The sequence below is a fragment of the Nocardia sp. NPDC049737 genome (genome assembly GCF_040674755.1).
Lineage (GTDB): Bacteria > Actinomycetota > Actinomycetes > Mycobacteriales > Mycobacteriaceae > Nocardia.
In genome coordinates this window covers 114,909-158,516 of the sequence record NZ_JBFANH010000023.1, presented here as the reverse complement: position 1 = coordinate 158,516, position 43,608 = coordinate 114,909, and the positions used below count along the sequence as shown (strand labels likewise).

The following is a 43,608-nucleotide window of genomic DNA, read 5'->3' as shown; positions in this document are numbered from 1 at the left end:
GATACGACAAACTCGCCGTCCGCTTCCTGGCTACCGTCCACATCGCCGCCATCGACCTGTGGCTACGGTGACCCGACTTTCGAAACACGACCTAGGTGTCGGCCGGTTTGTGGGTGACGAAGATGGCGGTGCCGGGGAACAACTCACCCCGCAGCGGGCTCCACTGACCCCACTCCCGCTCCAGCCACTCCGGCCAGTCCGGTTCGATGATGTCGTCGAGCAGCAGCCCGGCGGCGACGATCTCACGCACCCGATCGCCGATGGTGCGGTGATGTTCGACGTAGGTCGGCGTGCCCGCACTGTCGACTTCTACATACGGCGTGCGGTCGAAGTAGGGGATCGAGGCGGTCAGGCCGGCGGGTCCGGGGTCGTCCGGAAATATCCAGCGCATCGGATGGTTCACCGAGAACACCCAGCGACCGCCCCGCCGCAACACCCGCGCAACCTCGCGCATCACCTGTTCGGAGTCTGCGACGAACGGGACCGCGCCGAAGGACGAACACGCCAGATCGAAGGATTCGTCGGCGAACGGCAGTGCCTCCGCCCCCGCCTGCACCAACGGCACCTTCGGCCCGCCGCCCGCCATTGCCGCGAGTCCGCGCGTGAGCATTCCCATGGACAGATCGAGTCCTACCGGCTGCGCGCCCTGTCCGGCCAACCAGCGCGAACACGGTGCGGATCCGCATCCGATCTCCAGGATCCGCTTACCCGCGAGCTCGCCGAGGAAATGCATATCGCCCTCGTGCAAGCCCTCTGGGCACCAGATGAACTCGCCCTCGGGGGAGTCGACGCCGAGAAAGTCGGCGTGGGTTTCGTGATACTGGTCGGCATCGGCGTCCCACCAGCGCCGACTGGCCTGCTGGCTGGCGGCCGAACCGATTCTGGTCCGCGCGGTCGCGGTGGTCCCGAGCAGTGCGTTTGCCTGCGTATGGCGATCTTCCGACACGCCGTCAGACTATCTCGGCGTGGCGTCGGGACCGGTTTGCCCGGCCGGACCAAGGTCGCGTACGCTGAACGCGCGAGTGTCTATGGGTACTGCCGTACCGGTGTCATTGCAGTAACAATCTGCGGGGGCAACTGTACAGAAGTAACGCCAACACCCGTGCTGAGTTTCACAAGCGTTCGCGTGCGGTACGTTCATTATGTCCGTCACGTCGCGTCATCGCGGTGAGATCGCAGCGTACCGAAAGTTCCAATGTCCGCAACCGACCACAATCCGTCCGGAGCAAACCGACATATGCCCACCACCGTCACCTCGCCGCAGGTAGCCGTCAACGACATCGGCTCCGCCGAGGACTTCCTCGCCGCCATCGACGCCACGATCAAGTACTTCAACGACGGCGATATCGTCGAAGGAACCATCGTCAAGGTCGATCGCGACGAGGTCCTGCTCGACATCGGTTACAAGACCGAAGGCGTCATCCCCTCTCGCGAACTCTCCATCAAGCACGATGTCGACCCCAACGAGGTCGTTTCCGTGGGTGATGAGGTCGAGGCTCTTGTTCTCACCAAGGAGGACAAGGAAGGCCGCCTGATCCTGTCGAAGAAGCGGGCGCAGTATGAGCGGGCGTGGGGCACCATCGAGGAGCTCAAGGAGAAGGACGAGGCCGTCAAGGGCACCGTCATCGAGGTCGTCAAGGGCGGTCTGATCCTCGACATCGGTCTGCGCGGCTTCCTCCCGGCCTCCCTGGTCGAGATGCGCCGGGTCCGCGACCTGCAGCCGTACGTCGGCAAGGAGATCGAGGCCAAGATCATCGAGCTGGACAAGAACCGCAACAATGTGGTCCTGTCCCGCCGCGCCTGGCTCGAGCAGACCCAGTCCGAGGTCCGCAGCGAGTTCCTGCACCAGCTGCAGAAGGGCCAGGTCCGCAAGGGTGTGGTCTCCTCGATCGTCAACTTCGGCGCGTTCGTCGATCTCGGCGGCGTCGATGGTCTGGTGCACGTCTCCGAGCTGTCCTGGAAGCACATCGACCACCCGTCCGAGGTTGTCGAGGTCGGCAACGAGGTCACCGTCGAGGTCCTCGACGTCGATCTGGACCGCGAGCGGGTTTCGCTGTCGCTCAAGGCGACCCAGGAAGACCCGTGGCGTCAGTTCGCCCGCACCCACGCGATCGGTCAGATCGTGCCGGGCAAGGTCACCAAGCTGGTTCCGTTCGGTGCGTTTGTGCGCGTCGAAGAGGGCATCGAGGGCCTGGTGCACATCTCCGAGCTGGCCGAGCGCCACGTGGAGGTCCCGGACCAGGTTGTCGCGGTCGGCGACGACGCGATGGTCAAGGTCATCGACATCGACCTGGAGCGTCGCCGGATCTCGCTGTCGCTGAAGCAGGCGAACGAGGACTACCACGCCGAGTTCGACCCGTCGAAGTACGGCATGGCCGACAGCTACGACGACCAGGGCAACTACATCTTCCCCGAGGGCTTCGATCCCGACACCAACGAGTGGCTCGAGGGCTTCGACAAGCAGCGCGAAGAGTGGGAAGGCCGCTACGCCGAGGCGGAGCGTCGCCACAAGATGCACACCGCGCAGATGGAGAAGATGGCGGCCGACGCCGCGGCCGAGGCCGCAAACGGTGGCGGCGCGTCGGGCAACTACTCCTCTGAGAGCGGTTCGCAGGCGTCCTCCGGCCAGGCCGAGTCCTCCGGCGGTTCGCTCGCCAGCGACGCCCAGCTCGCGGCCCTGCGTGAGAAGCTCTCCGGCAACGCCTGATTCGTAGAGCAGTAGCGAAGGCCCCGGTCCGATTGGACCGGGGCCTTCGTGTTGCGGCAATCGGTAGTGTGCCCGGACATGGGGAGCAATCCGGGCAAGACCAGATTGCTCGCTGACCGGTGTGCTCGAAACATGGTCTGCGGCACGGCCGGTGGGCGAGCGTACGGCCGAGGTCGACGAGAAGGACTGCGCGGCACCGGTGAACCGCCGATAGCGATCAGTCGGACAATTGACCAATTTCATCGGAATGTCTGCACGCCTTAGCGATAGGGTGCAGGCGAGTCGGTAGCGCGTTGGCAAGATCGAGCCCGACGAATCAGCCCGGACGAGAGAGAACACCACGCATGTGCGCAGCGAGTCCGTTCAGCGGTCTCAACCGTAGACAGTTCCTGGCGAAGGCCGCCGCGGCCGGAGCGGTGGGCGCACTCGCGTCCTGGGCCGATCCGATCATCGAACGTGCCTACGCCGCCGATCCGGCCGGGACCGGCGGCCTCGGCGATATCGAGCATTTCGTGCTGCTCATGCAGGAGAACCGTTCCTTCGACCACTATTTCGGCACCATGGCCGGCGTGCGCGGTTTCGGTGAGGCATCCAAGTCCTGGCAGCAGTACGGTTGGACGCCCGGTATCGGTCCGACCCCGGACGGCTTCGTGAACCCGTTCCGTCTCGACACCACCCGTGGCGCGACACTCGACGGTGAATGCATCAACGATCCGGATCACAGCTGGGGCGGTATGCATCGGGCCTGGAACGGCGGCGCCAACGATCAGTGGATGCCGATGTCCATTGCCAGTGTCGGCCCGGCCAACGCGCCCGCGGCCATGGGTTACTACCTGCGCGAGGACATTCCGATCCACCATGAACTCGCCGATGCGTTCACCATCTGCGACAACTACCACTGTTCGGTCCTGGGCCCGACCGATCCGAACCGGCTGTACTGGATCAGCGCCACCATCGACCCGGATGGCGTGGCGGGTGGACCGCTGCTGGAGACACCCACATTGATCCCGCAGCACGTCTACAGCTGGCGCACCTACCCGGAGAACCTCTCCGAAGCGGGCGTCAGCTGGAAGATCTACAACAACCGCGATGCGGGCCCGCTGTCCTCGGTGATCCTGGACGGCATGCTCGGCTGTTTCACCCAATCTACTGATCCGAATTCCGAATTGGCCCGGCGCGGCCTTGCGCCGGTGTACCCCAACGACTTTCAAGCCGATGTCGCCAACGACACGTTGCCCGCTGTGTCCTGGGTGATTCCGTCGTTGATCAACTGTGAACATCCCGCGCTGCCTGCGGCCTTCGGCGCGTATGGCATCGTGCAACTGCTCGATATCCTCACCTCCAATCCGAAGGTGTGGGAGAAAACCGCGCTGATCATCAGCTACGACGAGAACGGCGGCTTCTTCGACCACGTCACCCCGCCGACCGCGCCCGCGGGCACGCCGGGCGAATTCGTCACAGTGCCGTTGGATCGGGTGAAGGCTTCGAAAGGTATCGCGGGTCCGATCGGTTTGGGGTATCGCGTTCCCGGCCTGGTGATTTCGCCGTACAGCCGCGGCGGGCTGGTCGCATCGGAGACCTTCGATCACACCTCCCAGCTCCGACTGCTCGAGACCCGCTTCGGCGTCGAGGTGCCGAATCTGACGCGGTGGCGGCGCAGCGTCACCGGCGATATGACCTCGGCCTTCGATTTCGGTTCGACCCCGGATACGGCGAAGCCGGTGCTGAGCGATCCGAAGCCGAAGATGGATGCCGCGATCGCCCAGTGCGGTCCGAATATCGCACTGGGGAGCACGACTTCGGGTGTCCCGTATCCGGTGCCGCCCAACCAGATGCCGACCCAGCAATCTGGTTCGCGACGCCGTCCGAGCGGAATCGTGCGAGGTTAGGCTGCGGGTATTCTCGCCCTGATGTCCGAGTCGGCCGTCGAGTTCACCGGGACCGCCTGGGAACGCCGGAAGATCGAGGTGATGAGCCGCATCCAGCGCGTCGCGCTGGATCTGTTCTACGGGCACGGGTATCGCAATGTGACGGTGGAGCGGGTCGCGGTGGCGGCCGGGGTATCGCCGAGTTCGGTCTACCGGTAGTTCGGCACCAAGGAGATGCTCGTCCTCTACGACGAGGCCGATCCAAGGGTGCTGGATGTGCTGCGCACGGCCGGTGGCGGCGATACCGTCGACCCGCCTGCGGTCAGGAAGCTCGCGAAAACCGCGACCATGCTGGCGGCCGCCGCGGTGATCGGCCGGGCGGTCCGTTGCAGTCCATCCGAACCGCGGCGGCATTGTCACCGGTCTCGTCCCAGCATTCCTTCATCCGCCGGATCAGGAATACCTCGTAATCCATTGATAGACAGAACAATACGGCGAATACCAGTATCAGTAGATACATCTCCAGGAATCCGGTGCTGCGGAAGCCGAGCGCGGATTCTCTTACATCGTGTTGGAATACCGCGACCGTCCGGCCCAGTGCGGCCCCGGTAGTCAGCAGGTTGAGCAGAATTGCCATGAGCGCGAGCACAATACGGCGGAATGCCACAATCGGGAATGTCAGCGATACGGTCAAACAAGCGTGATCACCCAGGGAAAGCAGGCGGTAATCCGGTGCGGCACATCAGCGAACGTCGCTGACCGCCGATGCGAACTTCTACATTGTCGAGAGCCGCTGCACGAGAACGGATATCGGAGACCAAGTCGGTGGCGGTCGTCGAATCGAAGGTGACCTTGTGTACCACGATTGCCAGTACCCGGCCATCCGCCTGCTGCGGCAGCACCGTGGCAATGCGCGGTCGCGGGTCAGTTCGGCGATGAATCGAATAGCTTCGGAACGGGTTTCGTCACCAAGCGGGCCCGCTGTCCGGACCTGCTGCCACCACCTCGATCGGTGCGAGCAGCCCGGGACCGAAACTGTCCTCGATGAGTTCGGTCGCCCGGCCGGTCGGTCGATCCGTCGGTGCGGTGAGGCCCATATCGACGCCGTAGCGTATGCCGGTGATCGGGGTCGCCGAGGCCAGTAAGCCGACCCCGATCGCGCCGAACAGCGCGGGCCGTCCCATAACGGTATGCCTCCACCGTGCCCATACGCTCGATGCCGTCGCGGACCGGACTGCCGCGGGCCTGAGCAGGTGCGGCAGTGCGCCGAGATTCACCGCCGGACCCAGCGTCGCCAGCAGTGCGGACAATAGCGTGAGGCCCGCGATCAATGTGGCGATGACGGCGACCACCACCCCGACCGCGACACCATTCAGCATCGGCAGCCCGACCGCTGCCAGCGCGCACAGCGAGATCATCACGATGAATCCCGAGGCCAGAATGATGCGGCCGGTCGTATCGATCGCGCTGCCGATAGCCGCGGCAATGGCCTCGGCGGATCGCCGATCGCGCACGCCGCGCCGGGGCAGCTCCCCGTTGAATCGGCTCACGATGAACATCGCGTAGTCGATCGCGGTGCCGGTAGCGATCATGGTGGCAACCGAGAGCACCAGCGGATCGAAGGGCAGAAAGGTGTCAGGCCGAAGAGCGCGCCGACGGCGACTGCGATGCCCGCCGCCGTGACGGTAATGGGCAGCGTGGCCGCGACCACCGCGCCGAGGGCGAGCACCGCAGTCGCCATGGGTAGGCCGATGGCCTCGGCACGTTGCATATCGGCGGTCTCGATTTCGATGAGATCGGTCTGTGCGGGCGCGAACCTGGTGACCATGACCTCGATGCCGGAATGTAGGTGATGACGGCAGCACGAAGTGACCCAGTCCCGATTGGGCTGGGTCACCGGAGGTTTATGACCAGATGGGCGGCAGAGTCAGCTGGCGGCCGCAGGCACCCAGTACGCGGTCGCGGCGGCGGAGCGTTTTCGCATGGCCGCGAAGCTGTGCCGAGCGGGGCTGATCAAAGCGGTGAACCACGAGCGGCGGTGCTCGGCGAGCGCTGCCGCGACGGCGGGATGCTTGATGCAGTGCATGCCCCCCGCCCTGCCCAGGCGGTGGCGACCCACCTGGTTGATTTTGGTGCCCAATGATGTTCCTTTGCTTGCTGGTATTGGCCTGGATCGCCACGGCGAAGATTAGTCGAACGAAAGTGTTCGGCACAGTATTTTGCACGAGTAATTGCCTCGGCGTGTCGGAAAGTTGTGGTCCGGCGCGGAGAATCGACCGGAAATGTTGCGAGATGGTCTCGGCCCAGTCACGGATCGGGCAAATGGTGTTTCAGATGGTGGAATGTGCGCGTAGGGGGTTGCGTTCGGCGCGACATCGAGGATGCGAGACTGGTCGAATGTTACGGATCGGCCTCACCGGAGGCATGGGAGCGGGCAAGTCGACGGTGGCGCGGATTCTCGCCGATCTCGGCGCGGTGATCGTCGATTCCGATGTGATCGCCAGAGAGGTCGTCGAGCCGGGTACCGAAGGCCTGACGGCGTTGGTGGCGGCGTTCGGTCCCGGCATCCTCGCCGCCGACGGCAGCCTCGATCGGCCGGCGCTGGCGGCCAAGGCATTCGGATCCGACGAAGCGCGTGCCACGTTGAATTCCATTGTTCATCCATTGGTCGGTAAACGAACCACGGAATTGATTTCCGCCGCGCCGTCGGATGCGATTCTCGTTCAAGACATTCCGCTCCTGGTGGAAAATGGTCTCGCGCCGCTGATGAATCTTGTATTGATCGTCGATGTGCCCGCGGAAACTCGGATACGGCGGTTGGTGCAATTCCGGGGCGTTTCCGAATCGGATGCCCGGGCACGTATTTCGGCGCAGGCCACCGATGAACAGCGCCATGCGGTCGCGGATGTGCTGTTGGACAATAGCGGTGAGTCGGGGGCCATTGATTCGGTTGTTCGGCAGTTGTGGGCGCAACGGCTGGTGCCGTTCGAGCGGAATCTGCGCACCGCGACACCGGCGCGGCGCACGGAGTTGCGCGTTGTTCCCGCGAATCCCGAGTGGGCGGCGCAGGCGCAGCGGCTAATCGCCCGGCTGTGGGTTGCGTGTGGTGCGGCGGCCTCGCGGATCGACCACATCGGCTCCACCGCGGTGCCGGGATTGCCCGCCAAGGATGTCATCGATGTGCAAATCACCGTGGCGGATCTGGCTGCCGCCGATGGGTTGCGAGATGCGTTGGGGGCGGCTGGTTTTCCGGTGCGGCCCGATATCGTTGCCGACAATCCGAAGCCGACCGCGGCGGATCCGAAGGGCAGCGATACGGCGTTGTGGGCCAAGCGGTTTCACCAGAGTGCCGACCCGGGGCGGTTGGCGAATGTGCATGTCCGGGTGGCAGGTTCGCCGGGGCAGGAATTCGCGTTGCTGTTCCGGGACTGGCTGATTGCCGAAGCAGCCGTGCGCGCGGAGTATCTGGAGGTCAAGCGCGAAGGTGAGGCCAAGGCGGCCGGGCTGACCGGCGAGGCGGCAACGCTGGCGTATCTGGATGTGAAGGAACCGTGGTTCGACGCTGCCTGCCCGCGGGCCGCGGCCTGGCGCGACAGCGTCGAACGCTGAACTGTACGCGGGCTATCGGATGTTCAGAGCAGTGCGGCGAGCCGATCGTTGGCCGCACCGAGCGGTGCCGCCAACGGGACCATCGCCAGCTCGGCGGTGGTACTACATCCAGGTCAGGGTGATATCCAAGGTGGCGAGCCAGCGGTCCAGCGAGTAGCCGTTGGCGGCGATGCCGTCGATGGCAATGGACGCGTGTTCGATGGCGGCCTGGGCCTCGGCGAGGGTGATCAAACCGGCGGTGTGCGCGGCGAGCAGTTCGTCCACGTCGAGCAGTTCCGTCTCGCGTCCCGAGCGCACCACGATATCGAGGTAGTGGTCCACCGACTTCCACTTCTTCGGCTCGACCTGGGTGAATTCGCCGAGGTCGAGGTAATAGTCCTCATCGCGTCGATGTGCGGGGTGAAAGTGGAAGATCGTCACCCGAATGGAAAGCCCGGGCAGCAGCCACGACTCGATGTAGTGGAACTGCGGATGGTCCGAGGTGCGCGCCATGTACAGGCCCCACGGCTCGGTCCGGTAGCGCTCGACCGGCCGGACGAAGCCCTTCGGGTCCGTGTTCGTCAGGTCCGCGAGGTTGAAGTACTCGACCTTGGGCCTGTGCACGTCCACTGATGGTGCCTGTGTCATGCAAACAGAATCTACCGCCGTCGCCGCGCCGTCGAGTGGTAGGCGAAGGTTGGGCAGACTCTGCCTGGATCGGGCTACATCCAGGTCAGTGTGATCTCCTTGGTGGCCAGCCAGGGCTCGACCTCGTGCCCGTGCGCGGCCAAGCCCTCCATGGCCTTGGTCGCCCGGTCGAGCGCGTGATGCGCATGCGTCGTATCGATCAGACCGGCCGAATGGGCGGCCAGCAGATCGTCCACGCCGCGCAGTGCGGCCGCGCGGGAGTGGCGTACCGCGATCTCGAGGTACTGGTCCATGGACTTCCAGCGCTTGGGTTCGATCCGGGTGTACTCGCCGATATGCAGGCAATAGTCCAGGTCGCGGTGGTGTCCGGTCTGGTAGTGCACGATTGTCACGCGCAACCAGAGTTCGGGCAGCAGCCAGGTCTCCATGTATTGGATCCGGGGACCGCCGACGGTGCGTGCCACGTACAGACCCCACGGCTCGATGTGCACGCGGTCGAGCGGGCGCACGAAACCCTTGGGATCGGTCATGGTCAGCTCGGCGATATTGAAATGTTCGATCTTCGGTCTTAGCTGGGTAGTGGTCATCGGTGATCCCGGTGCGGCGGTGGTGGTTGGCTGATTGACGGGCGGAAGCCCGCGAAAGTCACGTGCGACGTAACCGGCGATTCCGGTCACAGCGGGCGCGGCGGCAAGCAATGGAATCAGAGCGCTCATAGCCTCATCCTCAGGTCCGACAACCAAATTAGGTTACACCCGGTAGAGGCTGTCTGCCGTTGTCATCGGTGGGACGAATCTCGTTGCAGCAACGGACATTTCGGACAGGTAACAGATCGTGCATCAGTGTTGGTTCCGGACAGTGCGCTAGATCGCGGAACGGCTGTCCGATCGTGATGAACCGGCCCGGCGCGGGGGCGGATTCATCGGCTGGGTTCGTGGTGGCTCGGCCGGCTTTGCCGCGACTCATCACGCCGAACGATCAACCACGCGTCGCGGTGTCCTGGCCGAAAGCCGAGTGGGCTGGTCGGCGAGGTGGTCGGTTGCAATGACCGTCCGGATACTGCGCTCCGGTGGTGGTCAGGCTTGGTACGGCTGGGCGGATCCGGCGGGGCCGCGAATCTGTCGGTGGCTGGGCTTAGGCTGGTCACCATGGCATTCGCAACCGAAATCCCGGCGGAAGGCTACGAGGACCGGGGCACCCCGCTGGCACATTCGGAGTTCCGGCCGGTCGGGGAGATCGAGCGGGCCGGTGGGCAGTTCCAGGTCGTCAGCGAACACCAGCCGGCCGGCGATCAGCCCGCGGCCATCGCCGAACTGGAGCGCCGCGTCAAGGCGGGCGAGCGTGACGTTGTGCTGCTCGGTGCGACCGGCACCGGTAAATCGGCCACCACCGCGTGGCTGATCGAGCGGCTGCAGCGGCCGACGCTGGTGATGGCGCCGAATAAGACACTCGCCGCTCAGCTGGCCAATGAGCTGCGAGAGATGTTGCCCAACAATGCCGTCGAGTACTTCGTCTCGTACTACGACTACTACCAACCCGAGGCCTATATCGCGCAGACCGATACCTATATCGAGAAGGACAGCTCGATCAACGACGATGTCGAGCGGTTGCGGCATTCGGCCACCTCGAGTCTGCTCTCACGGCGCGATGTGGTGGTGGTCGCGTCGGTGTCGTGCATCTATGGTCTCGGTACGCCGCAGTCGTATCTGGATCGGTCGGTGCAGCTGGATGTCGGCACCGAAATAGATCGCGACGCACTCCTGCGGCTGCTGGTCGACGTGCAGTACACCCGCAATGACATGTCCTTCACCCGCGGTTCGTTCCGGGTGCGCGGTGACACCGTCGAGATCATCCCGTCCTACGAGGAACTCGCGGTGCGCATCGAATTCTTCGGCGATGAGATCGAGGCGCTGTACTACCTGCATCCGCTCACCGGCGATGTGGTGCGGCAGGTCGATACTGTCCGGATCTTCCCGGCCACGCACTATGTCGCCGGGCCGGAGCGGATGGAGCGCGCGGTCCGCGAGATCGAAGCCGAACTCGAGCAGCGGCTGGCCGAACTGGAGCGCCAGGGCAAGCTATTGGAAGCCCAGCGGCTGCGGATGCGCACGCAGTACGACTTGGAGATGATCCGGCAGGTCGGGTTCTGTTCGGGTATCGAGAACTACTCGCGCCATATCGATGGGCGTCCGGCGGGTTCCGCACCCGCCACGTTGCTGGATTACTTCCCGGAGGATTTCCTGCTCGTCATCGACGAGTCGCACAACACCGTCCCGCAGATCGGCGGCATGTACGAGGGCGATATGTCGCGCAAGCGGAACCTGGTCGAGTACGGGTTCCGGTTGCCGTCGGCCATCGACAACCGACCACTCACCTGGGAGGAGTTCGCCGATCGAATCGGGCAGACGGTGTATCTCTCGGCCACCCCGGGACCGTACGAACTCGGTCAGGCGGGCGGCGAGGTCGTCGAGCAGGTCATCCGGCCGACCGGGCTGGTCGACCCGAAGGTCGTGGTCAAGCCGACCAAGGGGCAGATCGACGATCTGATTCATGAAATCCGACAGCGCACCGAGCGCGACGAACGGGTGCTGGTCACCACGCTCACGAAGAAGATGTCCGAGGATCTGACCGACTACCTGCTCGGACTCGGCGTCCGGGTGCGATATCTGCACTCGGAAATCGATACGCTGCGCCGGGTCGAGCTGCTGCGGCAGTTGCGGCTCGGTGAGTACGACGTTCTTGTCGGCATCAACTTGCTCCGCGAGGGCCTCGACCTGCCCGAGGTATCGCTGGTCGCGATCCTGGACGCGGATAAGGAGGGCTTTCTGCGCAGCACGACCGCACTCATCCAGACCATCGGCCGTGCCGCCCGCAACGTGTCCGGTGAGGTGCACATGTATGCCGATAAGGTCACCGCGTCGATGCAGTTCGCCATCGACGAGACCGAACGCCGCCGGGCCAAGCAGGTCGCCTACAACGAGTCGATGGGCCTCGACCCACAGCCGCTGCGCAAGAAGATCGCCGACATCCTGGATCAGGTGTATCAGGAGGCCGACGACAGCGAGGTGGCCGTCGGCGGCTCCGGCCGCAATGCCAGCCGTGGCCGGCGTGCCCAGGGCGAGCCGGGGCGGGCGGTCAGCGCAGGTGTGTACGAGGGCCGCGACGTCAAGTCCATGCCGCGGGCGGAGTTGGCCGATCTGGTCAAGGAACTCACCGCGCAGATGATGAATGCGGCCCGCGAGCTGCAATTCGAATTGGCCGGTCGGCTGCGGGACGAAATCGCGGATCTGAAGAAGGAACTGCGCGGAATGGATGCCGCGGGGTTGAGTTGAGCGGCGGCGTCTTTCGACGCCGCCGGGCTCGGCATGGCTCAGCTCTGGGTGGCCAGCCATTCGTTGACGCGGCGCTCGGCCTCTTCGCGCGAAACATCCTCGACCTTGGTCAGCACCGCCCAGCGGTGGCCGAAGGGGTCGAGGACAACGCCGAAACGGTCACCGGTGACGAAGGTCTGTGGCTCCTCCGCACTGCGGGCGCCGTTCTCGATGGCCCGCTTGATGACCGCATCGACATCGGGGCAGTAGTGCACGATCGAGGTGTGCACCCATTCGCCATTGGGAGCCAGGACGTTGTTGTCCGGAATGGGCATGCCCAGTTGCAGGGTCGAGTCGCCGATCTTCAGTTCGGCGTGTGCGGGCTGGCCGTCGGGGAGATCGTTGCGGCTGATCACCTCCGCCTCGAAGACGTTGGTATAGAACTCGATTGCCTTGTTGCCGTCGGGGACGGCCAGGAAGCAGGTGATGGAGTGGTAGCCGTCGGCGATGGGGTTCACGGTATTCGCTGTTTCGCTCATGCCGATAAGCCTCGTCGAGGGCGGCGAAATGGTCTTGTAAGAAAGCGACAGCCGTGACCACAGCATCCGACGGGCCGGTTCCGGTGCCCACGCCCGATAACGTGAAGGGCATTCTGCATCCTGACGAGCAGGCCAGACATCGCTCGCTGGCGCGGCTGTCGGCCGGACCGGAGGTCGGAGGGTTCGTCGAGTGGTATTGGTCGGTGCGCTGGGATCTGACCGGTCGGCCGCCGTACTACGCCGAAGTGCTGCCGTTCCCGTGCGTGAACGTCACCTTCGAACGCAGTGAAACTCGCACCGGCGGTTTCGTCAACGGCGTCTGCACGACGAAGTTCGTCCGGGAGCTCAGCGGGGTCGGCGAAACCTTCGGCGCGCGCTTTCGCGCCGGCGGATTCGGTGCGTTCACCGGATTGGATGTCGGCGCATTCCGGGACACCGCCGTGCCGCTGACGGACGCGCTGCCCGAGGCCGCCGGTCTGGCCGAACGCGTATTGGCCGAATCCTCGGATATCAAGCGCCGCAGCATAATCGAGGATTTTCTGATCGGCCGAAAGTTCGCGGCGGATCCCAACTATCGATTGGTGCTGCGCATCGTCGCCGCCATGGAACACGACCTGGAACTTACCCGGGTCGATCAGGTCACCGATCGGTTCGATATCCCTATCCGCACATTGCAGCGGATGTTCCGGCGCTATGTCGGTGCCGGACCGAAATGGGTGTTGCGCCGATACCGGCTCCAGGACGGCGCCGATCTACTCGCACGCGGACGCATCGAAGATCTGGCCGCACTGGCCACCGAGTTGGGTTATTTCGATCAAGCACATTTCTCGCGTGAGTTCACCGCGGAAGTCGGAATGGCTCCGCTGGAGTACGCCAAGAATTCGCTACGCTCCCGTAACGAGGTGACTTCGAAGGTCGTTCCGACGAGAATGTAGTTTGCAGGACCGCTCGCTTCGTCCCATTCGAGCACGAATCGGAATCGGCCCTTCACATCGGCGAGTGAGGAGTTGGTGATGGATATCTTGGTGTTGATAGGGCGAGTGCTTTTCGTGGTGTTGTTCTTCAGTTCCGCGTTCGGGCATTTCACGCAGACCGACGCGATGACCGAATATGCGCAGAGTCGTGGCCTGCCGCAGCCGAGGGTCGCGGTGCTGGCCGCTGGGGTCGTGCTCGCGGTCGGAGGCCTCAGCGTATTGCTCGGCGTATGGGCCGACCTCGGGGCACTGTTGCTGGTGGTCATGCTGGTGCCAACGGCATTCCTGATGCACCAGTTCTGGAAGGAGACCGATCCACAGGCCAAGCAGGGCGAGATGATCCATTTCAACAAGGATCTCGCACTCGCCGGCGCCTCGCTCATGTTGTTCGCCTTCTTCGCACATGTCGACGAACTCGGATTGACCATCACCGGACCGCTTTTCACCGGCCTGTAGACGCGACCGGAATTGTGCCGCAGCTGTCGATATTGTGAGCCGTATAGGCGCGGCCGACTTTTGGCGTCGACGGAGCGCCAGAGGGCAACTGCGGAACCGGGCGGATGGCGTCGGCCCGGCCGGGAACGTTCTTACCGGTCGCGGTCGAGCCGACGTTGCCGTCGTATAGCGGCCGAGGTCGGGTAAATGTGATGAATATCCCAGGGGGGCAAGAACGTTCGGACCGGTTGTGATGGGTCACAAGTCGTGGACCTGGAAATTAGATCCGCCCAGGTCGCAAAGGTCTCGGGGCATTCGTCGGATGAACCCGAGTCGGTAAAGCCGGAACTCCCGCAGTGTGATGTGTTGCGATTTCTGCTATTTCCGGCCGATTTGCCGCTATGGTCGACCCCAGTCGCCGCGCGGGTGCCACGACTCCACGTGGCACCGGCGCAGGCACCCGACACCACATAGTTGGAGGAGAAAGCCGTGAGGGAGCGAAGCGAGCGAACCATGGGCGCAGCGCCACGGACGGTCATGCCGGAGCCGAGTGCTAGCGAGGTGGAGGCATGAGCGCCTACCGGACAATTGTCGTCGGTACCGATGGCTCGGACTCGTCGTACGTCGCCGTTGAGAAGGCCGCCTCGCTGGCCGCGGCCGCGGGTGCGACCCTGGTCGTGGCCTGCGCGTACTACCCGACCGACGATCGCGATGTGGCCGCCGCCGCCGATGTGCTCAAGGACGAGGCCTACCAGGTGCGCGGCTCCGCGCCCACCAACGAGATCCTGCGCACCGCCCGCGACCGCGCGACCGCGGAGGGCGCCAAGGAGATTGTCGAGCGTGGGATCGTGGGCGAGCCTGTCGAATCGCTGCTCGCGCTTGTCAAGGAGGTCGAGGCCGATCTGCTGGTCGTCGGTAACCGCGGCCTGAACACCCTGGCCGGCCGGTTGCTGGGTTCGGTGCCCTCGGATGTGGCGCGCAAATCCCGCTCGGATGTGCTGATCGTGCACACCGTCAGGTAAGCAGCAGAGCCGAAACGACAGCCGCACATTCCTCGGAATGTGCGGCTGTCGTCGCTCTCGTCAATCCAGCGCGCTGAGCACCGATGGCAGGTCGCCGGTGTGCACAACACCGAGCCGCTGCGTCGCTCGGGTCAATGCCACATACAGGTCGTTCATCCCACGCGGCGATTCGTCGAGGATGACCCGGGGTTCCACAAGATAGACCGCGTCGAATTCCAGGCCCTTGACCTCCTGCACCGTCAGCACCCGGACGGATTCCCCCGCCAACTCGGCGAAGTCCGCGACCATCTCATGCGGTGTGATGACGGCCGTGGTACCCGGGCCGGTCTCCGCGGCTACCAATTCTGTTACCGCACTGCGCAATTCGCTCGCATCTACAGCATGGGCGCGCGGGGGCACACCTGTCTCCCGCACCGACCGCGGCACCGCCGCGTCCGGATCGATCTCGGCGAGCACATCGGCCGCGACCGCCATGATCTCCGCCGGGGTCCGGTAGTTCACGGTCAACTCGGTGAGCTTCCATCGTTGTGCCACATAGGGTTCCAGCATCTGCTGCCAGGACGACGCGCCTGCCGGATCGCCGGTCTGCGCGACATCGCCGACCACCGTGACCCATCGGTTCGGTATGCGGCGCATCACCATTCGCCAGGCCATCTCCGAAAGTTCTTGCGCCTCATCGACGATCACATGGCCGTAGGTCCAATTGCGGTCGCCCGCCGCGCGTTCCGCGGTGGTCTGCCGGTTGCGCACATCCTGACGTTCGGCCAGCTGGCTGGCGTCGATCAGGTCGTAGGCCATCAGGATCTCCGGATCGAGGTCGTCCTCGAGATCCTGTGGCGCCGAACCGGTCAGGATGTCGAGTGCGTCCTGTGCCTCGGCCAATTGCGCCCGCCAGCGGCGGCGGGCGCGTTCGCGTTCCTCGGTGTCGTCGATGCCGAGCAGTTCGGCGAGTTCGTCGAGCAGCGGTGCGTCCGCTGCGCTGAATTCGCCGTTGTCCGAGCGCGCCAGTTCGGCTCGGTCGGCCGGATCCAAACTGCTCGCGGCGCGGTCGAGTCGCTTCGGATCGGCAAGCAGGTCCGCCAGCACTTCCTGCGGCGACAGGATCGGCCAAAGCTTGCCGATGGCCGCCTGGATCTCCGGATCGGCGCGCATTTCATCCCGGATCTCGGCGAGATCGGTTCGGCTGAGCAGACTTTCCTTACCCGCCCCGTCGGCTGCGCCTCCTGCCATCCCCCGGTGGCCGCCGGACAGATCCGCGCCCATGGTCTGGGCGAGTTGTTCGGTGAGTGCGTCGATGACCAAAGAGGCGAAGATCGGTCGAGCCAGATTGTGTGGGCGCCGCGAGGAGCGGGCCCGGCCGCGCGCCCTGGTGGCGATCTTGCGGTCGAGTGTGACGGGGTAGCCATCGAAGGCCAGGCGGATCGGCGCGGCGGGCACCTCTTGACGGTCGCGCACCGCCTGCTTGAGCACCTCCAACATGGCCAGCGAGCCCTTGACCTCACCGGCGCGCAGCGAATCCTCGCGGGTGGCCTTCACTCCCGGATACAGATCCCCGATGGTGGACAGCAGCACGCCGGTCTCACCGAGCGATGGCAGCACCTGGCCGATGTAATCGAGGAAGGTGGCGTTCGGGCCGATGATCAGCACACCGCTCTTGGCCAACTGCTGACGATAGGTATAGAGGAGGTAGGCCGCGCGGTGCAATGCGACGGCGGTCTTGCCGGTTCCCGGACCACCCTGGACCACCAGCACGCTCTTGTGCTCGGAGCGAATGATCGCGTCCTGCTCGCTCTGGATGGTCTCGACGATGTCGTTCATATGGCCGGTGCGCGCGGCGTTGAGCGCCGAGAGCAATGCGCTCTCGCTGCCGACTCCGCCGTCGTCATCGGTCACGCCCGCGGTCCGGGCCGCGTCGAGGTCCAGGTATTCGTCGTTGATGGCCGTGACCCGCCGATTGCGGGACCGGATATGTCGGCGCCGGATCACCCCGTCCGGTGTGGCGGTCGTCGCGAGATAGAACGGACGGGCCAGCGGCGCGCGCCAATCCAGTAGCAGCGTCTCGTAGTCGTCCTTCTCGTCGAGGATGCCGAGCCTGCCGATATAGCGGTATTCGCCTTCCTGGCCGCTAGCGACTGCTTGCAGGTCGCTCGAAATGGCACTGCCGTCGAGGTCGATGCGGCCGAAACACAGGCCGTGTTCGGCGGCATCATATTTGGCCAGATCCTCGGAGTAGAGCTGACTGAAGGATTCGCGTTCGGTGCGGGCCTGCGGGGTGCCACCGGTTTCCAGCAGCACGGTGCGCAGCCGTTTCGTGGCGTATTCGCGCATATCGTCGAGTCGTTCATAGAGCACGGACAGGTAGGCCTGCTCCTGGTCGATCTCGCGGTTCCGCTCGGGGATGCCGTCGTGCGCGGCACGATCCTGAGTGAGGCGGTCGGGCAAACTGAACTCCTTGTCACCGCGATGAGCCGGTGCACACGCAGGTCACGGTGCACACGAACGCCATTGAAAACAGAGTTTTCGAGTCTACTGCTCGTTCGGCGGGCTCGCTGTAACCGCAGGTAGCGGGTCCGTGGCCAGGACCGGCGTGAAATGTTGGACGATGGGGAACGGTTCGTAGAAGTGGTGCAGTAGTCGCTTCCAGCGTTGATAACCGGCGGACCCGCGGAAGCCATCGACATGGTCGCTCAGCTGTTCCCATCCCACCAGCAGCAAATATGTGTCGGGCGCCTCGACGCATCGTGACACCGATAGCGACCGGAAGCCCGGCATACTCTCGATGATCGGCCTGGCCTCGGCGAATGCGGCTTCGAAGGCCGCCGCTTCGGCGGGGCGGACGGGCAACAGCGCGTGTTCGATGATCATCGGAAAACCCTTAGGAAGCGTGCGTGTTATTCGGTCTGCGGCCCAGGCTGGTGGCTTCCCGGTGACCGGTCGGTTTGGCACGGTACATCGCCAGATCGGCGTCGTGCAGCACCGCCTCGGGTGTGCGGTTGTCGCCCGCTGCGAGTTCGGTCACGCCGATCGAGGCGTTCACTTCGATCCGGTGCCCGCGCGCGATGATCGGCTCGGCCGTGGTCGAGCGCAGCCGCAGTACCAGCGAGTCGAGATCCACGCGCCGGGGCCGCCCGGCCAGCAGCACCAGGAATTCGTCGCCGCCGAGCCGACCGACCAGATCGGTGCCGCGCAGTGCGCGCTGCAACCGCTGGGCCACGATCTGCAGCACGGTATCGCCGATCGCATGGCCGAGGGTGTCGTTGATCGCTTTGAAGCCGTCCAGGTCGATGAACAGCACGGTGGACACCGGCAGATCTTCGCTGGCGGCCAGCGCATTGGCGAGCTGGGACAGGATCAGCGAGCGATTGGGCAGTCCGGTCAGCGAGTCGTGGGTGGCCTGGAACTCCAATTGCCTTCGACTGGCGCGGAATTCGGTGATATCGGCGAAGGAGGACACCGCGGGTGAATCCGGATCGCCCGGATTGAGCAGCCGCGAACTGCCGGAGAGCCAGCGGCGCTGGCCGTCGTGACGGTCGACGCCGAAGATGTATCCGGTGATCGTTTCGCCGGTCGCCAGGGTCCGCGCGACCGGATGCCGACTCGGCGGTAGCGGCTGCGCATTGGCGTCGAGCAGGATGAGCGGCAGTTCGTCGATGGTGGCGCCGATGAGATCACCGGTGCGTTCGTCGGTGCCGAAGATCCGCACGGCCGCGGGATTGGCCGATTCGATGCGGCCGTTCCGGTCGATCACCACCACGCCCTCCTCCAACTGCGAGACGACCGTGGTGAAATGCTGTTCGGCCCGGCGCTGCGCGGCCTCGGCGGTGCGTTGGGCGGTGAGATCGTGGATGACCACCTGATAGGCGAGATGGTCGTGCCATGCGGTGAGCACCGAAACAGTCTCGACCGGGACGATCTCGCCGTCGACCCGGATCAGCTCCATCTCGGTGGGAGCCGACGCCGCGCCCGCAGTGGTCAGCTGGCTGATGCGGTCCACCATGCCGGGCACCGAGTCGGGATGGACGAATCGGGTCAGGGGCTGGCCGATCACGTGATCGGTACTTTCGGCGGCCAGCATGCGCGCGGTGGCTTGATTGGCGTAGACGACGGTGCCACGCTCATGCACGACGATCCCGTCCGGGGTGTGCTCGACCAGGGACCGGTAGCGCTGAGCCAGTTGCTCGGCGTCGACCCCGGCGTCGACTGCCTTGTCCTGATCCACTCGAACCCCCGATCGTCGACCCACTCATGGCCATTGGAACATGGGATTATTCTGGTCTCGACGTGTACAAGATCACATCGTCGACGCTATTGCTTCGCTCACAGTCCGGGCACTCCATCGGCCGCTATCTGGTGATCTTTACAGAACCCGGACCTGTGAACATTTCTCGAGCCGAACCTCGCTTCGGCCCCGGGAACCGGTGAAGGAGCGATGCCATGTCGGGTACCAACCCGGACAATGAAAAGCACCATCAAGATCATATGACGATCGCCGGGATAGGTGCGGTCAGCGGCTACGGCTGGGGTCGGGAGACGCTCTGGCAGGGATTGCTCAGCGGGAAATCCGCAGCCTCGCTACAACCAGGCTACGGCGTCGGCCGCGATCAGCACGCCTGGGTTTCGCTGATTCCCGATGGCGGCGATCCCATGGTGAGCACCAGCATTTACGGACGCGCCGTGCAGGAGGCGGGTCGCGAGGCGATCGCCGACGCATCCGCGCGCGGGTGGCGCCCGGGCCGAACCGTCGGCTTGCTGCACGCCATCGTGCTCGGCGACGTCGCCAATTGGCGCGACTTCTATCTGGTCGATGACGGTCACCGGCGCTCCCGCGACTACCTGCGACTATTGCCCTCCACACCGATGTCGGTGCTACAGCAGGAATTCGGCTTCCACGGTCCGTCGATGAATGTCTCGGCGGCGTGCAGTTCGGCCAATGTCGCGCTGATCACCGCCAAACTCTGGCTGGACTGCGGTATCGCCGACGACGTGATCTGTGTCGCCACCGATATGTCGGCGACCCCTGAGATGGTCGAGCACTTCGTCCGGCTCGGCGCCGCGGTCAGCGATGCCGAACCGCTGGCCGCCTGCCGCCCCTTCCAGGAGGGCAGCCGCGGCTTCAGTATGGGTGAGGCGTCGGTCGCCTTCGTCCTCACCCGCTCGGTCGAGCGGCCCTATGTCACCGTGCTCGGCGGCGGTATGACCAATGACGCCTATCACGTGGTTTCGGTCGACCCGGGGCATACCCAGATCTTCAACTGTGCGCGCCACGCGCTCATCGACGCCGCTATCGCGCCTGCGGATGTGCGGTATTTCAACGCACACGGCACCGGCACCCGGCAGTGCGATGTGGCCGAGCGAGATCTTCTTCGGCGGATGTTCGACGACCGCCCGCACGTCTATTCGGTCAAGCCGCTTGTCGGGCATTGCCAGGGCGCTGCGGCCGGTGTCGAGGTGGCCGCCGCGGCACTGGCCTACGACCGCGGCATCGTGCCCGCCGCACCGATCGTCGCACCCGCCTACGAGCGACTATTGGACGGCCCGACGCCCTTCGAGGGCGGACTCACGGTCAAGCTGTCGCTAGGCATGGGCGGCAACAATTCGATGGTCGTGCTCGGTCCCGTCGACTGAGCCCACTTACGGAAGCGGCACCGACCAGGACAACTTCGTGCCCGGCATGCCCTCGGTTTCATGCATACCCGCCACCGCGGGTCCGATGGCGAACTGCCCGTCGGACTTCTCCGCCCGCTGCTCCAGATTCCGCAATCCGCTGCGGATCACATGATTCGGGATGCCCCAACCGTCGTCGGTGACCACGATGGTCAGATCATCGGCCACACTGATCTCCACCGAGACGGTCGCCGCGCCGGAATGCCGCACCGCATTGCTCACTGCCTCGCGCACCACCGCCTCTGCGTGATCGGCCAATTCCGCCTCCAGCACCGACAGCGGCCCGGTCACCTGCACGGTGGCCCGCAGTGGCGAATCGGTGGTCTGCTGGCGCACCGCATCCTCGATTCGCTGCTGCAATTCGATACTGCCGCCATTGCCGCCGTGCAGATCGAAGATGGAGGTGCGGATTTCCTGCACCACCTCCTGCAGATCATTGATTACCGTCGAAAGGTGTTGGCGCACTTCGGGAACCTCGGCGCGCGGAACCGCGCTCTGCAAGGTGAGCCCGATGGCGAACAGCCGCTGGATCACATGGTCGTGCAGGTCGCGGGCGATGCGGTCGCGGTCGGCGAGGATATCGAGTTCGCGCATCCTGCGCTGGGTTTCGGCCAGCTGCATGGCCAGTGCGGCCTGGTCGGTGAAGGCGTTGGTCAGCTCGACGAGTTCGTCGGTATAGGGCGGTGCGCCGATGGGACGCACGGTGACCAGCGCGCCGAGGGTGGTGTCGGGTGTGCACAGCGGCAGGATCAGTGCGGGTCCGACCTCGTGCAGTGGTACGCCGAGGTCGATCAGGGCGGCGTCGTCGAAACGCAGCGGTGTGCGGCGGGTGAAGGCCTCACCGAGCGCGGTGCCGTCTGCGTCGACGATCAGTCCGTCGAATCCGCTGCCCGGACCGGACCATTGGGTAATGACGAGCTCGGAGACCGCGGCGAGTTCGAGTTGCGGTATCGAGGTGCTGGCCAGGAACGATTGATGTGAGCCGGTCAGGGTGCGCGCGTGGTCGACGACATGGGCGAGCACCAGATCGGGTTCGGTGCCCGCGAGGAATTCGGTGGCGATATCGCGGGTGGCCTCGATCCAGGCCTGTCTGGTGCGGGCCGATTCGTAGAGTCTGGCGTTGTCGACCGCGATACCGGCCGCGGCCGCCAGTGCCTGGACGAGCACATCGTCGTCCTCGGTGAACGGCTGACCATTGGCCTTCTCGGTCAGGTAGAGACTGCCGAAGATCTCGTCGCGGATGCGCACCGGGACGCCGAGGAAGGTGTGCATCTGCGGGTGGTGTTCCGGAAATCCCACGGACGCAGGGTGTTTCGAGAGTTCGTCGAGGCGCAGTGGTTTGGGTTGGGTGAACACCTCGCCGAGTACGCCGTGTCCGGCGGGCAGTCGCCCGATGCGCTCCCGGATGGTTTCGTCCATGCCCTCGTCGAGGAACTGGGTGACCTGCTGTTCGTGCCCGCGCACCGCCAGCGCGCCGTAGCGGGCGTCGACCAGGCTGGTGGCGGTATGGACAATGGCGCGCAGCGTTTCATCGAGGTCGAGGCCGGAGGTGACGGTCAGCATCGCCTCGACCAAGCCGTCCATCCGGTCGCGTGAATCGATGATCAGCTCGACGCGTTCCTCGACCTCCGACAGCAGCTCCCGGAGCCGAAGTTGCGACAGTGTGTCGCGCACCGAATAGAGGCTGTTGCCCAGCTCTTCGGTCATGACGGCATCCTGTTCTGGCAGGCGCGTAACAGCGCCTACGCCAGTCTAGTTGGTCAATCGAGGACTTTCGGCCCTGTTCGCGGTGGCGTAGCGGTGATGGCATGGTCGCACACCGGGAATAGAAAGTAGGGATGTCCTATGAATTCGCCGTTGCGTTCCTCGGAGCTGTGGGCCACTGCCGCCGACCCCGAACTGGCCGTGACCACCCGGGGTGCGGTGCCGCCCGCGGATGTGACCAGGGCGGTGCGGGGGATCGGCCGCGTATTGCGCCGACACCACCTCGACGCAGCGGCGCGGGTGCGGGTGACCGCGCCGGTGGATTCGGACGAACCCACGTTGGTACAGGCCAACATACGCGTACACGACACCCCCACCCGGGTGCAGGTCACCGGTCCACGCGGCTTCGCGGTGACCTTCGCGGTGGAACGGCTGGACCGGCAGATCGCCCGGCTGGCGACCAAACAGTCACGCGAGTGGCCCGATCCGGCGCGTCCGCCCCTGGCCAGGGTCACCGAGCCGCGCCCGATCGTGCGGAGGAAGCGCTGCGCGTTACTGACCGGTACGCCCGCCGAGGCGACGGCGGTAATGGATGCGATGGATTACGACTCCTACCTGTTCGTCGATGCCGAAACCGGTGAGGATGCTCTGGTGAGCTGGGCGGATCCGTTCGGCATCCGACTGACCAGGCAGCGCACGACACAGCCGCCGCAGGCTCCGGCGCAGCGGCCGCTGACGGTGAATTCCCTACCCCTGATCATGGATTCGGAGTCGGCGCCGACCCTGATCGAGGAGGCGGCGGTAACCCGGCTGTGCCGCAAGGGACTGCCGCTGCTGTTCTTCACCGATGCCGACAGCGGCCGTGGCCGCCTGCTGTACCGCCGCTACGATGGGGATCTCACCATCGTCGTTCCGGTTGAAATCCGCTAGCTCTGACGCAATTTGGAGGCCAGCACCGCGGCCTGGGTGCGCCGTTCCATTCCGAGTTTGGCCAGCAACCGGGAGACGTAATTCTTGACGGTCTTCTCGGCCAAAAACATTCGCGCGGCGATTTGTCGATTGGTCAATCCCTCGCCGAGCAGTGCGAGCAGTCGTCGTTCCTGCTCGGTGAGGCCGGCCAGCGGTCCGTCTTTTTCGGTGCTGGAACGTAGCCGGGCCTTGAGTGCGGCCGCCGCACGGTTATCCAGTAGCGAACGTCCGGCGCCGACCTGTTTGATCGCCTCGGCCAATTCCATGCCCTTGATGTTCTTGACGACATAGCCGCTCGCGCCCGCCAGTATCGCGTCCAACATGGCGTGTTCATCGGTGTAGGACGTCAGGATGAGGCAATGCAAATCGTCGATTTCGGCGAGCAGGTCGCGGCACAGTTCGATGCCGTTCCCGTCAGGAAGTCGGACGTCCAGTACGGCGACATCGGGCCGTAGCGCGCGAATGCCGGCCACGGCGTCGGCGACGTCGCCGGCCTGGCCGATCACGGTGAGTTCCGGATCGCTTTCCAGCAGGTCGACGAGACCGCGTCGGACTATCTCGTGGTCGTCGACGAGGAACACTGTGATCACGCGACCTCCTTTGCGGTGCAGGGGATCTCGTGCGGCCCCCGGCGTTTCGGTCCTACCCGACAAGGTAGCCCTCGGCGGGCCGCATCGGTATGTCGGAATCGAAAATTTCGAGTAATGCCGACTCGAAATTTGCCGACTAACGCTATCGAAACGCCGGGAAAAACCGACCGCCGAAGCCGTTGTGCAAAGCAGGCTGCCGGGTATGCTGAGGCCGAAGTCATTCATAGAGGTCTTTGGCAGCGTGGCCTTGGAGGGCCCCATGCATAGGTATCTCGGACAATGACATATTCGGCGAGACTCGATTTCGGTAATATTTTCGGTCCGCCGCAGAGCTGTCCCGACTGTGGATCGCATGCTATCGCGACCTTTGTCGACCACCGGGATACTCTGTTCCGTTGCCGCGAATGCGGCATGCAATGGCGTTTCGCGCACGGTCGCGCCATTCGGGAGGCCCCCGCGATCGAGTCGGAACCGGGACCCGAAGAAGAGTCGATGTGTCAATGAAGATCGGGCTGATCGTGCCGCCGTGAGTGCCCGTACCGCGCGGATCGGGGAGGCCGAGCTGATGCATGTAGCCGGTCCGGCTGGCGCGCCGAAAGCTGGTGATGATCACCAAGATCCGCGAACCGGAGCAGTGTCGCTACTACACTGAGCGGGTGCGTCCACTGATGGGACCCGACGACCCCGAACCGCGCGAGGAGCCATTGGAGCCTCGGGTAGATGCCGATGCGCTGACCGGTGAGCGGACGAGCCGGGCCATGCAGCCCACGCCGGTCGCTTGACGAGCCCTTGGGGCGAGGGCGCCGATACCGGGGCGCCACGCGCCGTCGCCGGGGTGACTTTGGTCGAGGGCTCGACCTTCTGTATCAGCGAGGACGGCGGTGTCATCAGCCCGAATCGGGCCGAGGGACTGTTCGTGCGCGATACCAGGGTGCTGTCGCGGTGGCGGCTGACCGTCGATGGGTTGGCGCCGCAACCGCTCGCCGTCCAGCACACCGAGCCCTACAGCGCGACGCTGCTGGCCAGGACGCCGCCGCGGCCCGGACGTGCCGACAGCACCGCTCTGGTGACCGTCGCGCGGTATGTCGGCGACGGAATGCGCGAGGACGTGACCGTGCGCAATCTCTCCGGTGCGGCGATCAAATGTGCGGTCGCGCTGGAGCTCGATGCCGATTTCGCCGATCTGTTCGAGGTGAAGGAGGGGCGGATCGGCGACAGCGTGGTGGTCACCAAGAGTAAGTCGACGGCGGGCACAGTCGAGATCAGCCGGACCGATCTGCCGCTGGCGGTGACGGTGACCGCCGCGGGGGCGACCGCGGTCGATCGCGAATTGCGGTGGCAGGTCGATCTGCCCGGGCGCGGCGAATGGTCGGTGTGCATCCAGTACCAGGCGACGCTCGGATCGGCGGTTACGCCGCGGCATCAGTGTGGGAATCCGATTTCGTACAGTGCGCCAGCACTGCGGATGCGCGAATGGTACGAGAATTCGCCGTCGGTGCATACCGACGATCAGACCCTCGCCGCGGTACTGCGGCGCGCCGTCGTCGATCTCGGCGCTCTGCGCATCTTCGATCCCGGTCATCCGGAGCGGGCGGTGGTCGCCGCGGGTGCGCCGTGGTTCATGGCACTGTTCGGGCGCGACTCGCTACTCACCTCATGGATGGTGTTGCCGCTGGACCGGCGGCTGGCCGTCGGCACGCTGCAGAGTCTGGCGGGTCTGCAGGGCACCGAGGTGCGTGCCGTGACCGAGGAGGAGCCGGGGAAGATACCGCATGAGGTGCGGTTCGGGCGGGCGGCGACGACGCTGCTCGGCGGGGACACCGTGTATTACGGAACCGCCGATGCCACACCGCTGTTCGTGATGTTGCTCGGCGAGTTGCACCGGTGGGGACTGGATGCCGAGACCAGGGACGAACTGCTGCCGCATGCGGATCGGGCGCTGGAGTGGATCGAGCGGTTCGGTGACGCGGACGGTGACGGATTCGTCGAGTACCAGCGCGCGGCCGATCACGGCCTGGCGAATCAGGGATGGAAGGACTCCTGGGACGGGGTGAATTTCGCCGACGGCAGGCTGCCCGAGGCGCCGATCGCGCTGGCCGAAGTGCAGGGATATGTGTACGCGGCGTATCTGGCGCGGGCCGAGCTCGCGACCGATGTGGGCGATCACCGGACCGCTGATCGGTTCCGCGTCAAGGCGGCCGCATTGAAGAACGCGTTCAACAAGGCGTTCTGGTTGCCAGAGCACGGTTGGTACGCGATCGGTCTGGATGGGGACAAGCGGCCGATCGACGCGCTGACCTCGAATATCGGGCACTGTCTGTGGACCGGGATCATCGATGCGGACAAGGCCCGCTCGGTCGCGGATCACCTACTGTCGCCGGAGATGTTCAGCGGATGGGGGATCCGCACCTTGGCCACCAACATGGGTGCGTACAACCCGGTCAGCTATCACAACGGATCGGTGTGGCCGCACGACAACGCGATCTGTGCCGCCGGACTGATGCGCTACGGCTTCACCGAACACGCCAACCAGGTTATCGATGGGGTGCTCGACGCGTCGACCCGCTTCGGCTATCGACTGCCCGAGCTGTTCAGCGGTTTCGACCGCGCGGAATTCGACGCGCCGGTGCCGTATCCGACCTCGTGCTCACCGCAGGCGTGGGCGTCGGCGGCGCCGCTGCTCTTCATGCGGAGTATGTTGCGGTTGGAGCCGGGCAGCGGGTCGGCCTCGGTCGCGCCCGCGGTGCCGGATCGGTACCTGCCGCTGCGGGTGAGCGGGGTGCGGGTGGGGTCGGATGTGCTCACCGTCACCGTGGACAATGGGGGTTGGCAGCTCAGCGGATTGGCTGGAAAGCTGCGTCGATCCGACTCCTGACCTGGGCCGATGACCGGGGAACCCGGCGCGCGACGAAACTTGTCGGTGGGTCGTCCTAGCATGGCGCTGGGGATATCACGTCTGTTGGATCGACACGATCGAGAAGGGACACCTGGTGGCGGAACGCCTCACTGTGCGCGGAGCTCGCGAGCACAATCTCAAGAGCATCGACCTCGATCTGCCCCGCGACAGTCTTATCGTGTTCACCGGTCTATCCGGTTCAGGCAAATCCAGCCTCGCCTTCGACACGATCTTCGCCGAGGGGCAGCGTCGCTATGTCGAATCGCTGTCGGCCTACGCGCGCCAGTTCCTCGGGCAAATGGACAAGCCGGACGTCGACTTCATCGAGGGACTTTCGCCTGCCGTATCGATCGACCAGAAGTCGACCAACCGCAACCCCCGGTCGACAGTCGGCACCATCACCGAGGTCTACGACTACCTGCGCCTGCTGTATGCGCGCGCGGGCACCCCGCACTGCCCGGTCTGCGGTGAACTGATCGCCAAGCAGACTCCGCAGCAGATCGTGGACCAGGTGCTCGCCATGGAGGAGGGCATCAAATTCCAGGTGCTGGCGCCGGTGGTGCGCACTCGCAAGGGCGAATTCGTCGATCTGTTCGACCAGTTGAACTCCCAGGGCTATTCGCGCGTCCGAGTCGACGGCGTGGTGTATCCGCTCACCGATCCGCCGAAGCTGAAGAAGCAGGAGAAGCACGACGTCGAGGTCGTGGTGGACCGCCTGCAGGTGAAGCCGAGTTCCAAACAGCGCCTTACCGATTCGATCGAGACCGCGCTGCGGTTGGCCGACGGCATCGTGGTGCTGGACTTCGTCGACCGCGACGAGCACGCCCACGATCGAGAGCGCCGCTTCTCCGAACGCCTGGCCTGCCCCAATGGTCACCCTCTCGATATCGAGGATCTCGAACCGCGCTCCTTCTCGTTCAACTCGCCCTATGGTGCCTGCCCGGACTGCACCGGTCTCGGCATCCGCAAGGAGGTCGATCCGGATCTGGTGGTGCCCGATCCCGAATTGAGCCTGGCCGCGGGGGCGATCGCACCGTGGTCGCGCGGGCAGACCGCCGAATACTTCACCCGGCTGCTGTCGGGTCTGGCCGAATCCATCGGCTTCTCCATGGATACGCCATGGCAGGAGCTGCCGCTGAAGGCACGCAAGGCGGTGCTCGAGGGCAGTTCCGATCAGGTACACGTCTCCTACACCAACCGGTACGGCCGCAAGCGTTCGTATTACGCCGATTTCGAGGGCGTGATGCCGTTCCTGCAGCGGCGCATGGAGAGCACCGAATCCGAGCAGATGAAGGAGCATTACGACGGGTACATGCGGGATGTGCCGTGCCCGGTGTGCAACGGTGCTCGGCTGCGTCCGGAAATTCTGGCCGTCACCATCGCTTCGAACGGTGTGAAGAAGTCGATCGCCGATGTGAGCGAATTGTCCATCGGTGATTGCTCGGCATTCCTGAATTCCTTGACGCTGGGGGAGCGGGAGACCGCCATCGCCGGGCAGGTGCTCAAGGAAGTGCAGGCGCGGCTCGGGTTCCTGCTGGATGTCGGACTGGAGTATCTGAGTCTGTCGCGGGCCGCGGCGACGCTGTCCGGTGGTGAGGCGCAGCGCATCCGGTTGGCGACCCAGATCGGATCCGGACTCGTCGGAGTGCTGTATGTGCTGGACGAACCGTCGATCGGTCTGCACCAGCGCGACAACCGGCGACTCATCGAAACCCTCACGCGCCTGCGGAATCTCGGCAATACGCTGATCGTGGTCGAACACGACGAGGACACCATTCGGGCCTCGGACTGGGTGGTCGATATCGGTCCACTGGCCGGTGAGCACGGCGGTGAGGTCGTGCACAGCGGTCCATATCAAGAACTGCTTACCGACCCGAAATCGCTGACCGGCGCATACCTTTCCGGCCGTGAGCGCATCGAGGTGCCGATGGTGCGGCGGCCGGTCAGCAAGAAGCGCCAGCTCACTGTGGTCGGTGCCAATGAGCACAACCTGCGCAATATCGACGTCAGCTTCCCACTGGGCGTGCTCACCGCGGTGACCGGTGTTTCCGGTTCCGGTAAGTCCACGCTGGTCAACGACATTCTGGCGACCGTGCTCGCGAATAAGCTGAACGGTGCGCGGCAGGTGCCGGGTCGGCACACTCGGATCAATGGTCTCGATCATCTGGACAAGCTCGTGCAGGTGGACCAGTCGCCGATCGGCCGGACGCCACGCTCGAATCCGGCGACCTATACCGGCGTATTCGACAAGATCCGGACGCTGTTCGCGGCCACCACCGAGGCGAAGGTGCGCGGCTACCAGCCCGGTCGATTCTCGTTCAATGTCAAGGGCGGCCGCTGCGAAGCATGCTCGGGTGATGGCACTTTGAAGATCGAGATGAACTTCCTGCCGGATGTGTATGTGCCGTGCGAGGTGTGCCACGGTGCCCGGTACAACCGGGAGACACTCGAGGTGCACTACAAGGGCAAGACCATTGCCGAGGTACTCGATATGTCGATCGAGGAGGCCGCAGGGTTCTTCGAGCCGGTCACCTCGATCCACCGCTACCTCAAGACGCTGGTCGACGTGGGGCTGGGCTATGTGCGCCTCGGCCAGAGCGCACCGACCCTCTCCGGTGGTGAGGCGCAGCGCGTGAAATTGGCGGCGGAACTGCAGAAGCGCTCCACCGGACGCACCGTCTACATCCTGGACGAGCCGACAACCGGTCTGCATTTCGAGGACATCCGCAAACTGCTGCTCGTCATCAATGGCCTGGTGGACAAGGGCAATACGGTCATCGTCATCGAACACAATCTGGATGTCATCAAGACCTCCGACTGGGTCGTCGATATGGGGCCCGAGGGCGGCTCCGGCGGCGGCACGGTGGTCGCCGAGGGCACTCCGGAAGACGTTGCCGAAGTAGTACCCAGCTACACCGGTCAGTTCTTGAAGGAAGTCCTGGCCCTACCCGCCGCGACCGAGCCCAAGGCTCCCGCCAAAAAGGCGGCGAAGAAGGCCCCGGCCAAAAAGGCCACCACCAAAGCGGCGGCGAACAACTCGTCGACAGCAAAGCCGGCGACGACAAAGATTCCGGCACCCAACCCGACCGCCGCGAAGCGCGCCGCCCGAAAAGCCGCCGCCCTGCGCTGATCTCGCCCGCGCACCCGTTGTCTCGCCCGATATCGGCTACTCGGTGTCGACGCTGAGGCAACGGGTGCGGCTCAGTTCTTGGGTCGACGTGCTGCGCGCTTGTCCTCCAGCCAAGCGACCAGCCAGAAGAGAGCGAAAGCTGCCGCAGTCGCATGCATGAGGATCGACGGGCCCGCGCCTGCCAGGAAACCTATCGCGAGCACGGCGAAGAAACTGCCGAACAGAGCCCAGACGCTCGGACGCTGCCAGGTCGGTGGCATGCCGGTCATAGCGCCGGTGCTTTTGCGGTGGTCATGTTATGGAATCGAACTGACCAGTCGTGTTGTTAATGCGCGCCTGGTTGATGCGTGCGTGTACCGGCGAACTGGTTGCAATCTGCCATCGGAAGACTTATCGTGAGCGCTACCGATTGCAAGATGCAATCAGATCTTCGGAGGTTCCAGATGATCGACATCGAGCCGCAGGTCGCGGGTGGGAAGGTGCTGTGGCACTTCACTATGTCGCTGGACGGATTCGTGGCGGGTCCGCACCATGCGATGGATTGGATGACCGGCTTTTCGTTCCGCCCGGGACTGGTCGCGGAGTACGTCGAGACCACGGGCGCGGTGCTCGCAGGTCGCGATGGCTGGGACGTCATCGATGGCAGTCGCCCCTATGGCGGTGCCTGGGAGGGGCCGATTTTCATCCTCACGCATCATCCCGAGGATGCGACGCCTACCGACGGAGTGACCTTCCTGAACGGTGACCCGGTCGAGGCGGTGCGCGTCGGGCTGGCGGCGGCGGGCGGCAAGAATCTGGAAGTGTTCTCGCCGAGCATCGGCCGTCAGCTGCTCGAACTCGGGTTTATCGACGAGATCGACCTGCACGTCGCACCGATCCTGCTCGGCGAGGGCATTCGGCTGTATGACAATCCGGGCGGTGTGCCGATCCGCCTACGCCATGTCGGTGCGGGCGATCCAACCTCGGTGGTCAACCTCCGGTACCGACCCGCCACCAATCCCGGCTAGGAGACTACTAGCCCGAGCGGTTCGCGACGGTGTGGATCAGTTCGGCGAGTTCCTTGTATCGGGACCACATCGGCCAATGGCCGGTGGGTAGATCGATGTATTCGGCGTCGATCTTGGCCAACTCGGCGAACAGTGGTTCCTGACCCGCGTCACGTAGTTGTTCGACCAGGTCCGCGGTGATGCTGTTGCAGATCACCGTCGTCGGGATGGCAAGGCGCGCCGGGGAATCGCTCAGTCGCAGGGGAGCGGCGGCGACTCCGGCGGGTTCGGAAACGGCACGCTCGCGGAACCGGGCCAGGGACACCTCGTCGAGCCCGGTGAGGCTATTGCCGTCGGCCTCCAACTGATCCCAATCCGGCAGCGCGAGTTCGCGAACGGTCGCATCCAGTGCGGTATTGAGGATGAACCCATTCGGTAGCGGAGCGGCGTCGACATAAATGCCGCGGCTGAAGCGTTCTGGGGCGATATCGGTGGCGAGATAGGCGGCCGCCGCACCGCCCGAGTGTGCGACGACCACCACCGCTTCATCCGGTGCGATTTCATCGAGGATGGCCTGCGCCTGCATTTCCAGGGTCGCGCCGAGCCGGTCGTCATCGTCCGGGTCGAGTCCGGGCAGGGTCAGCGCCAACACATCGTCACCCCGGTCGCGCAGATCGGCCGCGACGTCGTCCCATGCCCACGCGCCGAGCCAGAATCCGGGGATCAGAAGTATCCGTGCCATTCAGTGAGCATCGCATGCCGAACCCGGCGGAACGCAAATCCGCAGCAATATGTCTTGGGTCACCGAGATGGCCACGCGCACAAAGCGTTTCATTGTTCACAAGATGAACTACTTCGGGTCGACTGGGATTGCCCCGTGAGATCGACCGGCAACGGCGGCACGGATTGCCCCGCGTCGCTTGCGGCCCACCCGGGTGGCATCTCCGTGATTCCGGGCGGGCCACATCGGCGTGCCTACGAGCTTCGAGCTGGGCCGAACCACCGCGTCAATGCGTTCCGGAGTCGGTCATCTTCGCTACCGACTTCACCTGCCCAGGCCACATATCCGTCCGGTCGGATGAGTAGCGCGTCAGCAGGCGCGTCCGGACAGGTCGCGATCACGGTGTCGACGCGGTCGTTCCAGTCGCCCGCGATATCGGCGAACCCGCTGTGCTCGGTCAATTGGACCAGTACAGCTTGTGCCGAGTGCAGCAGATCGGCGATACGCGTTCGGCCGTCCGAGGTTTCGAGGGTGAGGTCCGGGACCATGCGTCCGGACAGTGGGTGCGGATCGCCGATGTCGTAGCGGATATCGGATCCTGCGAGCAGATGTGCGATATGTTCAGCGCTTTCAGGTGCTTTGAGTAGTTCGCCCATGAACTCGCGCAGCGCGGTGACCTCCGGACCGGGCGCCATCAGTGCGAGCTGGGACAGTGAGTGCATCATTACGCGCTCGCCGACCGGGTATCGCTCGGCGTGATAGGTGTCCAGCAGTCCCACGGGTGCCCAACCGTTCACCTGTGCGGCGAGCTTCCAACCGAGATTGGCCGCGTCCTGCAAACCGAGGTTGAGGCCGGGGCCGCCCATCGCCGAGTGCACGTGGGCGGAATCGCCGAGCAGGAACACATTTCCGTCGCGATAGCGTTCGGCCAGTCGAGTGTTCTGGCCTTCGTTCCGGCGCAAGGCGTGCGGGCCGGATCCAGGCGGTGGCGCGATCGGCAGGTCGACACCGAGCACCCGCCGCAGACTTGCGCGTAGTTCGTCGAGCGTCATCGGCGTGTCCTCCAGTACGGGATCGCCGTCGAACTCCATGGTCGCGACCAACGGGCGGCCGCGTTCGAGCTCTGCGAAGATGAACATGCCACGTTCGAGTCGGTTATGTCCGAAGGGAAGTCGCCCGAGGCCGGGAATCAGGATGCCGCCGTCTCCGGTTCGCAGTTCCTCCGGCAGGCTCACATGTGCCATCCGGACCAACTTCGATGCGTTTGTGCTGCCGGGGAATTCGATTCCGGTGTGTTTGCGGACGAAGCTCTTGCCGCCGTCAGCCGCGACCAAGTATGTGGTGGTCAGGTCGTACTCGCGCTCGGGGGCCGTCACTGTGACGGTCACGCTCCCGTCCTGCTGGACCAGATCGGTCAGCTCATGGCCCCAACGGATTTCGATACCGAGTTCGCGTGCCCTTTTCTCCAACAGGCGAACCAGTTTCGGCTGGGGGAGCAGCAGCGCGTACATCGGATTGTTCGCAACTTCGGCGAATGACACCGGCATCCCACTGAACATATAGCCGGGCACGGGCTGCGGAGCGCCTGGCGCGCCGCCGAATTCGTGGTACAGGCCGCGCATATCCAGCAGCCGAATCACCTGGCCGACAAGGCCGTTCGCTTTCGGCTCGGCGCTGGGCTCGCTCAGTTTCTCCAGCACGATGGGACGCACGCCGACCAGTGCGAGTTCGCAGGCGAGCATTAGCCCGTTCGGCCCGGCACCGGAAATGACTACGTCGAAAGAGCTTTCGGGCATGACAAATACACCTCTTGTTGCCTTTGAAAGTGAGTGTGCGGTGAGTCAGTCGCCGACGGAAGGCGCGGGAAGTCCCGCGGCTACCTCGTCGATGGCTTGTCGTAGCAGTGTGGTGAGCAATACCGGCGGATCCGCGTACACATAGGTCGCGGTAGCTGCCTGGTAGATCGCGCCGATCGCGCCGACGACGAGGCGTGGATACAGATCGCGGGCCGCGTCGGTTCCGGTGCGTGCCGCGATCGCCTCGATCCAGTCGTCGGATACCGCCTTGGACACCGCGGTTCGGGTCTCGGGTGCCTCGAGCAATTCGCGAATGACCGCCAGTTGGCGCGCGGTCGGCGGGTGGTCTCCGGCGCCGTCGGCTTCGAGTGGTTCGAGGACCGCCGAGGTGATCGCGACCCACAGCGGCTCGTCCGCGGGCCGGTTTCGCAGTGCGATCAGACTGCGCTGGATCCGCTCGGTCTGCCGGTAGGCCAGCGCCTCGTGCTTACCGGTGAAGTAGTTGTTGAAGGTCCGGACCGATACGCCCGCGCGGGCGGCTATGTCCTCTCTGGTGATATTGGCCAGTCCGTGTTCGAATGCCAGCTCGAGCGTCGCATTGCTGAGTGCCTTGCGGGTGTCGAGCTTCTTGCGCTCGCGAAGGCCGAGGACTTGCTCATCTGGCATGACACCAGAGTACAACGAAAATTGCCCGGCGGGCAATGTTTCCCGCTGGGCAAAATTTCAAGGAGTTACTACGCGTAGACCGGGCCGGTGTACTTCTCGCCCGGCCCCTTGCCCGGCTCATCCGGATGTGCCGAGGCCTCGCGGAAGGCGAGTTGCAGCGACTTCAGGCCGTCGCGGTAGGGACCGGCATGCGGGCCGAAGTATTCGATGGACGAGGTGACCAGCCCGGCGAGCGCGGTGATCAGACGACGAGCTTCGTCCAGATCGCGGCGTGGACTGTTGTCCGGATCCTCGTCGGCGAGCCCGAGCTTCTCCGCCGCCGCGCTCATCAGCATCATCGCGGCGCGGCTGATGATCTCGACCGCAGGGATCTCGGCCAGCTCGCGGACGTCGGTCGGGTCGGGCTCACTCATACGCACGAGGATGGCATCGTGGTGGTCGGGCGCGGTCGCCGGGGCGGGGCGATTCGGCGATAGCGAGTGGGAATGTTAGACTTTCCGCTGACGACCGCCCCGGGCTTGCTCGGGGCCAATAAGTGGAGCCCGACTCCCACCGTTGCCGACGAGCGATCGTACTGGTTAAACGGTCCGGTCCCCCGTCCTTTCGAGGCGGGTTTCTTGTGCGGGGATCTCTCACGGGATCATCGGACAAGGTCGACGCGAGCTTGCTCGTGGTCGAAGGCCGGTCGACTCGGGCCCCGTGGCGGAATACCGCACCGGGGCTTTTGTGTTGAAAAGGGGTTGCCGTTATTGCGTGCGGTCGTCTGACGACACCGCTTGACCTAGGAGGCCCCATCAGCACTGAGACCCGCATCAACGATCGCATCCGCGTTCCTGAGGTCCGACTCATCGGACCAGGTGGTGAACAGGTTGGGATCGTGCGTGTTGAAGATGCACTACGCGTCGCCCTCGAGGCGGATCTCGACTTGGTCGAGGTCGCGCCGGATGCCCGTCCACCGGTCTGCAAGATCATGGACTACGGCAAGTTCAAATACGAGACGGCGCAGAAGGCGCGCGAGTCTCGCAAGAACCAGGTGCAGACCGTTATCAAGGAGCAGAAGCTCCGTCCCAAGATCGACGACCACGACTACGAGACCAAGAAGCGCAACGTTGTTCGCTTCCTCGAGGCCGGCTCGAAGGTCAAGGTGACGATCATGTTCCGCGGTCGTGAGCAGTCGCGCCCCGAATTGGGCTTCCGGCTGCTGCAGCGTCTGGCCTCCGACGTCGCCGAATTGGGTTTCGTCGAGACCTCCGCCAAGCAGGACGGTCGCAATATGACCATGGTCCTCGCGCCGCATAAGGGTGCGAAGACGCGGGTGAAGGCGCAGGAGGATTCGCGGGCACCGCGTCCCGCCGCCACCGAAGCGCCTGCCGCTCCCGCACCTGCTGCGGGCGCACCGGCCGCCGAACAGGTCGCGCCGGCCGAACCGCAGTAATACCGATCAGAGAACCGGTGGTCCGACGCGGACCACCGGTACGAGACAGATAGAGGAATCCATGCCGAAGATGAAGAGCCACAGCGGCGCCTCGAAGCGATTCAAGGTTTCGGGCCGTGGCAAGCTGCTGCGTCAGCAGGCGAACCGTCGCCACCTGCTCGAGCACAAGTCCACCCGCCGGACTCGTCGTCTGGACGGCACGGAGGCCGTCGCGTCCGTTGACGTCCCTCGCGTCAAGCGCCTCCTGGGTCTCTGAGACTTTCAGGCCAGCCCCGCGCGACCGGGATTCCGGACGCCGACCACCGACAAACATCCGGGCGCCACGCATGCGCCCCCTAGATCGACAAAGGACTGACCCATGGCACGCGTCAAAAGGGCCGTCAACGCGCAGAAGAAGCGCCGTTCCGTTCTCGAGGCCTCCAAGGGCTACCGCGGCCAGCGCTCGCGCCTGTACCGCAAGGCCAAGGAGCAGCAGCTGCACTCGCTCACCTACGCCTACCGGGACCGCCGGGCGCGCAAGGGTGACTTCCGCAAGCTCTGGATCGCCCGCATCAACGCCGCGGCGCGCCTGAACGACATCACCTACAACCGCTTCATCCAGGGCCTCAAGGTCGCCGGTGTCGAGGTTGACCGCAAGATCCTCGCCGAACTCGCCGTCTCCGACGCCGAGGCGTTCGCCGGTCTGGTCGCCGTCGCCAAGGCCGCTCTCCCGCAGGACGTCAACGCACCGGCCGCCTGATCCGCACCTGCGTGACGACACAGCATTCGGAACGACCCGTGGACGCGCTCTCCGAGCACAATCCGCGGGTCGTTTCCGCTGTCAAGCTCCAGCGCGCCGCACAGCGCCGCAAGACCGGGCAGTTCCTCGCCGAGGGCGCGAATTCCGTTGCGGCGGCGCTGGAAACCGGTCGGGTGCGCGAGCTGTTCTATTCGATGCACGCCGCTACGCGGGAGAATCCGCTGATCGCCGGGGCCGCCGCCGCGGGTGTGCGCACCACACTGGTGAGCGAGCGTGCCGCCGAACACCTCGGTGAAACCGTCACGGCGCCAGGGCTTGTCGCGGTGTGCGATCACGTTGACGTGCCGCTGGCAGACGTATTGGCTGAGCGGCCGACGCTGCTCGCCGTTCCAGTGGAGATCGCCGAACCCGGCAATGCGGGGACTCTCATACGAGTCGCCGATGCGGTGGGCGCGAATGGCGTTGTGCTGGCGGGGGATGCGGTCGATCCGCACAACGGCAAGTGCGTTCGCGCGAGTGCGGGCAGTCTGTTCCACGTGCCGATCGCTCGGCATCGCGACATCGGCGAGGTGCTCGATGCCGTTGCGGCCGCGGGCATTACGGTGTTGGCGACCGCAGCCAAGGGGGAGGTCGATTTGGACGAGGCTGACGAATTGTTAGCCGGTCCGGTGGCTTGGCTGTTCGGTAATGAGGCGCACGGTCTTGACCCTGCCGTCGCCGCGCGTGCGGATCATCGTGTGCGAATCCCGATCCACGGCCGTGCCGAGAGTCTGAATCTCGCCGCAGCAGCAGCTATCTGTCTGTACGCGAGCGCGCGGGTCCAGCACACGAAATAGGCTGGGCGCGAACCCGCAGTGGAATGCTCCGGTCGGCTGAGTTCGTACTCAGCGTGCCTGTTGCGGTCGACCTTGTCGGCCTTACGGCGTAGTCGGACAGTTCCTTGCCGCTCCGTCGAAACCAGCACCCGGGGGTGCCCCCCAATTTCGAATACCGCACGCCGACGTTGCCGCCGCTGAGATGAGCAGCCTCCGTACAGCTTCGCCCAATGACTCTGTACAGCGGGTGAAGCCGTCGTTTGGTTCAGGAAGTCGGGTGCCAGCGCGTCGGCTCGGAAATACTCGGGAGCCTGCCGCTGCCGTCACGCACGCGTTCGGGTTCGCTCTGCGGAAGATGGTCGGGCACTGGTTGTTTCGTGAACTTCCTCATGGGTAGGGTTGAAGGTGGCGAGATGCTCTATCGACTGGGGGAGAGATTTTCGATGGCGCCACAAATTCCGGGTATGCCGACGCCGCTACCGGATGACTCGGGACAGGCTCCGCGTGGTTCGCAGCCGTGGTACAGCCGCGCAGACGATATTGCATTCGCGGAGACGGCAACTGCTGCGGTAGTCGCTGCGGATGCCCAAGGGTTGACTCACGCATCGAAACATCTGCGTCACTATCTCGATAACTCCGGCACCGATTTGATTCTTGATCCGGACCAGATCCTGAATGATGATTCCACATTGAAGCGGTTCGCCGAAGATATCGTCGCCAGGTCAATCCTGAAAATCGCCGACCAAGCAGCGGTATCGAACAGCTATGAGAATTCGATTCCCTTCCAGTCGGGGTGGGATGGCTATACATTCGATTCTTCGAGCCAGCGGGACTGGTTTCTGGCGATAGGATCGATGCACGTTGCCGCCAGCGGGGTGGTCACGGTTCATCGTCCGGACAACGGCGCACAGCCTCGTGTCACGGTCTACTACGCGATTCATCTGCATGACCGCTACAACTGGGATGGCCAAAAGTCGACCAAAATCGCTGGAGTCAACGTCACCGACCGCCAGTTGGGTGCGTTGCATACCGCCGGGTTGGCGCAGGAATTCGAGCAGTACGGTTCATCGATCGAAAAACTCTATGAGGGGGTAGTGCCCACCAATGGCTCAATCGACCTGCAGGGGCCGGAAAATCGCAAAGACACCCGCGCCGACCCGACCCGGTGAGCGGCGTTCGATGGCGGGTCCGGGGATGACGCTGCGCGTGCTGCTTTCCGGGATGCTGGCGCTGGTTTCACTGACCTTGGCTGGATGCTCGAGCGCCGTCGATCGTGCGATAGCGCCGGATGTCGAGACGTCGACCAGTCCGGAACTGGTGCGGGAAGCCACGGAATTCGGCGGTTGGACGCTGCCTGTGAATGGGAAGGTCCTCATGGTGCGAAGGGAGATCGTGCGCCATAAGACATACGAGTTGGCCGTGGAGATGTCGCCGGACGAGTTCCGCTCAATGTTGGAGGCGTCTCATTTCACGGCTACTTTCGAGAAGCTGTACCTGGCCTCTCATGAGACGACGATCGCCGGGCCCGATTTGGCGTCGTCGCCGAATGTCGAGAAAGCTCAGGATATGTTCCAATCACCGACTGGAATCGGGATGCTCCGTACCGTCATAGTCGATGAGCGCGATGCGGATATTCGGATCGCGCACATTAGGTTTTTCTGAAGCAATCAGACCGAGGATGCGGTGGAATCGATACTGTGCTCCCACCAGGTATTGTTGCCGAATCCATACTTCACATTGCCCATATCAACTACCACTTTGGCAGGGATCTCGAAATCCGTTGCGTTGTAGGTGGGAGCCGCCTGTCCGGGGCAATAGTTGAGCGCCTTGGAAATCTGGCCGACAGCTGTGGCGATCGAGGTCTTCGTGGATTCGGCCGTCTGCTTCAAGGAATTGACCGCCGAAGTGATCTGGGATCTGAGCGTTTCGTTCATGGGATCGTTGATCCGCAGTGCCCACACTCCCAATGGCATGGTGAAGCCGAGTGCGTTGATGGGCTTGGTGATCGCGCCGCTGATTCCGATCGCCTGGTTGTACACGAGGCGTTCGAGGAGTGCGCCCCCGTTTTCCACGATCTTCGACACCGTCTCGACGCCATTGCTGCGTTCGTCGACCGATCGTCCAAGGCCGCCCGCGCTCGATTCGAAGCTCTGCGCGGCACCTCCCGTCCAGACCCTGCGTAACCATGTGGTTCCGCCAGAGATGTTCTGCGAGGTGACGTAGTCGTTGATTCCGAGAAGCCCGATCCGCTTACCGATGGCTTGCAGCGCTTCCCAGTCCGATACCAGAAAGGATAGATAGTCCGCCGCGGGCTTGATGCCGACCTGGCTCCAGGGGTCGTCGTAGGCGGAGATCAGATCGATCGCTGAGGTAACCACCCGCCGGATGGTGTATGTACCGTCCTCGACATGCGGCAGGTTGGGAAGTTGCAGACCGCTGTACCGGGTGACGCCGTGTGGATCACCCGATCGACCGGACGTTCCTGCGTCTCCGGTCACGTCCGAGGTACCCGCCGATATCGAATCCGCGTACGCCTCATCGGTGGCTCGATAGCCACTCTTGGCGGTGGAAAGATCTGTGACCAGGGCGTTCAGCGTGGTCACGTCACGTTGGTGTGCTCCGGACAGCGTGTTGTGAAAGCCATCCAATGCCGAAGTCAGCGTGGCCAGCAGCCCCGTTGTCCCCGAGGGGAGTACCAACCCCGACAGCTGGGCAGAGGCGTTCGACGAAAAGTTCGTTACCAGGTCCTGGAGATCCAAAGCGAATCCGGCAATACTGGGCAGGTCGACGCTGAACTCATCCACGCCGACCCCGAATCACATTGCGGTACTGCACAATCAAGAATTGCCCCACCCGTGTGGATTACAGGCAACACCTTACTGGGCGCCGCCGCAGGGCGGGCGGCCGTGCAGCGGGCTGACTGCCGGGTTCTACGGGGGCCCAACCGAAGTCAGCGACGGTCACCAGATATCGGTCCAGACGGGCCGTTTGGGAATGTCGAACAATGCGGAATTCTTGTGGACCACAACGGGAACCGAGGAGCCGACGCTCAGTCGCTCGGCCAGTGCTCGCGCTTTGACCTCGCGGAATTGAGGGTAGAGGTACTGCTTCCGCACGCGGGCGTCCGCACCCGAGTCCGGGTGCGGGAACTGAACTTCGACCCGCACCTGCCACAAATCGTAGCTAAGCGTCCCCGAGCGGTGTTTGTATCGCAGATCCGACTCGGCCACCACCGCGGACACCGCGATCCCGGCCCGCCGCAGGTAATTCCGGCGCAGCTGCCATGCGGCGGCTAGCACGAGCATCCACGCAACCATGCCCACCAATATGCTCACTGGAAGATACAGCGCCATGGTGAGTTGCGAACCGGTCCACCGGACTATCGCGGCACCCAGGCTGAGCACGCCCGTCATGAAGGCCACCGCCGCTAGCGCGACACCCAGCGTCCACACCAGCGACATCGGGCCGATCATCTGCTGGGACCGCCCCATACCAACTCCTCGACCAAACCGGCAGTAAGCCACCGAATCGAAGCTATGGCATGAATCGAAGAAGTACCACACTCCTGCGTAGGCTGCGTTGGCGCGCGTGGAGTCCATGCGCTCGTCCGATCCGGCAACTGCCACATTGAGCCGAAACCTATTGTGGGTCTTCGTCGCTATTCACTTCCGCGCCACTTCTGCTTGGGCTTACGCTGGGACACCCGCACTGGCCAGCACACCGCCCACAGCAACACCACCGACGGCACGCCAGCCGCCAGCACCAGCCCGGCCGTGCTCCAACTCATTATCCCTGCCTCCCCGACGAGAACGCGGTCCAACGAGCGAAAGACATTCGCGGAGCCACGGTTTCGACATCCGCGACACACATCACCGCATGGAGCATGAGCGCATCCATATGCAGCGGCGACGGCATGATCACCGCATCCACATCCGCACCCCGAACCTGGTCCACCAGCGGCACTAGCGTGATCTCCGGCGGCCACACCAGCGCGTAGCCGAGCCGCCGCGCCAGCCGCCGCACCTGCGCGGCATCCCTTCCGGCATTCCGGTGACCACCGGGTCTATCCAACCCAGCGCGGTCGGACGCGGCCTCATCGCTGCCCTGCATCGCGGGGTGCGGCCGTCGGTGTGAGCCGTGCGGCGAGCGCCGCGGCATCCGCACCGGGGTTGGTCAGCCCATCCAGCACATCCAGCAAGGTCTGCATGTCGGGGCCGGGCGCCGCCGGTGGCTTGGGACCAGCGAAATAGCGACAGTCCAGCCGCTCGGCGTCACAACGAGTCTCGATTACGCACTCCGGCCCATTGGTCCGTTCGAAGCGGGCGGCTTTCGGTCTTCTCTCGTCAGCGTCGGCGGATGTGGATCGCCACGGCGTGTACTGCTGGCAGATATCCATGTCCGGGCTCATTCCGTGCTGTTCCTCCTGATCGCGTATTGGTAAGCACCGCCGCCGAGGAGCAGTCGCCACCGACCGGGCCGTTTGGCGGAATGGTCGATATGCCGATGCGAACACGGCATCATCCCGGCGGCGGAGCTACGACGAACCATTGGTATGCCCGTGCCGGGGATGCAGCCCCCGGCTCCGGGACGACTGTGTGGCACAGGTTGATTCGCCCATTCGCGGGGACCGCGTCCGCGAATCGTTCGACCACATCGGCTGGTGCGCCGCTGTAGACGGCCGGTCGACCGATGAACGGATCCGGTTGCGGCAGGGCCGAATCGCGGTCCACCGCTCGAGATCGGAGGCGGTTCGGGTCTTGGGTGGTCACCGGCCATCCTGACCGGTGTTCTCCGCACCCGGATCGGCGTGGAGTTCCCCACGGCATGAACCAGCCGCACTCCGTAAAACAGGGTAATGAGCACGACGATCAGAGCGGGCATTGGACAGCACCCCTCGGTTGTCCGGTTTCGGAGATCTGTTGTCAGGCAGAGGGTCTGGTGCAGGTCGGGCAGTCGGCGGGCGAATCGGTGGGGTGCGGATGTCCCGTCTCGATCAGGCGTGTCCAACAGCCGCGCAACATCTCACACGTCCCTACCGTGCAGTCGGCGTGTAGGGCGAGGGAGATCTCCTGATGCATCTGCGCCGGTGCCATCGCATGGCTCGGATACCGGTGCTCGATGGGATCGGCGGCCATATCAGAACCCCTGGTGCGGAACATCAGCCGGGACCAACCGCCCGGCCTCGATCAGCCGTTTCTTCGCCTGCGCCTTGACCGGGCACATCGACGCAGCGCAGTCCAGGTGGGCCTGCATCGTCGCGTGGGCGTATTCGATTGTCATTACAGGCAATTCGCTGTGGTTCGTTATAGGCAGGCCGTGCATAACGGAGACTCCGAACGTGGGTGTGGGTGTCTGGAATGCCCGATAGTCGAGGCTGAAACTACCTGCGCGACAAAGTTATTCACTGAGGCAGCGGGTGCATCCCGGCTACCGGGGTGATTTCAGTAGTACGCTCCAGTGGGACACTTTGGAAGATTTCTACCTGCGATTTGCGGAACTAATTCCCGCACTTCCAGATTGCCACTCATGATCATTCCAAAATGTACGCCAACGACTAGTGAGGCTACGTAATGACCGGTTCGGCTGTACCGCGTCGGATGTTGGGCCGTCAGTTGAAGAGGCTCCGAGAGGAGTCTGGTGTATCGCCAACCGCAGCGGCCAGGGCGATCGAGGTGTCACCTCAGACGCTGTGGCGGATGGAGTCGGGCCAACGCGGGCCGAAGCTGAAGGAGCTCTACGTCGGCGTCTTGTGCGAGATGTACGGCGCGACTGCAGAAGAGAGTGCGGCGCTGACCGGCCTCGTCGCGGAGACGAAGAAGCCGGGCTGGTGGCACAGGTACGGTGATGCCGTTCCAGCTGACTTCAACCTGTTCATCGGGTTGGAGGAGGCCGCGAAGCGGATGACAACCTTCCAGCTGACCCTTGTCCCCGGCCTGCTGCAGACACCGGATTACCGGCGGGCGCTCGCATGGATCGAGTTTCCCGGCCATGCCGCCGCTGCCCTGGAAACGCTGATCGAGGTCCACAGTCGGCGGCAGTCGAGGTTGCGGGACAGTGCAAGCGACTTCGAGTTCCGGGTGCTCCTCGGTGAGTCGGTGCTGCACCATCAGGTGGGCGGTCCTGCTGTGATGGCGGAGCAACTTCGGCATCTTGCGGACGTTGGCCTCTCGTCGAACGTGTCGATTCGGGTGATCCCTCAGCGGATCGGAAGCCATCGGGGCTTGATCACGGGATCGTTTGTGTTGATGGAATTTCCCGTACATCCGACGTCTCGGCTGACCGAGCCTCCAGTCGTATATGTGGAGGGCTATACAGGGGCTCTCTACTTGGATCAAGAAGCCGAAATCACGCAGTACCGCACTGCAATCGCGCAGATCCAACAGGTAGCGTTGTACGAAGAGCAGA

45 protein-coding genes (1 of these 45 cut by a window edge) are annotated in these 43,608 nt (G+C 64.3%); 21 read left to right on the top strand and 24 right to left on the bottom strand.

Annotated features, from left to right (window positions below):
- Nucleotides 1–91: 91 nt before the first annotated feature.
- The gene (locus tag AB0J47_RS28465) at nt 92–946 is read right to left on the bottom strand and encodes a class I SAM-dependent methyltransferase (RefSeq protein WP_364352494.1); all 855 of its coding nucleotides are present in this window, start codon (nt 944–946) and stop codon (nt 92–94) included.
- Nucleotides 947–1,237: 291 nt separating this feature from the next.
- On the opposite strand from AB0J47_RS28465, the gene rpsA reads away from it, so the two are divergent.
- From rpsA to AB0J47_RS28450, 3 genes are all read left to right on the top strand, one after another.
- Nucleotides 1,238–2,707 carry a 30S ribosomal protein S1 gene (rpsA, locus tag AB0J47_RS28460; protein ID WP_327097191.1) on the top strand — a complete coding sequence of 490 codons (1,470 nt, stop codon included), beginning with the start codon at nt 1,238–1,240 and terminating at the stop codon, nt 2,705–2,707.
- Between the two features lie 344 nt (nt 2,708–3,051).
- Nucleotides 3,052–4,596 carry an alkaline phosphatase family protein gene (locus AB0J47_RS28455; protein ID WP_364352490.1) on the top strand — a complete coding sequence of 515 codons (1,545 nt, stop codon included), beginning with the start codon at nt 3,052–3,054 and terminating at the stop codon, nt 4,594–4,596.
- A gap of 21 nt (nt 4,597–4,617) precedes the next feature.
- Nucleotides 4,618–4,794, top strand: a complete 177-nt coding sequence (locus AB0J47_RS28450) for a helix-turn-helix domain-containing protein (RefSeq protein WP_364352487.1) — start codon at nt 4,618–4,620, stop codon at nt 4,792–4,794.
- A gap of 103 nt (nt 4,795–4,897) precedes the next feature.
- Here AB0J47_RS28450 and AB0J47_RS28445 read toward each other — a convergent pair whose 3' ends face one another.
- The 4 genes from AB0J47_RS28445 to AB0J47_RS28430 all read right to left on the bottom strand — a co-directional run bounded on the left by AB0J47_RS28445 (nt 4,898) and on the right by AB0J47_RS28430 (nt 6,715).
- Entirely contained in the window at nt 4,898–5,242 is a 345-nt protein-coding gene (locus tag AB0J47_RS28445) for an MMPL family transporter (protein WP_364352484.1), read from the bottom strand.
- A 298-nt stretch (nt 5,243–5,540) separates the two neighbouring features.
- Nucleotides 5,541–6,167, bottom strand: coding sequence for an MMPL family transporter (locus AB0J47_RS28440; protein WP_364352481.1), 627 nt, complete (start codon nt 6,165–6,167; stop codon nt 5,541–5,543).
- Nucleotides 6,164–6,472: an MMPL family transporter gene (locus AB0J47_RS28435; protein WP_364352478.1), complete on the bottom strand. Its 309-nt coding sequence runs from the start codon at nt 6,470–6,472 to the stop codon at nt 6,164–6,166. Before AB0J47_RS28435 ends, AB0J47_RS28440 begins: the two co-directional genes overlap by 4 nt.
- 30 nt (nt 6,473–6,502) lie before the next feature.
- On the bottom strand, nt 6,503–6,715 hold the full coding sequence (locus AB0J47_RS28430; protein WP_364352530.1) for a hypothetical protein: 213 nt from the start codon (nt 6,713–6,715) through the stop codon (nt 6,503–6,505).
- A 257-nt stretch (nt 6,716–6,972) separates the two neighbouring features.
- Here AB0J47_RS28430 and coaE point away from each other — a divergent pair, with 257 nt between their 5' ends.
- A complete protein-coding gene (gene coaE, locus AB0J47_RS28425; RefSeq protein ID WP_364352475.1) occupies nt 6,973–8,184 on the top strand; it encodes a dephospho-CoA kinase in 1,212 nt (403 codons plus the stop codon).
- Between the two features lie 102 nt (nt 8,185–8,286).
- Here coaE and AB0J47_RS28420 read toward each other — a convergent pair whose 3' ends face one another.
- Together AB0J47_RS28420 and AB0J47_RS28415 are read right to left on the bottom strand one after the other, a co-directional pair.
- Entirely contained in the window at nt 8,287–8,811 is a 525-nt protein-coding gene (locus AB0J47_RS28420; protein WP_364352472.1) for a DUF402 domain-containing protein, read from the bottom strand.
- A gap of 74 nt (nt 8,812–8,885) precedes the next feature.
- Nucleotides 8,886–9,527, bottom strand: a complete 642-nt coding sequence (locus tag AB0J47_RS28415; RefSeq protein WP_364352469.1) for a hypothetical protein — start codon at nt 9,525–9,527, stop codon at nt 8,886–8,888.
- A gap of 432 nt (nt 9,528–9,959) precedes the next feature.
- On the opposite strand from AB0J47_RS28415, the gene uvrB reads away from it, so the two are divergent.
- Nucleotides 9,960–12,143 (top strand): excinuclease ABC subunit UvrB, encoded by a 2,184-nt coding sequence (gene uvrB / locus AB0J47_RS28410; RefSeq protein WP_364352466.1) that lies wholly within the window; start codon nt 9,960–9,962, stop codon nt 12,141–12,143.
- Between the two features lie 38 nt (nt 12,144–12,181).
- Here the strand turns inward: uvrB and AB0J47_RS28405 are convergent, their stop codons facing one another.
- Nucleotides 12,182–12,661 carry a VOC family protein gene (locus AB0J47_RS28405; RefSeq protein ID WP_364352463.1) on the bottom strand — a complete coding sequence of 160 codons (480 nt, stop codon included), beginning with the start codon at nt 12,659–12,661 and terminating at the stop codon, nt 12,182–12,184.
- 53 nt (nt 12,662–12,714) lie between these two features.
- Here AB0J47_RS28405 and AB0J47_RS28400 point away from each other — a divergent pair, with 53 nt between their 5' ends.
- The 3 genes from AB0J47_RS28400 (at nt 12,715) to AB0J47_RS28390 (ending at nt 15,092) form a co-directional block, all read left to right on the top strand.
- Nucleotides 12,715–13,596, top strand: a complete 882-nt coding sequence (locus AB0J47_RS28400; protein WP_364352460.1) for an AraC family transcriptional regulator — start codon at nt 12,715–12,717, stop codon at nt 13,594–13,596.
- 78 nt (nt 13,597–13,674) lie between these two features.
- The gene (locus AB0J47_RS28395; protein ID WP_364352457.1) at nt 13,675–14,091 is read left to right on the top strand and encodes a DoxX family protein; all 417 of its coding nucleotides are present in this window, start codon (nt 13,675–13,677) and stop codon (nt 14,089–14,091) included.
- A 548-nt stretch (nt 14,092–14,639) separates the two neighbouring features.
- Nucleotides 14,640–15,092: a universal stress protein gene (locus AB0J47_RS28390; protein ID WP_364352454.1), complete on the top strand. Its 453-nt coding sequence runs from the start codon at nt 14,640–14,642 to the stop codon at nt 15,090–15,092.
- Nucleotides 15,093–15,152: 60 nt separating this feature from the next.
- Here the strand turns inward: AB0J47_RS28390 and AB0J47_RS28385 are convergent, their stop codons facing one another.
- The 3 genes from AB0J47_RS28385 to AB0J47_RS28375 form a co-directional block, all read right to left on the bottom strand.
- Entirely contained in the window at nt 15,153–17,492 is a 2,340-nt protein-coding gene (locus AB0J47_RS28385; protein WP_364352524.1) for an ATP-binding domain-containing protein, read from the bottom strand.
- Nucleotides 17,493–17,618: 126 nt separating this feature from the next.
- Nucleotides 17,619–17,957, bottom strand: a complete 339-nt coding sequence (locus tag AB0J47_RS28380; protein ID WP_364352451.1) for an antibiotic biosynthesis monooxygenase — start codon at nt 17,955–17,957, stop codon at nt 17,619–17,621.
- 10 nt (nt 17,958–17,967) lie between these two features.
- Nucleotides 17,968–19,311 (bottom strand): diguanylate cyclase, encoded by a 1,344-nt coding sequence (locus AB0J47_RS28375; protein ID WP_364352448.1) that lies wholly within the window; start codon nt 19,309–19,311, stop codon nt 17,968–17,970.
- Between the two features lie 215 nt (nt 19,312–19,526).
- Between AB0J47_RS28375 and AB0J47_RS28370 the strand changes: the two genes are divergently transcribed.
- Nucleotides 19,527–20,717, top strand: a complete 1,191-nt coding sequence (locus AB0J47_RS28370; RefSeq protein WP_364352445.1) for a beta-ketoacyl synthase N-terminal-like domain-containing protein — start codon at nt 19,527–19,529, stop codon at nt 20,715–20,717.
- 6 nt (nt 20,718–20,723) lie between these two features.
- Here the strand turns inward: AB0J47_RS28370 and AB0J47_RS28365 are convergent, their stop codons facing one another.
- The gene (locus AB0J47_RS28365) at nt 20,724–22,463 is read right to left on the bottom strand and encodes a GAF domain-containing sensor histidine kinase (protein ID WP_364352442.1); all 1,740 of its coding nucleotides are present in this window, start codon (nt 22,461–22,463) and stop codon (nt 20,724–20,726) included.
- Between the two features lie 138 nt (nt 22,464–22,601).
- Between AB0J47_RS28365 and AB0J47_RS28360 the strand changes: the two genes are divergently transcribed.
- On the top strand, nt 22,602–23,390 hold the full coding sequence (locus tag AB0J47_RS28360; RefSeq protein ID WP_364352439.1) for a sigma 54 modulation/S30EA ribosomal C-terminal domain-containing protein: 789 nt from the start codon (nt 22,602–22,604) through the stop codon (nt 23,388–23,390).
- On the opposite strand, the gene AB0J47_RS28355 is transcribed toward AB0J47_RS28360, so the two are convergent.
- The gene (locus tag AB0J47_RS28355; protein WP_364352436.1) at nt 23,387–24,019 is read right to left on the bottom strand and encodes a response regulator transcription factor; all 633 of its coding nucleotides are present in this window, start codon (nt 24,017–24,019) and stop codon (nt 23,387–23,389) included. The genes AB0J47_RS28360 and AB0J47_RS28355 overlap by 4 nt on opposite strands.
- A 605-nt stretch (nt 24,020–24,624) precedes the next feature.
- Here AB0J47_RS28355 and AB0J47_RS28350 point away from each other — a divergent pair.
- From AB0J47_RS28350 to uvrA, 3 genes are all read left to right on the top strand, one after another.
- On the top strand, nt 24,625–24,801 hold the full coding sequence (locus AB0J47_RS28350; protein ID WP_364352433.1) for a hypothetical protein: 177 nt from the start codon (nt 24,625–24,627) through the stop codon (nt 24,799–24,801).
- Nucleotides 24,798–26,894, top strand: a complete 2,097-nt coding sequence (locus tag AB0J47_RS28345; protein ID WP_364352430.1) for a glycogen debranching N-terminal domain-containing protein — start codon at nt 24,798–24,800, stop codon at nt 26,892–26,894. The genes AB0J47_RS28350 and AB0J47_RS28345 overlap by 4 nt, the downstream gene beginning before the upstream one ends.
- A gap of 115 nt (nt 26,895–27,009) precedes the next feature.
- Nucleotides 27,010–30,045, top strand: a complete 3,036-nt coding sequence (uvrA, locus tag AB0J47_RS28340; protein WP_364352427.1) for an excinuclease ABC subunit UvrA — start codon at nt 27,010–27,012, stop codon at nt 30,043–30,045.
- 71 nt (nt 30,046–30,116) lie between these two features.
- Here uvrA and AB0J47_RS28335 read toward each other — a convergent pair whose 3' ends face one another.
- Nucleotides 30,117–30,314, bottom strand: coding sequence for a hypothetical protein (locus AB0J47_RS28335; RefSeq protein WP_364352424.1), 198 nt, complete (start codon nt 30,312–30,314; stop codon nt 30,117–30,119).
- A gap of 174 nt (nt 30,315–30,488) precedes the next feature.
- Here AB0J47_RS28335 and AB0J47_RS28330 point away from each other — a divergent pair, with 174 nt between their 5' ends.
- A complete protein-coding gene (locus AB0J47_RS28330; protein WP_364352421.1) occupies nt 30,489–31,052 on the top strand; it encodes a dihydrofolate reductase family protein in 564 nt (187 codons plus the stop codon).
- 7 nt (nt 31,053–31,059) lie between these two features.
- On the opposite strand, the gene AB0J47_RS28325 is transcribed toward AB0J47_RS28330, so the two are convergent.
- The 4 genes from AB0J47_RS28325 to AB0J47_RS28310 all read right to left on the bottom strand — a co-directional run bounded on the left by AB0J47_RS28325 (nt 31,060) and on the right by AB0J47_RS28310 (nt 34,627).
- Nucleotides 31,060–31,773, bottom strand: coding sequence for an alpha/beta hydrolase (locus AB0J47_RS28325; RefSeq protein WP_364352418.1), 714 nt, complete (start codon nt 31,771–31,773; stop codon nt 31,060–31,062).
- Nucleotides 31,774–32,006: 233 nt separating this feature from the next.
- Nucleotides 32,007–33,548: an FAD-dependent monooxygenase gene (locus AB0J47_RS28320; RefSeq protein ID WP_364352415.1), complete on the bottom strand. Its 1,542-nt coding sequence runs from the start codon at nt 33,546–33,548 to the stop codon at nt 32,007–32,009.
- A 45-nt stretch (nt 33,549–33,593) separates the two neighbouring features.
- Nucleotides 33,594–34,214 carry a TetR family transcriptional regulator gene (locus tag AB0J47_RS28315; protein WP_364352412.1) on the bottom strand — a complete coding sequence of 207 codons (621 nt, stop codon included), beginning with the start codon at nt 34,212–34,214 and terminating at the stop codon, nt 33,594–33,596.
- A gap of 68 nt (nt 34,215–34,282) precedes the next feature.
- Nucleotides 34,283–34,627, bottom strand: coding sequence for a DUF1844 domain-containing protein (locus AB0J47_RS28310; protein WP_364352409.1), 345 nt, complete (start codon nt 34,625–34,627; stop codon nt 34,283–34,285).
- Between the two features lie 335 nt (nt 34,628–34,962).
- Between AB0J47_RS28310 and infC the strand changes: the two genes are divergently transcribed.
- From infC to AB0J47_RS28280, 6 genes are all read left to right on the top strand, one after another.
- Nucleotides 34,963–35,649, top strand: coding sequence for a translation initiation factor IF-3 (gene infC / locus AB0J47_RS28305; RefSeq protein ID WP_364352521.1), 687 nt, complete (start codon nt 34,963–34,965; stop codon nt 35,647–35,649).
- Nucleotides 35,650–35,710: 61 nt separating this feature from the next.
- Nucleotides 35,711–35,905 (top strand): 50S ribosomal protein L35, encoded by a 195-nt coding sequence (gene rpmI, locus AB0J47_RS28300; RefSeq protein ID WP_040689021.1) that lies wholly within the window; start codon nt 35,711–35,713, stop codon nt 35,903–35,905.
- A gap of 102 nt (nt 35,906–36,007) precedes the next feature.
- Nucleotides 36,008–36,388 carry a 50S ribosomal protein L20 gene (gene rplT / locus AB0J47_RS28295; protein ID WP_364352405.1) on the top strand — a complete coding sequence of 127 codons (381 nt, stop codon included), beginning with the start codon at nt 36,008–36,010 and terminating at the stop codon, nt 36,386–36,388.
- A 38-nt stretch (nt 36,389–36,426) separates the two neighbouring features.
- Nucleotides 36,427–37,224 carry an RNA methyltransferase gene (locus AB0J47_RS28290; protein WP_364352402.1) on the top strand — a complete coding sequence of 266 codons (798 nt, stop codon included), beginning with the start codon at nt 36,427–36,429 and terminating at the stop codon, nt 37,222–37,224.
- A 356-nt stretch (nt 37,225–37,580) separates the two neighbouring features.
- Nucleotides 37,581–38,372, top strand: coding sequence for a hypothetical protein (locus AB0J47_RS28285; protein WP_364352399.1), 792 nt, complete (start codon nt 37,581–37,583; stop codon nt 38,370–38,372).
- 25 nt (nt 38,373–38,397) lie between these two features.
- A complete protein-coding gene (locus AB0J47_RS28280) occupies nt 38,398–38,865 on the top strand; it encodes a hypothetical protein (protein WP_364352396.1) in 468 nt (155 codons plus the stop codon).
- Between the two features lie 5 nt (nt 38,866–38,870).
- On the opposite strand, the gene AB0J47_RS28275 is transcribed toward AB0J47_RS28280, so the two are convergent.
- The 6 genes from AB0J47_RS28275 to AB0J47_RS28250 all read right to left on the bottom strand — a co-directional run bounded on the left by AB0J47_RS28275 (nt 38,871) and on the right by AB0J47_RS28250 (nt 42,483).
- Nucleotides 38,871–40,007 (bottom strand): hypothetical protein, encoded by a 1,137-nt coding sequence (locus AB0J47_RS28275; protein ID WP_364352393.1) that lies wholly within the window; start codon nt 40,005–40,007, stop codon nt 38,871–38,873.
- Nucleotides 40,008–40,163: 156 nt separating this feature from the next.
- Complete coding sequence (locus AB0J47_RS28270) at nt 40,164–40,694, bottom strand: hypothetical protein (RefSeq protein WP_364352390.1); 531 nt, start codon at nt 40,692–40,694, stop codon at nt 40,164–40,166.
- 167 nt (nt 40,695–40,861) lie between these two features.
- On the bottom strand, nt 40,862–40,990 hold the full coding sequence (locus AB0J47_RS28265) for a hypothetical protein (RefSeq protein WP_364352387.1): 129 nt from the start codon (nt 40,988–40,990) through the stop codon (nt 40,862–40,864).
- The gene (locus tag AB0J47_RS28260; RefSeq protein ID WP_364352384.1) at nt 40,990–41,274 is read right to left on the bottom strand and encodes a hypothetical protein; all 285 of its coding nucleotides are present in this window, start codon (nt 41,272–41,274) and stop codon (nt 40,990–40,992) included. Before AB0J47_RS28260 ends, AB0J47_RS28265 begins: the two co-directional genes overlap by 1 nt.
- 22 nt (nt 41,275–41,296) lie before the next feature.
- Nucleotides 41,297–41,611: a hypothetical protein gene (locus AB0J47_RS28255; protein ID WP_364352381.1), complete on the bottom strand. Its 315-nt coding sequence runs from the start codon at nt 41,609–41,611 to the stop codon at nt 41,297–41,299.
- Nucleotides 41,612–42,339: 728 nt separating this feature from the next.
- Complete coding sequence (locus AB0J47_RS28250) at nt 42,340–42,483, bottom strand: hypothetical protein (RefSeq protein WP_364352378.1); 144 nt, start codon at nt 42,481–42,483, stop codon at nt 42,340–42,342.
- A 290-nt stretch (nt 42,484–42,773) separates the two neighbouring features.
- Between AB0J47_RS28250 and AB0J47_RS28245 the strand changes: the two genes are divergently transcribed.
- Nucleotides 42,774–43,608 carry the 5' portion of a helix-turn-helix transcriptional regulator gene (locus AB0J47_RS28245; protein WP_364352375.1) on the top strand. Its footprint extends 44 nt past the window's final position, so only the first 835 of its 879 coding nucleotides appear in the window; its start codon is at nt 42,774–42,776; its stop codon lies off the right edge, out of view.

Bases quoted from the DNA above. Each gene is read 5' to 3' on its own strand.
- rpsA (WP_327097191.1), top strand. From the start codon at position 1,238: ATGCCCACCACCGTCACCTCGCCGCAGGTAGCCGTCAACGACATCGGC.
- AB0J47_RS28455 (WP_364352490.1), top strand. From the start codon at position 3,052: ATGTGCGCAGCGAGTCCGTTCAGCGGTCTCAACCGTAGACAGTTCCTG.
- AB0J47_RS28450 (WP_364352487.1), top strand. From the start codon at position 4,618: ATGTCCGAGTCGGCCGTCGAGTTCACCGGGACCGCCTGGGAACGCCGG.
- AB0J47_RS28440 (WP_364352481.1), bottom strand. From the start codon at position 6,167: ATGATCGCTACCGGCACCGCGATCGACTACGCGATGTTCATCGTGAGC.
- coaE (WP_364352475.1), top strand. From the start codon at position 6,973: ATGTTACGGATCGGCCTCACCGGAGGCATGGGAGCGGGCAAGTCGACG.
- AB0J47_RS28420 (WP_364352472.1), bottom strand. From the start codon at position 8,811: ATGACACAGGCACCATCAGTGGACGTGCACAGGCCCAAGGTCGAGTAC.
- AB0J47_RS28415 (WP_364352469.1), bottom strand. From the start codon at position 9,527: ATGAGCGCTCTGATTCCATTGCTTGCCGCCGCGCCCGCTGTGACCGGA.
- uvrB (WP_364352466.1), top strand. From the start codon at position 9,960: ATGGCATTCGCAACCGAAATCCCGGCGGAAGGCTACGAGGACCGGGGC.
- AB0J47_RS28405 (WP_364352463.1), bottom strand. From the start codon at position 12,661: ATGAGCGAAACAGCGAATACCGTGAACCCCATCGCCGACGGCTACCAC.
- AB0J47_RS28395 (WP_364352457.1), top strand. From the start codon at position 13,675: ATGGATATCTTGGTGTTGATAGGGCGAGTGCTTTTCGTGGTGTTGTTC.
- AB0J47_RS28390 (WP_364352454.1), top strand. From the start codon at position 14,640: ATGAGCGCCTACCGGACAATTGTCGTCGGTACCGATGGCTCGGACTCG.
- AB0J47_RS28380 (WP_364352451.1), bottom strand. From the start codon at position 17,957: ATGATCATCGAACACGCGCTGTTGCCCGTCCGCCCCGCCGAAGCGGCG.
- AB0J47_RS28370 (WP_364352445.1), top strand. From the start codon at position 19,527: ATGTCGGGTACCAACCCGGACAATGAAAAGCACCATCAAGATCATATG.
- AB0J47_RS28365 (WP_364352442.1), bottom strand. From the start codon at position 22,463: ATGACCGAAGAGCTGGGCAACAGCCTCTATTCGGTGCGCGACACACTG.
- AB0J47_RS28360 (WP_364352439.1), top strand. From the start codon at position 22,602: ATGAATTCGCCGTTGCGTTCCTCGGAGCTGTGGGCCACTGCCGCCGAC.
- AB0J47_RS28350 (WP_364352433.1), top strand. From the start codon at position 24,625: ATGATCACCAAGATCCGCGAACCGGAGCAGTGTCGCTACTACACTGAG.
- AB0J47_RS28335 (WP_364352424.1), bottom strand. From the start codon at position 30,314: ATGACCGGCATGCCACCGACCTGGCAGCGTCCGAGCGTCTGGGCTCTG.
- AB0J47_RS28330 (WP_364352421.1), top strand. From the start codon at position 30,489: ATGATCGACATCGAGCCGCAGGTCGCGGGTGGGAAGGTGCTGTGGCAC.
- AB0J47_RS28325 (WP_364352418.1), bottom strand. From the start codon at position 31,773: ATGGCACGGATACTTCTGATCCCCGGATTCTGGCTCGGCGCGTGGGCA.
- AB0J47_RS28320 (WP_364352415.1), bottom strand. From the start codon at position 33,548: ATGCCCGAAAGCTCTTTCGACGTAGTCATTTCCGGTGCCGGGCCGAAC.
- AB0J47_RS28315 (WP_364352412.1), bottom strand. From the start codon at position 34,214: ATGCCAGATGAGCAAGTCCTCGGCCTTCGCGAGCGCAAGAAGCTCGAC.
- AB0J47_RS28310 (WP_364352409.1), bottom strand. From the start codon at position 34,627: ATGAGTGAGCCCGACCCGACCGACGTCCGCGAGCTGGCCGAGATCCCT.
- rpmI (WP_040689021.1), top strand. From the start codon at position 35,711: ATGCCGAAGATGAAGAGCCACAGCGGCGCCTCGAAGCGATTCAAGGTT.
- rplT (WP_364352405.1), top strand. From the start codon at position 36,008: ATGGCACGCGTCAAAAGGGCCGTCAACGCGCAGAAGAAGCGCCGTTCC.
- AB0J47_RS28280 (WP_364352396.1), top strand. From the start codon at position 38,398: ATGACGCTGCGCGTGCTGCTTTCCGGGATGCTGGCGCTGGTTTCACTG.
- AB0J47_RS28270 (WP_364352390.1), bottom strand. From the start codon at position 40,694: ATGGGGCGGTCCCAGCAGATGATCGGCCCGATGTCGCTGGTGTGGACG.
- AB0J47_RS28265 (WP_364352387.1), bottom strand. From the start codon at position 40,990: ATGAGTTGGAGCACGGCCGGGCTGGTGCTGGCGGCTGGCGTGCCGTCG.
- AB0J47_RS28255 (WP_364352381.1), bottom strand. From the start codon at position 41,611: ATGAGCCCGGACATGGATATCTGCCAGCAGTACACGCCGTGGCGATCC.
- AB0J47_RS28250 (WP_364352378.1), bottom strand. From the start codon at position 42,483: ATGACAATCGAATACGCCCACGCGACGATGCAGGCCCACCTGGACTGC.